This window comes from Calditrichota bacterium (genome assembly GCA_013151735.1).
In the GTDB taxonomy this organism is placed as follows: domain Bacteria; phylum Zhuqueibacterota; class JdFR-76; order JdFR-76; family BMS3Abin05; genus BMS3Abin05.
The window spans coordinates 1-40,577 of record JAADHR010000055.1 but is presented as its reverse complement, the minus strand read 5'-3'; the positions used below and the strand labels follow the sequence as shown (position 1 = coordinate 40,577).

The 40,577-nt window shown below is 46.3% G+C and carries 33 protein-coding genes, 2 tRNA genes, 1 pseudogene and 1 riboswitch; of the genes and pseudogenes, 8 read left to right on the top strand and 28 right to left on the bottom strand.

Going from position 1 to position 40,577, the window contains the following annotated elements; genetic code table 11:
• The 14 genes from GXO76_03695 to GXO76_03630 form a co-directional block, all read right to left on the bottom strand.
• A partial coding sequence (locus GXO76_03695) for a hypothetical protein (protein ID NOY76955.1) occupies positions 1 to 541 on the bottom strand: 541 nt, incomplete at its 3' end.
• 67 nt (positions 542 to 608) lie between these two features.
• Positions 609 to 771: riboswitch (cyclic di-GMP riboswitch) on the bottom strand.
• 379 nt (positions 772 to 1,150) lie between these two features.
• Positions 1,151 to 1,411, bottom strand: coding sequence for a GIY-YIG nuclease family protein (locus GXO76_03690; GenBank protein NOY76954.1), 261 nt, complete (start codon positions 1,409 to 1,411; stop codon positions 1,151 to 1,153).
• Positions 1,412 to 1,471: 60 nt separating this feature from the next.
• Positions 1,472 to 1,544: transfer RNA gene (locus GXO76_03685), tRNA-Lys, on the bottom strand.
• 157 nt (positions 1,545 to 1,701) lie between these two features.
• Positions 1,702 to 1,774 (bottom strand) — tRNA-Lys (locus tag GXO76_03680).
• A gap of 122 nt (positions 1,775 to 1,896) precedes the next feature.
• On the bottom strand, positions 1,897 to 3,168 hold the full coding sequence (locus GXO76_03675) for an adenylosuccinate synthase (GenBank protein NOY76953.1): 1,272 nt from the start codon (positions 3,166 to 3,168) through the stop codon (positions 1,897 to 1,899).
• A gap of 298 nt (positions 3,169 to 3,466) precedes the next feature.
• Complete coding sequence (locus tag GXO76_03670) at positions 3,467 to 3,805, bottom strand: STAS domain-containing protein (GenBank protein ID NOY76952.1); 339 nt, start codon at positions 3,803 to 3,805, stop codon at positions 3,467 to 3,469.
• Positions 3,806 to 3,835: 30 nt separating this feature from the next.
• Complete coding sequence (secF, locus tag GXO76_03665) at positions 3,836 to 4,795, bottom strand: protein translocase subunit SecF (protein ID NOY76951.1); 960 nt, start codon at positions 4,793 to 4,795, stop codon at positions 3,836 to 3,838.
• Positions 4,796 to 4,823: 28 nt separating this feature from the next.
• A complete protein-coding gene (gene secD, locus GXO76_03660; protein NOY76950.1) occupies positions 4,824 to 6,764 on the bottom strand; it encodes a protein translocase subunit SecD in 1,941 nt (646 codons plus the stop codon).
• A 50-nt stretch (positions 6,765 to 6,814) separates the two neighbouring features.
• A complete protein-coding gene (locus GXO76_03655; protein ID NOY76949.1) occupies positions 6,815 to 8,092 on the bottom strand; it encodes a Glu/Leu/Phe/Val dehydrogenase in 1,278 nt (425 codons plus the stop codon).
• Positions 8,093 to 8,537: 445 nt separating this feature from the next.
• Positions 8,538 to 10,103: a hypothetical protein gene (locus GXO76_03650; GenBank protein ID NOY76948.1), complete on the bottom strand. Its 1,566-nt coding sequence runs from the start codon at positions 10,101 to 10,103 to the stop codon at positions 8,538 to 8,540.
• Positions 10,090 to 11,172: a CehA/McbA family metallohydrolase gene (locus GXO76_03645; GenBank protein ID NOY76947.1), complete on the bottom strand. Its 1,083-nt coding sequence runs from the start codon at positions 11,170 to 11,172 to the stop codon at positions 10,090 to 10,092. Before GXO76_03645 ends, GXO76_03650 begins: the two co-directional genes overlap by 14 nt.
• A gap of 15 nt (positions 11,173 to 11,187) precedes the next feature.
• Positions 11,188 to 12,039 (bottom strand): rhomboid family intramembrane serine protease, encoded by an 852-nt coding sequence (locus GXO76_03640; GenBank protein NOY76946.1) that lies wholly within the window; start codon positions 12,037 to 12,039, stop codon positions 11,188 to 11,190.
• A 70-nt stretch (positions 12,040 to 12,109) separates the two neighbouring features.
• Entirely contained in the window at positions 12,110 to 12,763 is a 654-nt protein-coding gene (locus GXO76_03635) for an outer membrane beta-barrel protein (protein ID NOY76945.1), read from the bottom strand.
• A gap of 157 nt (positions 12,764 to 12,920) precedes the next feature.
• Complete coding sequence (locus tag GXO76_03630; protein ID NOY76944.1) at positions 12,921 to 14,399, bottom strand: sodium:solute symporter family protein; 1,479 nt, start codon at positions 14,397 to 14,399, stop codon at positions 12,921 to 12,923.
• A gap of 304 nt (positions 14,400 to 14,703) precedes the next feature.
• On the opposite strand from GXO76_03630, the gene fba reads away from it, so the two are divergent.
• The 8 genes and pseudogenes from fba (at position 14,704) to GXO76_03590 (ending at position 21,506) form a co-directional block, all read left to right on the top strand.
• A complete protein-coding gene (fba, locus tag GXO76_03625) occupies positions 14,704 to 15,627 on the top strand; it encodes a class II fructose-1,6-bisphosphate aldolase (GenBank protein ID NOY76943.1) in 924 nt (307 codons plus the stop codon).
• A gap of 74 nt (positions 15,628 to 15,701) precedes the next feature.
• A complete protein-coding gene (locus GXO76_03620; protein NOY76942.1) occupies positions 15,702 to 16,646 on the top strand; it encodes a radical SAM protein in 945 nt (314 codons plus the stop codon).
• Between the two features lie 405 nt (positions 16,647 to 17,051).
• A pseudogene (locus GXO76_03615) lies at positions 17,052 to 17,171 on the top strand (dinitrogenase iron-molybdenum cofactor).
• A 55-nt stretch (positions 17,172 to 17,226) separates the two neighbouring features.
• On the top strand, positions 17,227 to 17,376 hold the full coding sequence (locus GXO76_03610) for a hypothetical protein (GenBank protein ID NOY76941.1): 150 nt from the start codon (positions 17,227 to 17,229) through the stop codon (positions 17,374 to 17,376).
• A 9-nt stretch (positions 17,377 to 17,385) separates the two neighbouring features.
• A complete protein-coding gene (locus GXO76_03605) occupies positions 17,386 to 18,237 on the top strand; it encodes a hypothetical protein (GenBank protein ID NOY76940.1) in 852 nt (283 codons plus the stop codon).
• A 12-nt stretch (positions 18,238 to 18,249) separates the two neighbouring features.
• Positions 18,250 to 18,957 carry a rhomboid family intramembrane serine protease gene (locus GXO76_03600; GenBank protein ID NOY76939.1) on the top strand — a complete coding sequence of 236 codons (708 nt, stop codon included), beginning with the start codon at positions 18,250 to 18,252 and terminating at the stop codon, positions 18,955 to 18,957.
• 15 nt (positions 18,958 to 18,972) lie between these two features.
• Positions 18,973 to 19,800 carry a hypothetical protein gene (locus tag GXO76_03595; GenBank protein ID NOY76938.1) on the top strand — a complete coding sequence of 276 codons (828 nt, stop codon included), beginning with the start codon at positions 18,973 to 18,975 and terminating at the stop codon, positions 19,798 to 19,800.
• 68 nt (positions 19,801 to 19,868) lie between these two features.
• On the top strand, positions 19,869 to 21,506 hold the full coding sequence (locus GXO76_03590; protein ID NOY76937.1) for an NAD(P)/FAD-dependent oxidoreductase: 1,638 nt from the start codon (positions 19,869 to 19,871) through the stop codon (positions 21,504 to 21,506).
• Positions 21,507 to 21,659: 153 nt separating this feature from the next.
• Here the strand turns inward: GXO76_03590 and thrC are convergent, their stop codons facing one another.
• From thrC to GXO76_03520, 14 genes are all read right to left on the bottom strand, one after another.
• Positions 21,660 to 23,030, bottom strand: a complete 1,371-nt coding sequence (gene thrC / locus GXO76_03585) for a threonine synthase (GenBank protein ID NOY76936.1) — start codon at positions 23,028 to 23,030, stop codon at positions 21,660 to 21,662.
• A 513-nt stretch (positions 23,031 to 23,543) separates the two neighbouring features.
• Positions 23,544 to 25,676, bottom strand: a complete 2,133-nt coding sequence (gene rnr, locus GXO76_03580; protein ID NOY76935.1) for a ribonuclease R — start codon at positions 25,674 to 25,676, stop codon at positions 23,544 to 23,546.
• Between the two features lie 331 nt (positions 25,677 to 26,007).
• The gene (locus GXO76_03575) at positions 26,008 to 27,393 is read right to left on the bottom strand and encodes a phosphomannomutase/phosphoglucomutase (protein ID NOY76934.1); all 1,386 of its coding nucleotides are present in this window, start codon (positions 27,391 to 27,393) and stop codon (positions 26,008 to 26,010) included.
• A gap of 13 nt (positions 27,394 to 27,406) precedes the next feature.
• Positions 27,407 to 28,303: a peptide chain release factor N(5)-glutamine methyltransferase gene (gene prmC, locus GXO76_03570; protein NOY76933.1), complete on the bottom strand. Its 897-nt coding sequence runs from the start codon at positions 28,301 to 28,303 to the stop codon at positions 27,407 to 27,409.
• Positions 28,304 to 28,566: 263 nt separating this feature from the next.
• Entirely contained in the window at positions 28,567 to 29,634 is a 1,068-nt protein-coding gene (prfA, locus tag GXO76_03565; GenBank protein ID NOY76932.1) for a peptide chain release factor 1, read from the bottom strand.
• Positions 29,631 to 30,626 carry a DUF1385 domain-containing protein gene (locus GXO76_03560; protein ID NOY76931.1) on the bottom strand — a complete coding sequence of 332 codons (996 nt, stop codon included), beginning with the start codon at positions 30,624 to 30,626 and terminating at the stop codon, positions 29,631 to 29,633. Before GXO76_03560 ends, prfA begins: the two co-directional genes overlap by 4 nt.
• A gap of 35 nt (positions 30,627 to 30,661) precedes the next feature.
• Entirely contained in the window at positions 30,662 to 30,892 is a 231-nt protein-coding gene (rpmE, locus tag GXO76_03555; protein NOY76930.1) for a 50S ribosomal protein L31, read from the bottom strand.
• A gap of 198 nt (positions 30,893 to 31,090) precedes the next feature.
• Entirely contained in the window at positions 31,091 to 32,338 is a 1,248-nt protein-coding gene (locus GXO76_03550) for a transcription termination factor Rho (GenBank protein ID NOY76929.1), read from the bottom strand.
• Positions 32,339 to 32,987: 649 nt separating this feature from the next.
• Positions 32,988 to 34,088 carry a sn-glycerol-3-phosphate ABC transporter ATP-binding protein UgpC gene (ugpC, locus tag GXO76_03545; protein NOY76928.1) on the bottom strand — a complete coding sequence of 367 codons (1,101 nt, stop codon included), beginning with the start codon at positions 34,086 to 34,088 and terminating at the stop codon, positions 32,988 to 32,990.
• 345 nt (positions 34,089 to 34,433) lie between these two features.
• On the bottom strand, positions 34,434 to 35,726 hold the full coding sequence (locus GXO76_03540) for a bifunctional folylpolyglutamate synthase/dihydrofolate synthase (GenBank protein NOY76927.1): 1,293 nt from the start codon (positions 35,724 to 35,726) through the stop codon (positions 34,434 to 34,436).
• 7 nt (positions 35,727 to 35,733) lie between these two features.
• A complete protein-coding gene (locus tag GXO76_03535; protein NOY76926.1) occupies positions 35,734 to 37,143 on the bottom strand; it encodes a GWxTD domain-containing protein in 1,410 nt (469 codons plus the stop codon).
• A 179-nt stretch (positions 37,144 to 37,322) separates the two neighbouring features.
• Complete coding sequence (gene glnA / locus GXO76_03530) at positions 37,323 to 38,741, bottom strand: type I glutamate--ammonia ligase (GenBank protein ID NOY76925.1); 1,419 nt, start codon at positions 38,739 to 38,741, stop codon at positions 37,323 to 37,325.
• 224 nt (positions 38,742 to 38,965) lie between these two features.
• Complete coding sequence (locus GXO76_03525; protein ID NOY76924.1) at positions 38,966 to 39,304, bottom strand: P-II family nitrogen regulator; 339 nt, start codon at positions 39,302 to 39,304, stop codon at positions 38,966 to 38,968.
• A 6-nt stretch (positions 39,305 to 39,310) separates the two neighbouring features.
• Positions 39,311 to 40,480: a hypothetical protein gene (locus GXO76_03520; protein NOY76923.1), complete on the bottom strand. Its 1,170-nt coding sequence runs from the start codon at positions 40,478 to 40,480 to the stop codon at positions 39,311 to 39,313.
• Positions 40,481 to 40,577 lie beyond the last annotated feature (97 nt).

Genomic DNA, 40,577 nt, shown 5'->3' with positions numbered 1-40,577 from the left:
CTACTTTTCCGTTTTTTAAGGCGAATGCTTTATCCATTCCATTAATTGTTGTATCCAGAACAACATCTTTTATTTCCAATAAGTTAAACAGCTCTTTACCAATAAAACTTGCCGCGCCATGCCGTTCTCCTATAGCCACATGTCTGCCAGCCAATCCTTCTATCCCGGATATATTTCGTTCTTTATTGACCACAATTTGTATCGGCTCTTGACCAATAGCCAACACCCCCGAAAAAATATGCCGCCCGAATTTCTTTGTTTCCGACTCAATCAGGTTACTTTCGCATAGTGCCAGATCAACTTTTCTTTCTTCCAAAAATCGGAGATTCTCCTGACTTCCTTGCGTAAAAACCAAACTGATTTTAAAAGGATTTTCTCCCCGCTGCATAATTTTTTGAATTGCCTCTCCTACTAATTCATAATAGCCCCCCTGTTTCCCAACTGCTATCGTTAACGTATTGGCGGCAGCTAATTTGATTTGAATAATCCAAAATAGTAAAAAAAGAACTTCTGCAAAAAATTTCGTTTTTCGTTTTTTCATCTATTTTTCCAATAATAGCGTGAATCCAAACAAAAAAGCCGGGTTACCTACACTCCACCAATTGGATTTCGGTAACCCGGCTGTCCTGTCAAGTTCTTTTCAGATGGCGTCCTGGAATCTATCCGCGCCTAATCATCCCCATCTTCCCCATTCCGAATGCCGCCTCGGTCGCTTGAGTTGGATCCGTGGCTTTGCGGCCCCAGATTTCTCTGGGTGTGCCTTTATCGTTTCTAAAGAAGACAAACGATGGAATTCTATTTAAAAAATTGAAAAAATACACTGTTGTAGACGTAAATGTTGAAATCGGAGGAAAATTAACCCAAACCCTGATAGAAGAGGAAATTCGTTATCTTATTATAAAGATTTGTTAGGTACTTGTCAAGCAAAAAATGCAGTTTTTATTTTATTTTTATTTTTCAGTAATCCAATTTCTTTAATCCGTTCGTCTGTCCCACATACCTCCGACCATTACCCAATTCCAACACGTACACCCAATAGGATCCCTCGTCCATTGTTTCCTCCCAAAACAGAAAGAGGCTTCCCTTTTGGGGGAAGCCTCCGCTTCTTCCTTGTGCGCCCACAAGGAATCGAACCTTGAACCTATCCGCCTCAGGCGGATTGCTCTGCCAAGCGAACCTTTAACCACTCCCGACCTTTTCCACTCTTCAAAAACTTCTCCCGCTTCAAGGCCTCTGACCGACTCCCGCATTCCTCACGGTACAACACCCTCACCACCTCGTACTTCCGCGTAAACCGGCTCCGCCCTGAACGATGCTCCGCCAACCGCCGCTCCAGATTGTTCGTCTGTCCCACATACCTCCGACCATTACCCAATTCCAACACGTACACCCAATAGGATCCCTCGTCCATTGTTTCCTCCTAAAACAGAAAAAGGCTTCCCTTTTGGGGGAAGCCTCCGCTTCTTCCTTGTGCGCCCACAAGGAATCGAACCTTGAACCTACGGATTAAGAGTCCGTTGCTCTGCCAATTGAGCTATGGGCGCTTCTGTTTCCCCCCTTGAACCTATCCGCCTCAGGCGGATTGCTCTGCCATGCAAGCTAGGGGCGCTTGGTCCTTCGCTTCTCTTCCCGGAACCAATGTTTCCTTCACGGAAAGAGCCATTTAAACTTAAAAAGCCCCGAGAGGGGGCAGTTTAATTGTGAGCCAGGGAGGATTCGAACCTCCGACCAACGGCTTAAAAGGCCGCTGCTCTACCGACTGAGCTACTGGCCCCCGCAAAAATAAGCACAGTAAATATACAAAATTTAATACCAGATGTCAACAAAAATTATGTGAAAATTCGGCACGAATACCGCCCAGTGCGTTCCCCCCTTATAAAAGCGATTATCCCGATTCTACCCGGCCGAATTGATCTGTACCGTTTGGTCGCGGCCCGCCCCTACCGAAACAAGCCGGATACCTGCTCCCACAAATGCTGAAATCGCATCCAAATAGGCTTTGGCATTTTTCGGAAAATCGTCCAAACATTTTGCCTGAGATGTATCTGCTTTCCAGCCGGATACCGTTTCGTAAACCGGTTTGCAGTTTTTCAATACCTCCGGCGAAAGAGGATATTCCTGATACGTTTTTCCATTGCATTCATACGCAATGCAAATTTTTAACTCTTCCAGGGTATCCAGAACATCCAGCTTCGTGATGGCCAACTGATCGATCCCGTTAATCCGCACGGCATATTTGAGTGCCACCAGATCCAGCCAGCCGCACCGGCGAGGCCGCCCGGTGGTTGCTCCATATTCGCCACCCAAATTGCGAATTTGATCCGCCATGGCATCCTTGAATTCCGTTGGGAAGGGCCCCTCACCAACCCGGGTGGTGTAGGCTTTGGCAACGCCCAGCACACGGTCAATTTTTGTAGGGGCTACGCCCAATCCCGTGCAGGCCCCCCCGCTGATGGGATTCGACGACGTAACAAAGGGATAGGTTCCGAAATCCACATCCAACATGGCGCCCTGTGCCCCCTCCAATAAGACATTTTTTCCTTCAGCAATCAGACGGTTCAAAAGAATAGACGTGTCCTCTACAAAGGGTTCCAGTCGTTGTCCGTATTTTAAATAATCCCGAAAAATGGCGTCTCTATTGATTTGTTGATTTCCGAGGAAGGGTTTTTTCAGGGAGAGATTCATTTCAATCTTTTCGCGAAGAACCTGTGGAGAAAACAAATCGATAATGCGAATGCCCAAACGATCGTATTTATCCACATAGGCGGGCCCAATGCCTCGTCCGGTTGTTCCAATACGGAATTTTTGAAGCTTTTCCCGATTGGCATCCAGCCATTTGTGATAAGGCATAATCACATGCGCATGGGCGCTTAAAAACAACCGTCCCGAATAGGGAATGTTATTCTCATTCAAGAGAGACAATTCTCGTTCGAAAGCCTCGGGATCAAAAACCACCCCATTCCCAATGATGCAGATGACGCCATCATGCAATATGCCAGAAGGAATTAGGTGAAAAATATAGGTTTTTCCGCCAATGACAACGGTATGCCCAGCATTGGCCCCTCCCTGGTAACGGGCTACCGCATCGGCCCCTTCGCTTAAGAGATCCACAACCTTGCCCTTGCCCTCGTCACCCCACTGAGCACCTACAATGATTTGTACCGACATTGAATCAATCCTTTCCTATCAAAAAAAACGGGTCGCATGTGCGGCCCGATTCTATAATATGCCTGACAGTATATGGCGATTTCTCAGGAAGAAATAAAACAAGCAAGCACTGATAGTGAACATTTACAAATGCGTGCGTTCCAAAAGCTATGACGAATACGAACGTCATTCTTACAAAATCAATCCGAAAAATTTACGGAAAAGAGCTTTTGTAAGCAGAGTCATACTGGATGTTCAATCCACCGGTATTCCATTAGATTGAATCTAATCTCATGCGCCAGTTCTTGATCCCATCGCCCTATTGAAAACTGTTTTGGGCACTTTCTACTGTATCGTAAATTTCAAAAACGCGATCCAGCTTCGTAATATTCAAAATATGTTGAATTTTTTCGGGCAGATTGGCCAATCGAATATCCCCCATTTGATTCCGCACAGCCGTAAGGGCGCTGATAATCACCCCCAAACCGGAACTGGTCATCACATTTACGTTCGCCATATCGAGAATAAAACGTGTTTTGCCTTCATCCAGGAATTGGTGGATGCGTTCGTTCAGGAGATTGGCATCAGCGCCACCCAACATTTTCCCATCTAAATGAAAAATGACAATTCCGTAGTTTTCTTCTTCCCGAAATTCCATTCAATCCTCCTTAATAGAAAACAGCTCGTTTTAGCGCCGTTTCGCCGCCCGATGTGCCTTTTTGATACGTGCTTCGGTAATCTTTTTGTGCCGGGGCGCGTAATTTTCCCATTCCACCAAAAGCGGTGCCGCAACAAAAATGGATGAATAGGTTCCAATGACGACGCCCACCAACATGGCAAAGGAAAAATTGTGGATGACTTCACCGCCGAATAAGAAAAGAACCAAAATCACCAAAAATGTTGTGAACGATGTAATCACGGTCCGGCTCAGGGTTTCATTGATGCTTTCATTAATGATTTGCGTAAACGTTTCCCGGCGGCGGGTTTTTAAATTCTCGCGAATACGATCAAAAACGACGATCGTATCATTTAGGGAATAACCCACAATCGTCAGGAAAGCAGCCACAACATCCAGGGATATTTCCAGCCGGAAGATCAGAAAAAACCCAAGCGTGATGAGCACATCGTGAAACAACGGGAGAATGGCTCCCACAGCAAACCGAAATTCAAAACGCAGCGTAATGTAAATCAGAATTAGAAGCAGGGCAAATAACACGGCCCAGATGGCGGCCCGTCGCAGTTCGCCCCCAATTTTAGGGCCAACCGTATCGATGCTCCGGATATCCAGCCCTTTGGGAAAATCCTTCTTAAGCTGAGCCGAAACTGCGGATGCAATCTCATCCGGTTTATTGGTCAGTTCCACCTGAATAATCATTTCTTTTTCGGTACCCTTGGCGGTTTGAATGGATGTTTCCTTAATTTCGGCATTTCCATAGCCGATTTTTGAAAGCGAATTTCGAACCATTCTTACAGTAACCGAACTGTCGAATTTCACCCGCATCGAAACACCACCCTTGAAATCAATTCCGTAATTCGGTCCCTGAACAATCAGTAAAACAAGTGCAATTAAAATCATGGTTCCTGAAAACATGTACCCATATTTCCGAATCCCAATGAAATCAATATTCGGTTTCTTAAAAAACTGCATCTGCCTCAATCTCCTTTGTATCTAAAATCTATATGCTCAGCTTTTTTAATGTAAAATGCTCCGTAATATAATCATACACAACACGGGTAACCACAATCGCGGTAAACATACTACTGAGAATACCAATTGACAGGGTTAAGGCAAAACCCCGAATGGGGCCTGTACCAAACTGGTAAAGAACAATAGCCGCAAATAATGTAGTCAGGTTGGCATCCAGAATGGTAACAAACGCCCGTCCATAGCCGGAATCAATGGCCGCGCGAATGGTTTTTCCGGCGCGCAATTCCTCGCGAATGCGCTCAAAAATCAGAACATTTGCATCAACAGCCATACCAATGGTTAGAATAATACCCGCAATACCCGGAAGGGTAAGTGTAAAATGGAAGCCGGCCAGGATAGCCATAATAAACAACATGTTCAAAAGAAGTGCAAGATCGGCCAGAAAACCGGACAGGCGGTAGTAAAAAATCATGAACAGGATTACCAGGACAAATCCCAGAATAGCCGAAAATGTTCCCTGGCGGATGGAATCCTGTCCCAGAGAGGGACCCACGGTCCGTTCCTCAATAATTTTAACCGGAGCCGGCAAAGCCCCTGCCCGCAACACAATGGCCAGATCTTTTGCCTCATCCATATTTCCCATTCCTTCGATAATGGCATTCCCATTTGGAATTTTGCTTCGAATGACCGGCGCCGAATAAACACGATTATCCAGAACAATGGCCAAACGCCGATTGATATTTGCCCCGGTGACGTGTGCAAATATCTTGGCCCCCTCCGAATTCATCTTTAGGGTCACAATGGGCTTGCCTGCCGATGTAAAGCTGCTTCCACTCCCAATCTGAACCCCGGCATCCACCACATATTTTCCGGTTAATTCGGGTTCCTTGTTCAACAAATAGAGTTCGTAATAATTTTCATTCCCTACAGGAATCGGCTTACTGGCCCAAACAAATTCCACATCCGACGGAATGATCTTTTTAATTTCCGGCATATTCAAAATTTTCTGAACAGCATATTTATTTTTCTCAGGAACGGCAATCTCTCCGCCGTGACTTCTGAAATCCCTTAACAGCGAGAGGAACGGATGCTCATTAAAAAGTTCCTGGTTCACCTCCAACCCGGTGGTATCTTTCTGTGCAGATGTATCCTTTGCCGCTTCCGTTGCTCCAAAAATATCCTTTTGCGTAATCACCTTTTTAGTACTGGTATCGGCAGCGGTTGATTTCATTTTCTTTTTTACGGACGCCTTGCTTTTTTTCTTTTCAGGCAGGGCGGCCTTTCCTTTGGCCTCCTGGAGTTCCTTCAGTTTTTCATCGATTCTTTTCAAAACCTCGGTTGTTACATCGGGGTCTTTTAGAAGCTTGAATTCCAAAAGAGCTGTTTCACCAATCAGCCGCTTTGCGCGATCAATATCCTGAATACCGGGCAATTCAATTACAATTCTCCGGTTTCCGCGCTTCTGAATATTGGGTTCAGATACGCCGAATTGATCCACCCGGTTACGGAGAATTTCGAGAGACCGGTCCACAGCATCATCCGCCTGTTTTTGAAGATCGGCAATAACCTGTTGATCCGTTTGGGTAACCTTTCCAAAATACTGATTAAGGCGCAGTTTATGTTTGCGAAATGTTTGCTGCAAGACGGTAAAATAGTCCAGGTCGGGATTCTCATTTATGGTCTTGTTCACCTCGTTCATGACTTTGTAAAATGTGTCATCTTTGTGCTTGGCCAGGTTAACCAGCAGCTGCTGCAAATCCACTTCCAGGACGAGGTACATTCCTCCCTGCAAATCAAGACCCAATTTGATTGTTTTTGATTGCAGTTTATCCAGTTTTCCGGAAAGTCTTAATTTTTCAGCCTCTTTTGCACTGAGGTTGTGAACTTTATAAGTGGGGTAAAGCTGCCATAGAGACCACGCAACTGCAACAAAAATAATGATCACGCGTATCCAAAATTTTCTTTTCATTCGTTTAAATGCCTCCTTCGTACTCTATCTTTTTAACCCATTAAAAGTGATTATGCGTAAATGCCCCGCATCCGGACAACCTTTGCCACACGATCCACACCCAGAATATATGCACCGATTCGAAGGCTAACATTGTGCTTATTGGCGTTGTTGTAAACCTCATCGAAGCTCTCTTCCATGATGCGTTTGAGCCGGGAATTTACATCTTCTTCTGACCAAAAATAGCCCATTCTATTTTGAACCCATTCAAAATACGATACGGTTACGCCGCCCGCATTGGCCAGAATATCGGGCACAACCAGAACCCCGCGATCTTCCAGAATTTTATCGGCCTTTGCCGTTGTCGGACCATTTGCACCCTCGACCACGATTTTGGCTTTGATGCGGTGCGCATTGCGGCTTGTGATTTGATCTTCACGGGCTGCAGGAACCAAAATATCACACTCCTGTTCCAGCAGCTCCATTCCATCCAAACGATCCCCCCCTTCAAATCCCTGAAGCGTTTTATGGGTTTCCAAATAGGTAATGGCTGCGTCAATATCAATCCCTTTGGGATTGTAAAAACCACCCGAAACATCGCTAATTCCAACAATACGGCATCCCTGTTCGTGCAAAAGCCGGGCGCTCACGGACCCCACATTTCCGAAACCCTGTACGATGACTTTGGACCCCCGGGGATCAATTCCCTTCTTTTCCATAACCCGCATTGTCACAAACATCACACCGCGGCCGGTCGCTTCCCGGCGCCCTCTGCTCCCTCCCAGGAAAAGGGGCTTGCCCGTAACAACGGCGGTCTGGGTTTTCTGAGCATGCATGGAGTAGGTGTCCATAATCCAGGCCATGATTTGTGCATTCGTATTCACATCCGGAGCCGGTACATCTTTTTCCGGCCCAAATATTTCCAGCAAATTGGCTGTGTAACGACGGGTGATTTTTTCAAGTTGAACCGGTGTAAGGTCATTGGGGTCGCATTTAATGCCCCCTTTCGCACCACCAAACGGGATGTTTACGACCGCGCATTTCCACGTCATCCAGGCCGCCAGGGCTTTTATTTCGTCCAGATTAACATCGGGCGCATAGCGAATGCCCCCTTTTGAAGGGCCCAGTGCTGTACTGTGAATCACACGGTAGCCCTCGAAAACCTGAATGGTCCCGTCGTCCATTTGAATGGGAACCGTAATAATGACCTGCTTCTCCGGGGCAATCAAATAATCGTATATCCCGGACTCCAGACTCAAATAATGAGCAGCAACTTCAAAGCGTCTTTTCATAGATTCAAAGGGATTTTCTTCATCCCTCGATAACGGCCCAGGTTCAATATATCCCATTGGCCCTCCAAAACCATATTTAAAAAGCAGTTTTTAATAGCGGTAACAAAAAAACGATTGACAACCAGTAAATATAAAATCTTTTTGCATTTTTTGCAAGGACTATTTTAAGTTGTTTAAAGAAAATAAAGATAATGCCCGGCAATAAATTCAGAAATTTTGTTTTTGAAGAAAATCAGCGATGAATCTGTTCCAAAAAGGGTTTTTCCCACGAATTTCCCCGAAGTGCGTTTATTGAATAAGATTCGTTCGATCCATGTGATCTGCGGTTTTCAGCGTGAACGCACTCTTGTGGAAAACGAAACGCTGAGAACCACTGGGAAGAAAAGGATGGCAGAAAAGAAAAGGGGTTGGAAAGATTTCATTCAGAGGCTTTACTCCATTAAACACTATGTCCGGCAGGGTTAAGCGGAATAGCCGCAAATTTTTGTTTGCAGGAATCATCCTACTTCGTGTTTTCCGGAAAAAGCTGGCTCATCGAATTGTCTGATTCGACGATTTTTTCCTCTTTCTCGCGGAAACTTTTCACCCCCTCATAAATGGCTTCCGCCACTTTTTGCCGGTATCTCGCAGAACGCAGCAGCCTTTCTTCTTTTCGATTCGAAATAAATCCGGTTTCTACCAGGATTTTGGGCATCGTCGTTCCCACAAGAACCAAATATCCTGCTTGTCGTACACCGCGGTCCCGCGTGTGCAGATACTTGCGGGCCGCTTTTTGGATCATCGCGGCCAAATTCTGGCTTTCCTGATTAAAGGAGTTCTGGGCAATGGAAAGCAGAATAAAATTCTCGTTGGTTAAATCACCGTATCCGGCCCAGGTATCTTCATACTTAATCACGGAGTTTTCTTCCTTGGCAATGGCGCGGTCCTCATCCGAACGCGCAGGCCCCAGACAATAGGTGGTAAATCCCCGCACCGAACGCCTGGGGTTTGAATTGGCGTGAATACTGATAAATAATTTTCCTCCATGCCGGTTGGCAAAGGCCGACCGCTCGCGCAGCTCAACAAACCGATCCGTGTCCCGCGTCATGAGCACCTTTACGTGCATCCGCTTCCGGAGAAGCCTCCTGAGACGCAATCCGATATCCAGAACCACATCCTTCTCCTTCAATCCACCGCGCCCGATGGCACCGGGATCCTTCCCGCCGTGACCCGGATCGATAATAATTTTGTCGATTTTCCACTTTTTCTTTTCGTTTTCCAGATCCAACAATATATTTTTGGGAATCTTTTTGGATGTCCGAATGGAAACCAGTATTTCCCGATCCCCGATTTGCAGAGACACATCTTTTTTTTCAATGCGTCGGGTCAATTGAAATGAGAGCTGAGCCGATTCTTCAAATTGAAGGGGAATGACCCGCCGGACCACACCCGTTTTGGGCGACATCCGCAGCCGTGTGGTATCCACCGTACCCCCGTAAATATCCACATAAAGCCATTTTTGTGAAATACGGGTGGCAATGCTGGAGGAATTAAACTTCTTCAGGGTCATAATGCGAATCAGGGTCCCATTCACCTTTTCTTCCACCTGAATCCGGGCAATATTGTGGGTTTCCTGAAGAATATTGAGCTGAATGTTTTTGGGATCGAATTGAAATTCTTGAGAATAGTAAGTCCCCAGCAAGGCAACAAACGATCGTACCGGCACCCAGATGCCGCTTTCATCGTAAAGGGTGGCCACAGGCATTTGATACACCTGAGAATCGATTACAATAAATGGGTTAAGGGCGGTAACCTTTATTTTGTGATCCCCCAGATACAGGACAATTTTTTTGGCAAGATTGTTATAATAGGTCCGGGCTTCCAGAACATCCGCCAACTTTCGAACAGGGACATAATACAATTTCCCTTCAACCCGGCAATCCAGCACGGTACTGAAGCTTTTTTCCCCTTCCACATTGATCTTCAATGTCGCATCCTGAAAAGAAAATAGATTTCCTGCCAGAGAAAAGAAAAAATAGATTCCTGTCAGCAGGATCAAACGAGCCGTGTTTATGCTAATACGCTTCATCGATCTCTATTTCATCTTCTCCTTCAGTCACGCTTCTTACATAAATTGGATTAGAGAGTATCCAGGGTTTCCCCTCGCGATAGGCATCTACGCGGTAGACACCTGCCTCACGAATTTGGAAGGTTAATCCATCCGAAAAACCAACCATAACCGGCTTGCCATTTCTTAAAATGCGAACCTGTGCCTTTTGCGGAAGTTCCACCGTTAGCACATCTTCCGGATCAAAGAACACTTCATCTCCCATAATGGCGAAATTTATGGGGCCTTCCAGTGTAAATTTAAATCCCCGGGGGTCCCCCATTTTTTCGTACGCAATATAGGCATGCCCTTCTCTGAGAGCATCGTAAATAAGGGCAGAATCCCGCTCAAATGTTTTGGTGAACGGCTGCTCCAGAATGACATGCGTCAGCACGGTCTGAAACGTGCGTTTGTAAGAGAAAACAACCACAGGCCAAATCCCCCTGGCATGTACATCCAATCCGCCGATTCCGGCAATTCTGCGGTGCCGGCCGATCTGATCCCACCTTAACAGAGTTTCGCTGAACGGGCCCGTAATGGCCTTGTGTGGAAACAGGAAATAAAAGGGCAACTTCAACAGGCTGACCTTTGCAATCCAATCGAACATGTACGACCACACCTCGATCCCGTCGCAGCGATCCAGATGCCAGTGATTCCATTCGTAATTCTTGCGAAAAATACCAATATGATATTTTCCATGGGGATGGACAATAAAACTCAGGCCCTTCTGTTTGTGAATGGCCTGAACACCGGCTTCGGGCTTTTCATCTTTTGGAATAGGATTATTAATATTCAGAGCCAATACGTGTTCGTTGCCAAAAGAGACTTCTTCCCCCACCAAAACCAGCAAAAGATTGTCGTACCAGCCTTCTGCCCCCTCTTCTTTCGGCGCCAGCGTATCGTGGTCGCTGATGATCAAAAAATCAAGGTACGTTTTCAATCCTGATTTTATGACCTTCTTTAAATTTCCGGAACCATCCGAATAATGGGTATGAATGTGAATGGCTCCCCTGTAGTCGAAAAATTCAACACGTTTGTTTTTCTTGGTCACGGAAGATCTTTCCCCTTATTGGTCACCCTTGTCCTTATCTCGTGAAAAATGATTGCTTGCCCGCTTCAGAATCCTTTTCTCTTCGCTGGTTAATCCATCATAACCGACTTCATTAATCTTGTCCAGAATTTCATCCACCTGTTGTTCGATTGTTTTTAGTTTGTGTATATTTTTAATGTCTTTTTTTACCCGATGCAGTTTCATGGGGCGTTTGAGCGTATCCTTAAAAAGTGTTCGGCGTAAATCCGTTTTCAAATAAAGGTATCCGACCAGCATCCCGCCAAGATGGGCAAAATGCGCTACGCCGTCTCCCACGCCAAACAGATTTGAAACACCCGCAAAAACAGAAATCAAGGCCATAATGGCCGCCATGTGTGTGGCTTTCATGGTAACGGGCAGCACAAATAAAACAAGCAGGGTAATGTATCGTTCGGGAAAGATCAGTGCAAAGGCGATAATGAGCCCGTAAATCGCACCGGAGGCCCCAACCGTAATCACGTGCATGCCAAAAATCAAATTGACCAGGAAGTCAATCACACCGGCTCCGACACCCGTAATGAAATAGTATTTCAGAAAGGGTTTGGTTCCCCAGGCCTCTTCTACTTCCGCTCCAAAAATCCACAGAACGAAGAGGTTGAACAAAATATGCAGAAAATTGCCGTGCAGGAACATATAGGTGAAAAATTGCCAGATCGCGAAGGACTGCAAGATCATTTTTGGATTCAGAGCAAACCAATGGATCATCGGCTGCCAGAAAATCAGTTGAAGCAGGTACACGGCCGACGTGGCAATTAGGAGATACTTGACCCCCGGGGTTAAACGGGCACCCAATCCGAATTGAAAGGTTTGTTCAGAATAATAACTCATAATTTTATTATCGCCAGTTACTTAAAAATATGAAGCAAAAAGTCTCATTCCCTGAAACACACGGCCTGTTTTAATATCCCCCCAAACGGAATCCGAGACGCGCCCCAATGCCCGAAAAATCGACCTGTTCCCACGTGGGCAACCCTTTGGAATCCTTGGATTTGTTTCGGCTGGGCGTGGCACTGTTGTAAAAAATCTCACCAAAAAACCAGGATCGCCGGCCAATCCGATACATGGCACCGCCCTGCAATTGCCATCCGAATCCATGGTAATAACGTTTTTCTGAAATATTTTGTTCATAGTTTGTTTCGTTATTCAACAGCAGTTCATATCCCAGCCCGCCTCCAAGAAAAAAGGTGAACGGCATCCTCGAGCTAAACTTCACCATAATTGTGGCCAAAATCGGAATGGCTTTTGTGGAAAAATCCAGGGTTTGCTGGATGGTTTTTTGAACAACGCCGCCCGCAGAAACTTCTTCAGCTACGACCTGATTTTTTTTGTACGATCGGGAGAAATAGCCGATAGACACGCCCACGTCCACATTTTCGTCAACGGCGCTTCCCAGCGTCAGCGAGCCCATAAAACCGGGTTTGACATCCTTCGGCGCAAAATATCCCAGTTTAACAATCGTGACGCGCCCATTATTGTACCGTCCAAATGCGGATGCGCCTTCTACCAAAGCCAGCAGAAAAATGGCTGTCAACAGAATGCTCAGTCGCTTCATGATTCGTCTCCTTCAATTCGATTTGAGATGAAATCGCACATACTATTACATTATCATTTTTTTGACTAAAAATCAAGCGGAATGTCCAAACAAGCGTATTTGTTTTATTTGATTTTCAGCGGTTCCCGATGGGAGCTGCGGAAGGGGCAGGCTTCATTTATTTTCTGATTCTCCCCAGAACAAAACCAACGGCACTCAGGAAAAAACCCAAAAGAATGTACCCCAGCCCTGTCTGGGCCAGCCAATCCGGTTCCACAACCTGTAAAATATGGGCTTTTTCCAGAGAATAGCCGCCCAGAGTTCCCAGAAAACCCAGACCGGTGGACAGATGAATCTGCAATTTTGTCGTATCTTTTAAAAAAGCACCGATTACAGGGAAAAAAATGGTGGTGGTCAGCAGCCCGGAAGACAGATAAAAAATATCCCAGAGGGAGTTTGTGAACAGGGCATAAATGAAGGCGAGGCCAATAGCAAACACCGACATCCAGCGGGCCAAGCGGTTGAGTTTTTGAGCCGACCATTTTTCCCGAAGAGCCGGTTCCAACAGATCGTAAGAAAGAGAAAGCGCCACCACATTCCCGCAGGTGTCCACTGTGGACATGGCGGCCGCAATGAGGCCGATACTCAGCACCAGACTCAACCACGTCGGGGCAAAATCCTGCAAAAGAACCGTAAAAATGAGGGCTCCGTCTTGAAGTTTATCCGGGATGTGTGCCCCCAGAGGCGGGTACAAGTAGAGTGCCGAAAGGCCAATCAGCAGGGGAAAAACACCCACAAATAAAAAGGAATTCAAAGCAGCTACCCCGATTCCTTTACGGGCCTGGTTGTTGCTGGAGGCCGCCTGCAGGCGCACCCAAACGTCGGTTTCTACCAGCCAGCCCGGCAAATAGGCTAAAAACGTCAGTCCGATAAGCGCCAGTCCCGGAGAAAACGCCTGCAGAAAATTCGGGTTGGCTTTGGGAGGTGTGGGGAGAGCCGAAAGAAATCCCCAAAAATTGCCGGCCTGCCGGGCAGCTGCGTTTACGCCCACGTACGCCGAGACCGCCACAAAAACGGCCACAATTGCAAACTGGATTTTATCCGTTGAAACCACTGCCTCAAATCCCCCGGCAAATGAATAAAGAGCCACAACCAGTGCAATGAGGAAAAGCATCCACGGAAGGGATAGTCCCAAAAAGGGTGCAATTAAAATTCCGGCCGCGTAGATTTCAGCGCCGGCCCACGTGATAAACACAAGAATCAGCACAGGGGCCAGTAATTGACGTGCCCGTGCCCCGAAACGGCGTTCCAGAAGTTCCGGTTGAGAAAACACCCGTAATCGGCGAAAGAGAGGTGAAAAGAAAAAGAAGCCACCCATTGTAATCAGCCAGGGGATCGCCAGCAGCCACAACCCGCCCCATCCGTACCAATAAAAAAGCTGCACATCGTACACACAGGACCAGCTCACGGACATCATGCTGGCCGAAATAGACAGTCCAATGGAATATCCGGATAATTGCTGGTTAGCCGTCCAGAACGCCCGATTGTCGTACGTTTGTCCGGCCTGTTTTTCCTTCCAATAAACATAAAATCCGACGGCTACAACCAGAATACTGTAACCCAGAAACCCAATCCAATAGTACACACGGTTTTCCACTCTGCCGTTTCCTTTCTCAATTGATTTAAAATTTAGAGAACTTCGAGGCAAACATCAAGGTTTTTTTGAGTATCCGTAATCGTCCTCGCTGATACTTTACGGCGACTGTTCAGGGATTTGAGCGGCCCCCCAAAAAACCGATCGCCCAAACACCCCAAATGTGAGCCGTCGCCATTATTTGTCGGGGTGAGGGGCAAAATCTCTTTGGAAAAATAAAATTAACTTGAATTTAAACAAGAGATTTTGTAATTTTAGATGGACTAAAACAAAACGATTGAACCGAAAGAGGAAAGGAGTTTCCGCCATGAGTCTGGTTTCTGGAAAGGTTGTGTTGGATGCCGCAAACAAAGGCGGTTATGCGGTTGGGGCCTTTAATATTAATAATATGGAAATTCTGCAGGCTATTATTGAGGCGGCAGAGGAGGAAAAATCGCCTGTAATAATTGCGGCCAGCGAAGGCGCGATCAAATACGCCGGACTGGATTATCTGGTTAGTCTGGTTCGCACGGCGGCGGCGCAAACATCCATTCCCATTGCGCTCCACCTGGATCACGGCACCCATTTTGATGTGATCATGCAATGCCTGCGGGGCGGATTTACCTCTGTGATGATTGACGCATCGTCAAAACCCTTTGACGAAAATGTTCGATTAACCAAACAAATTGTAGACATCGCACACCCGATGGGCGTATCGGTAGAAGCTGAATTAGGGCGGCTGCAGGGCATTGAAGACCAAATATCCGTTTCCGAACGAGATGCCATTCTGGTTGATCCCGACGAAGCCGAAAGATTTGTTGAACTCACCCACGTCGATTTTCTGGCCCCGGCGATCGGCACCTCTCACGGAGCATTTAAATTTAAGGGAGAAGCCAAACTGGATTTCGATCGCCTGAAGAAAGTGAAGGAAAAAACCGGCATTCCTCTGGTCCTTCACGGCGCTTCCGGCGTTCCACAGCACCTTTTGGATACCATTAATCAATACGGCGGCGACATTAAGGGCGCCAAGGGTCTTCCCGCGGATGAATTAAAAGAGGCCATCAGGTACGGTATCAACAAAGTCAATACAGACACGGACTTGCGCCTGGCGTTTACGGCTGCTCTGCGAGAAGTTCTGACAACCAACAAGGGCGTTTTTGATCCCAGAAAAATCATCGGCCCCGCGCGCGAAAAAATGAAAGACGTGGTTAAAGACAGAATTCGCTTGTTTGGTTCTGCAAACAAGGCCTGAAAAACAACCGCTGTCAACGGTGCGCAGGCATCCCTTTTGATGCCTGTGCACCTGTAAATGATTTGAGGAGCATTATGAAGCACTTATTCGGCCCCGTTCCCTCACGGCGGCTGGGAGTTTCCCTGGGTATCGATCCCATCCCCAAGAAAGTGTGTTCCCTCGATTGCGTTTATTGTGAAGTCGATAAAACGTCCATGAAAACCCTTGAGCGGGCCGAGTACATTTCCGCCAGGGACATCCTTTCCGAACTGCAGGAGTACCTGTCACATAATCATGTTCCATTGGATTTTATTACATTTTCCGGATCGGGCGAGCCCACCCTGAACAGCCAATTGGGGTACCTCATTCGAGAAATCAAACGCATGACCGACACACCCATTGCCGTGATTACAAATGGAACCCTTCTGTGGCGGCCGGATGTCCGTGAAGATCTGCTTCCGGCTGATTTGGTCATGCCGTCTTTGGATGCCGGCTCCGAGGAGATTTTTAGAAAGGTTAACCATCCGGTCAAGGGCCTTACCCTCAAGCGGGTTCTGGAAGGCCTTGTACAATTTCGTAAAGACTATTCCGGCCCGATCTGGCTGGAAATCCTCATCGTAAAAAATGTCAATGATAAGGAAGAGGAGTACTACCGTCTGGCAGAAGCGGTTCGAAAGATCAATCCGGATCGTGTTCAATTGAATACGGTGGTTCGTCCCCCGGGATTTGGAAGAGCTCAACCGGTAACCAAAGAGGAATTACAAAAACTCCGGCAAATCATTGGCCCAAAGGCGGAAATCATTGCGACCTTTGACCGGGAAACCAATAAGGCGTATCGTGAAAAAATCGAAGAGTCACTGATTACGCTTTTGAAAATCCGTGCCTGTACAATCGAGGAAATGGAGGAATCCCTGGGCATTCACAGGGATGAATTGCTCAAATATCTCGAGCTTCTTCAGGAAGACAGGCGCTTACAAAGAATTCAATTTGAAGGAAAAACGTATTTTAAGATTCCTTCCGAAGCAGAGCTGGTTGATTAAAGGAGCATCCCCATGAAAAAAGTACTGGTGACATCAAGCGAACCAACCCTGGATGGAAAAACAGAAAAGCGTTTCGGCCATTCCAAATATTTCATTTTAATAGATGTGGAAACCATGGATTTTCGGGCGATCCCCAATGCGGTTGACGGCCAAAACCAAATCACACTTGCGGACATCCTTGCGATGAACATTGATGCGATTATTACCGGAAACATTGGGCCGGGATCGTTTGCAGCGTTAAACCGCGCCCATATTCCGGTGTTTGTGGTTCGCAACAAAACCGTAAAAGAGGCCGTCGAACAGCTAAAATCCGGTGAATTAAAGCCCATCGATCAGCCCACCATGAAAAACAGCCCGCATGATGGCGGGGGATTCGGCGTCGGGCATGAGGGGGAGTCTTTCAGAGGCGGCATGGGACCCGGATTGGGTCGGGGTCTGGGACGCGGCATGGGAAGAGGCCGGGGGCTTGGCCGGGGCCTGGGGGGTGGCCGTGGATTGGGCGGGGGAAAAGGTTGGAATAAATAGTGTCTGAACGAAAACAGTCCGTATAATAAACAGTATGATTAGGGAGGTCCAAACCATGTGGACAATTGTATCAATTCTGTTGGGACTTTTACTGTACGTTGTTTACGTAAAATGGAGCCGTTTGTGGAATCTCTTTCTGCGCGGCGGCTGGGTTATCTTAACGTTATATGCCGTTCTCGGTTACTGGTACTTCCGTCATTTTTAAGGAGGAATAATGAGTTCTTTTGCAGATTTATTTTGGTTGCTTTTTATATTTGCCGCTCTGATTCCGCTTTTTCAGAAGCGGGCGCTCGAAGCCGGCCGCATTAAAATGCTCCACAAGCTCGAAAACAAGCGAAAGTCCCGGGTAATCGCTATGATCCATCGTCAGGAAACCATGGCGTTCCTGGGATTCCCCCTGGTAAAATATATTGACATTCACGATTCCGAACAGGTTCTCCGAGCTATTCGTCTGACCCCAAAGGACATGCCCATCGATTTGATCCTTCACACCCCCGGCGGACTCGTTTTGGCCGCCGAGCAAATTGCCAATGCCATCAAGAATCATCCCGCCAAGGTAACGGTTATGGTCCCTCACTATGCCATGTCCGGGGGCACTTTGCTGGCACTGGCAGCCGATGAAATTATCATGGACGAAAGTGCGGTACTGGGGCCCGTTGATCCTCAGCTTGGAGATAAGCCGGCCGCCTCCATCTTGAAATTACTCGAACAAAAAAAATACGACGATATTGACGATGAAACACTTATCCTGGCCGATGTCAGTGAAAAGGCTATGAAACAGATTCGGGACTTTGTGGAAAATCTGCTCATCGATAAAATGGACAAAAAAGCCGCAAAAACCCTGGCCCAAACACTCACGGAAGGGCGCTGGACACACGATTACCCCATTTCGGCAGAAGAAGCCAAAAAATTGGGATTAAACATCTCCACCGACTTGCCGGAAGAGGTTTACGCCCTCATGGATTTGTACCCGCAGCCCGGTCAGCAAAAAACTTCCGTTCAATATATTCCGCTGCCCTACAGACGTCCCGGAAATCCCAATGGCTCCAGTCAACAACAAAAATAGGAGAGCGTATTTGTGATTCCACTAAAAGACACCATTCCGTCCAGACATTTTCCTATTGTTAATTTTTTGATCATCATGGTCAACGTTTGGGCATTTTTCATTGAAGTGTCACTTGGCCCGGCCATACAAAATTTTCTTCAGGTTTACGGATTTGTCCCTGCGCATTTTACCCATCCCGCCGCTTTCGGAATGGACCCGTTTTTCGGGCGCATTATCCCCATTTTTACGGCCATGTTCCTCCACGGGGGGTGGCTGCATATTATCGGAAACATGTGGTTTCTGTGGATTTTCGGGGATAACGTGGAAGACGCCATGGGGCATGGTCGCTATCTGATCTTTTACCTTCTGTGCGGAGTGGCCGCAACGATGACCCAATATGCCGTGAATCCGGCCTCTACCATTCCCAACATCGGGGCAAGCGGAGCCATTGCCGGTGTCATGGCCGCCTATCTGTTAATGTACCCCCGGGCCAAAATTCTGACCCTGCTTATTATCATTATTTTCATCGATATTATTGAGATTCCGGCCTTCATCTTTATTCTTTTTTGGTTTGCCTTGCAGCTGGTGTACGGACTGGTCGCATTGCCGGCCGCTCACATGGCCACAGGCGGGGTTGCCTATTTTGCACACATCGGCGGTTTCGCAACCGGTTTAATCCTGGTCTGGTTTTTCAAAGAAAAGCGGCGTCCCGCATTTGTTGACGAATATTTACCCTGGTAATTTGGAGGAAATTCCATGAAAGACCCATTGGCAAATCTTTTCTGGTTATTATTTATTCTGTCACTCTTAATTCCCTGGTATCAAAAATACCTGATAACCAAAACCCGAATGAATTTTTTAAAAAAGATGGAAAAAAAGCGCGGGTCCCGTGTCATTTCGCTCATCCACCGACAGGAATCCATGAGCTTTATCGGATTTCCGATCATCAAATACATCAGCATTGAGGATTCCGAACAGATTTTGCGGGCGATCCGGCTTACACCCAAGGATATGCCAATCGATCTGATTTTGCACACGCCCGGGGGATTGGTTCTGGCCACGGAACAAATTGCAACGGCCATGCTGAAACATCCGGCAAAGGTGACGGTCATGATTCCCCACTATGCCATGTCAGGCGGTACCCTGCTTGCTCTGGCAGCGGACGAAATCCTAATGGATGAAAACGCCGTCCTCGGGCCGGTTGATCCACAATTGGGACAATCCCCGGCGGCCTCTATTCTAAAGGTCGTCCAGAAAAAATCAACTGAAAAATTGGACGATAAAACGCTTATTTTGGCCGATCAGGCCCGAAAGGCCATGAAACAGGTCAGGGAATTTGTCATGTCCTGCCTTAAAGGCAAAATGCCGGAAGCTAAAGCAAAAGTTCTGGCCCAAACTCTTTCGGAAGGCCGATGGACCCACGATTATCCGATTACCGTGAAAATCGCCCGGGAACTGGGTCTTCCCGTTCGCACCGATCTGCCCCAGGAGGTGTATCAGTTCATGAACCTCTTCCCCCAGTCGGGATTGAACCGTCCGTCGGTTCAATATATTCCTATTCCCTATCACGATCAGACAACGTAGGGCCCAAAAAGGGAGCCGTCGCAAGCACGCTCCCTGTCTTTTTTCATCCCTAATTGGGAGGCATCCTTATGACTACCGATTACGACGTTATTGTGATTGGCTCCGGCGCAGGCGGGTTGGCAGCAGCCGTCCCACTGGCGCAAGCCGGATTAAGGGTACTTGTGTGCGAACAGCACGAAGTCCCCGGGGGCTGGACCCATTCTTTTACACTCAACGGATACCGGTTCAGCCCGGGTGTGCATTACATCGGCGATCTGGAAGCCGACGGGTTTCTGCGCGCCATTTACGAAGGGCTCGGCGTTTCCAAGGATTTGATTTTTTTGGAACTGAATCCGGAAGGCTACGACCACATTTTTTTGGGAAAGGAACGTTTTGATCTGCCCAAAGGAAAAGAAAACCTCATAGAACGATTAAAGTCGCGTTTCCCCCACGACGCAAAGGGGATTGATACCTACTTTGAAACCATTTCCGGGCTCATGAAAAACATCAACCGTCTGGGAAATATTCACGGTCCGGCAGAGGCCCTAAAATCAGCAGGCGGCTTGCTTTCAATCTTTAAATGGAGCCGAAAAACCGGACAGGATTTGATTGACGCACATGTTTCGGATCCCGTATTAAAGGGTGTTCTGTCCGGACAATCGGGCGATCACGGTCTGCCTCCGTCGCGGGTTTCAGCATTCGTTCATGCGGGAATTACCGCGCATTACTTCAATGGGGGATATTATCCAAAGGGCGGGGGTTTTGCCATTCCAAAAGCATTTGTACGGGCACTCACCCAGGCAGGCGGAGAAATCCGGCTCAAATCCCCTGTGGAAAAAATCCTTCTGGAAAACCGCCGCGTCATTGGGGTACGCCTCTCTGACGGAACAGAAATCCGTTCCCGCTTTGTCATCAGCAACGCCGATCCCGAGGTGACTTTCGGCAAAATGGTGGGACGGGAACACATCAGCCCAAAGCTGAGGCGGAAACTGGATCGCGTAACCTATTCAACATCGTCGCTGAGCCTGTTTTTTGCCGTGGACATGGACCTTCGGGCAGCCGGCCTGGACTCGGGAAATTGCTGGTATTATGAAAATGAAAATGTGGATGAGATTTACAAACTGGGATTAACCGATTACGCGTTGAAGGCCGAGATGCCGAAATCTGTTTTTTTGACGGTTACCACATTAAAGGATCCCTCAAAAATGCACCACGGCCATCACACCTGTGAAGCGTTTACGTTTGTCGGCTACGACGCTTTCCAAAAATGGGCCGGAGAAAAATCGGGCGCCCGCTCAAGCGATTATCAGGCCCTGAAGGAAACCCTGGCCCGGCGCATGTTTCGTGCCCTGGACAAACGCATTCCGGGATTAAGTGATCACGTTGTTTTCTGGAACCTGGCCTCACCGCTTACCAATGAATTTTACATCAACAGCACGCGCGGCAGTTTGTACGGGATCGAAAAATCGCCTTCGCAGGTGGGACCGGGATCTTTTCCCATCCGCACGGAGATTGACGGCCTGTTCATGTGTGGTGCCAACACACTCAGTCACGGTGTGGCCGGCGTAACGGCAACCGGACTGGCCGCCGCAAAAAAGATCTTGCACTGCCGCACAAAGGATCTTTTAACACAAAACGGCCCCCCGCTTCGGATTTACCCTTCGGAAGATCCGTCGCAGTGGCCGGAATCCCTGCGCATACGCATTGAAAAAGGGAAGGAGAGGTAGCCTTGAACCGAAAAAAATCACCCTAATAAATTAGGGTGATCGTACAAATTGGCCATTTTGTAACCGCCTCAAAATGATCAATTATACCAAAATCCCTTGTACAATCACCACAATTTATTGTGGTGAAAACCGGAATCCCCAAAAAAACTCCGCTTATTTCTTTAAGTTCTCCAGTAAATAATTTTTAAAAATTTCATAATTATTGGGCAAAACGGCATACTTATTTTTTAAAGAATCATTCTTCAACGATGGAGGAATTTCCGGCTCAAATCCCAGATGGTCCCGAATCACACCCGCAAACTTCCCCGGATGTGCCGTTTCCAGCACAATTTTTGAGATTTTTCGGTGGTGGCCGGATTGATCCTCATATTTTTCAAGGCCTGCGTAGGCAACGGCCCCGTGGGGCTCCAGCAGAATCTTGTCTTGCTTCAAAAGTCTGCGCATTGTCGTAACTGTTTCCGCATCGGAAATGCTGACACTGAAAATAGATTCCCGCATTTTTCGGAGATCCGGAACCCGATACACACGACCGTCTTTATCCACATGCCCCCCGTACAAATCGAAGAGTCTGGCCAGATTACTGGGATGCCCCACATTCATCGAATTCGACAGACATTTCCGGGAATGGGCCAATTTTTTGTACGTTCCCGATTGAAGGAATCTGGGAAAGGCGTCATTTTCATTGGTGGCAATAATAATTTTTTCAACCGGAAGTCCCATTCGGCGCGCCAGTTCACAGCCCATCGCATTGCCAAAATTTCCGGAAGGGATCGAAAATATCACCTTTTCTCCCGGGGAAACACTTCGTGAATAGGCATAAAAATAGTACACCATCTGCGGGAGCAGGCGACCGATATTGATGGAATTCCCGGAGGTCAGGTGAAAGCGGTCCAGCTCGGAATCCTCAAACGCGGCCTTTACCATGGACTGACAATCGTCGAATTTGCCGTCTACGGCCACCGCAAAAACATTTTCATTAATGGACGTAAGCTGAGCCTCCTGCTCCGGACTCACTTCCTGCTTCGGGTACAATATGTACACATCCATCCCGGGAATTCCGTGAAAAGCCCGTCCGATGGCACCTCCCGTATCGCCGGACGTGGCCACAAGGAGATTCAAATGGACCGACGGATCTTTGAAAGCCCCCATCAAACGGGCCAGCATTTGAGCCGCAAAATCTTTAAAAGAGGCCGTAGGGCCCTGATCCAATCTCAGTAAAAAACGATCCTCTCCCATCTTTTCAATGGGAATATCAAATGCGTATGCCTCTGATGTCAGCTGAAAGAGCCGGTCAGATGAAATGTCCCCGTGAAGATATTTTCCCAAAATGAGCGCTGCTATTTCCGGATACGACATGTCCGGCAATCGCCGTAATTCATTCATGGAAACCTGGGGGATACGGCTGGGCATGAACAGGCCCAAATCAGGGGCCTGGCCCATTAATAGGGCCTCTTTAAAGGAAACCTGCCCCCGGGAATGAGACAATGCCTGATTCGTACTGTAATAAACGATACGAGATGCCATGATAGAGACTCCTCTATTGAAAATAAATTTTTTGTGCTGTTTTGAATAAAAAAGGAATTACAACCAGAAAAGAACTACAATGAAACGGATGTAGAGTTGGTAGTGAGGAAATCAGAATAAAGGTGATGACCTTTCCACTGGATTTTTACAATCGGGGGTAAATATGTGAAAATCTCAAATGGCATATTTGGCTGAACTCTTTGTGTTTTAACTGCACTGTCTTTCTTTTTAACCTATCGTCTTCTTTTGGAATTTCTTTAACCTGGATTCTTCATAAATTTTCGCCACGAAGCCCCTAAACCATAAAGGCTATACCAAATAAAATAATTGACTATTTGAAACTCAATTCGTTTTGTCCATCTTTCTGTTTCAATGAATATTCTTTTATCTTTTTGTTTATTCTGCCTTTGTGTTTTCGAGACTTTGTGGCTAATAAATGATTCAGGTTAAAAATTGCATTAAAAATACGGAATTATTTTCCAAAAAGCAAGCCTTTTTTAAAATTTGTTCGTTTTATACGACCAGCGTAAAATCGATGATGTTTTCATCCGGTTTGACCCGTGCCACGCGGACACGAACCTGATCGCCCAAACGAAATGTCGTTCCCGTGTGTTTTCCGATCATGGCGAATTTTTTCTCATCGTGGATGTAATAATCCTCCGGAAGATCCTTGACGTGAACCAATCCTTCCACCAAAGTTTCTTCCAATTCCACAAAAATTCCAAACGGTACCACCCCTGAAATAATTCCCAAATACTCCTCGCCTAATTTATCGGCCATAAACTCGACCTGTTTCATTTTAATTGATTTTCTTTCGGCCTGAAGAGCCCGGATTTCCTGTTCGGAAGCGATTTTGCAAACCTCCGGCAATTTTTCACGAAGGATGGTCTTACGCTCCGGCCGTACCTTTTTCCGGTATTCCTTCAGAAGCCGGTGAACCTCCAGATCCGGATAGCGGCGGATAGGCGATGTAAAATGCGTGTAATGTGAAAATCCCAGCCCAAAATGGCCGACATTTTTGGTTGAGTATTGAGCCTTCATCATTGACCGCAGCATCACATTGTTCACAATGATCTCTTCAGGCGTATCCTCAACCTCTTCCAATAATTTCTGAAGCATTTTCTGATCGACCCGTCCCTTTTTGCCCGGAAACTTGTGTCCCAGCGCTTCCACAAGATTTCGGAAATCGCGGATTTTGTCGGGACTCGGACGTTCGTGAACACGGTAAATGAAAGGAAGAAGCCGTTTTTTTCTCGTTTGAATCAATGCACCAAATGTTCCGTGTAACGCCACTACCTGATTGGCCAGAAGCATAAATTCCTCAACCAATTGGTGACTTTCCAATCGTTCCACTCGTTTCACCTCAATGGGACGGCCATTTTCATCCAAAATGATTTTTGCCTCGGGTGTCTCGAAATCCAGACTTCCCTGAGCGATTCGTTTGCGGCGCAGCTTTTGGCTGAGGTCTCTCATTTTTATCAAGGTTTCCACAAACGGCCCCTTACCGGTGTCAATAATCTTTTGGACTTCCTCGTAGGAAAAACGCCGCTTGCTGCGAATAACGGATTCTTCAATTCGATAATCAACGACCGTTCCCTTTTTGTTGAGAATCATAATCACCGAAAAGGTCAGGCGGTCTTCATTGGGTCGGAGACTGCAAATTGTGTTCGACAGGTGTTCGGGAAGCATGGGTACCACCCGATCAACCAGATAAACGCTGTTCGCACGGCGCAGGGCTTCTTTATCCAGAACAGAATCTTCGGGAACGTAGTAGCTGACATCTGCAATGTGTACCCCAAGCTCGTAAGTCCCATTTTCCATCGTACGCAGGGAAACGGCATCGTCAAAATCTTTGGCATCCTCCGGATCAATCGTGAAAATTTCCTCGTCCCGCAGATCCAGTCGCCGCTCAATCTCAGCAGCCGGGATGTCCTCCGGAATATTTCTGGCAGCCTTGAGCACCTCTTTGGGAAAAGCAACCGGTAAATCGAGTGATTTTACCACAGAAAGCACATCCACGCCCTTTTCATCCGGATAGCCCAGAACCTCCACAATTTTTCCCTCCGGATTCAATTGGGTGTGTTCCCATTCCAGGATTTTCACCACAACCTTTTGCCCCGGTTTGGCACCTTTATCGTGACCCGGAGCGATTAGAATATCCCAGGTAATTTTCAGATCATCCGGTACGACGTAATTAAAATATTTGCCTTCCCGAAATATTCCAACAATGCTGGACTGCCGGCGCTCCAGCACTTCCACTACCTTTCCCTCTGTGTGGAGCACGTTTCGTTTGGGTCGGGCAAAAAGCTGTACAAGAACCCGGTCCCCGTGAATAGCGGTCCCCATATTTCGCTGGCTCACAAACACCTCTGTTTTGCCATCGTCCGAAATAACAAAACCGTATCCCTGAGTTTTTACGCGTAGCTCTCCAACAAAGGTAGACACCTTCTGAGGATAGGTGTAGCCCTTCCCCTTTTCCTTAAGAATTTTTCCTTCTTTTTGCATTTGAGTCAATAAATCCCGGAACCAGGAATAGCTTTCTTTGGGGATTTTTGCGTGTCTGGCAAGTGTTTTTGCTTTGTAATATCGATTTCGGTTGTGCTTAAGAATATCGATAATCTTTTTTTCTACTAATTCTTTGTTCATTTAAAACCTTTTATCTTTGAAATTACTCATACTATTATGTGATTTACAATTTCTATTCTCTGCTTTTGTGTTTTTGTTTCAACAATTTATTATTTCTCAGGACGGGCTTTGCAAATGATAATGCTGCAAATGCCGAACCGGAAATTACTTATCATTTTTGGGAGTACAATTCATTCACTCAACAAATAAAAAAGGACTAATTCAAACGACACATTTTTCTGACCAAACGCAGTTGCTCATACCCGACGTGAACAACACGTATTAATGGTTAGAAATATTGAGAAATACGTCGTTTTTATTAGTCCAAATAATGTAATAAAATATTTTACTCTCACCCTTTTACGATCGTAAAATCACCCTCGTCCAATTTGACGGAAGGATATTCTTTCAATTTTTGAACAAAAATATCGATGATTTCTTTGATTCGCTTTTCGGTTTTCGCTTCAAACCGAAGCACCAAAACGGGCTGTGTGTTGGATGCACGCAGGAGACCCCAGCCGTCTCCAAAAAGCGCACGGACCCCATCGACATCAATCGTTTTGTATTTCGATTTAAAATAGTTCGACAATTCGTCAACGATTTTGAATTTTTCTTCCTCGGCGCATTCTACCCGAATTTCCGGGGTCGAATAATACGACGGAATTTCGTCTGCCAGCTCGGCCATTGTTTTATCCGAATTGGATAGCAATTGAGCCAGCCGAAGGGAGACGTAAATGGCATCATCGAACCCATAATAATCATCCGCGAAAAAGATGTGGCCGGACATTTCGCCCGCCAGAGGCGCCTTATCTTCCTGCAATTTTGATTTCAAAAGAGCGTGCCCGGTTTTCCACATGAGAGGCTTCCCGCCGCTCATTTCAATTTCCTCAACAAGTGCTTGAGAGCACTTTACATCGAAAATAATCTCGGAGCCGGGACGCCGTTTCAGCACCTCTTTTGCGAGAATAGCAAGAAGCCGATCGGCAAAAATCACGCGCCCCGTATTATCGATGACACCCACGCGATCGGAATCGCCGTCGTAACCGATACCGATATCTGCCTTTGTTTCAAGCACCTTTTCACGCAGGGTCTGAATGTATTTCAAAACCGTGGGGTCCGGCAGGTGATTGGGGAAATGCCCATCCGGTTCACAAAAAATACAGGTTACATCGGCACCCAATGCCCGAAAAACCTCCGGAGCGACCAATCCGCCCGTCCCATTTCCCGGGTCCATAATAATTTTTAGTTTACGATTGAGTTTGATTTTACTTTTGAGCATGGACTTGTAATCGTCAAGAACGGAGATTTCCTTGAATGTCCCGCTGCCGGTCTCAAAATCGTTCGCTTCGATAAGCTTTCGCAGCACTTGAATTTCGTCGCCGTAAACGGAACCCAACCCTTTGTTCATTTTTAATCCATTGTATTCAATAGGATTATGACTGCCGGTTACCATAACCCCTCCGTCCAGGCTCAGATGAGGAATCGAAAAATAGAATGCCGGTGTGGGTACCGTTCCAATATCGACAACATCTCCCCCCGTGGAAAGAAGTCCCCTGATGAGTGCCTTTTTCAAACGGTTAGTCGTTAGCCGAACATCCCCGCCGACCGAAAAGGTTTTATAACCCAGGCGTTTCATATGCGTACCGTAGGCTTTTCCAACCAGTTCCGCCACATCCTCTGTAAGATCGGTTTCAACAATACCGCGAATGTCATATTCTCTAAAAATATCCGGATTCATACCGTCCTCCATCTTAGTCAAATTTCTTTTCACCAACCAACACGCGATCAATCCCTGCAAGATCTTTTGTTACATATACATTCTGAAACCCATCTTGTTCCAGGATTTCCAAAACCTTTTCCCACTGTCCCTGGCCGACCTCCAGAAACACCTTACCTCCCGGAGTCAGCATTTCAGCGGCCACCTGAGAAATCCTTCGATGAAACGTCAGTCCATCAGCGCCATCCCGAAGTGCAATATGGGGTTCAAAATTTCGGACTTCCTCAGGCAACGTATAAAACTCCGTTTCGGAAATATACGGAGGATTTGAAACGACTCTGTCAAACCGATTCCCAAGCTTCATAATAAAAGAACCGTCAAACACATCCTCCCGAATAAACCGAATCCGATCGTTCACCCGATTAAGCTCTGCATTTTCTCTGGCTACGTCAATCGCCTCTTGGGAGATGTCTACGGCCACTATCCGGCTTTGGGGGAGATAATGTGCCAAACTAACCGCAATATTCCCCGACCCCGTTCCAATATCCAGAATGGTGATTTCCATGTTTTGAGGTGTATTCTCAAGTACTTGTTCTACAAGGATTTCCGTATCTGGTCGGGGAATTAAAACAGAGGGACTTAGCTTGAACGGAAGTGACATAAATTCCGTTTCCCCCAAAATATATTGCAGGGGTTCGTTGTTAAGCCGTCGTTTAACCGATTCGCGAAAACTGTCCAGCTGGTCTTGTGTCAGAATATTTTCAAACTGAAGATAGAGTTGAACCCGATTCAGACCCAATACCCGGCTGAGCAAACGCTCCGCATTGAGTCGTGCATCCGGGATGCTTTTCTTTTCAAAAAACTGCGTTGTCCATTGAATTAAATCGATCACTCGCCACTTCTTCAGGGCTTGATAACGATTTCCATTCATTTTCTCAGAATTTAGCTCGCCTGTGTTCGTCGTACTCTCCGATAAAAAAATGTTTAATTCCTATTCCCCTATTTTTTTTGAATTTACTTTAAAGACAAAAAAATACAAATGGCGCTGCGTTGATTTTTAAAATCAATTTGTAAAATCAGTAAATTAGACCTTTTTTAAAGTAAATTTGTTAACATAATAAAATATTATTTTCTTCTTAAAAAGTAAAGATTATTTTGGTAATTTCAAATTTGTTAGTAAAATTCATTCTTTATTTATCCCGCCTTCTTCAGTTTTTCCGTCTGGTCGGCAATTTGAAGGGGTTCGATAACCTCATCCAGATTTCCGTCCAGAATTTGATCCAACTTATAAAGTGTCAGTCCGATCCGGTGATCGGTCAGCCGATTTTGCGGGAAATTATAGGTACGAATCTTGGCACTGCGATCACCCGTGCTAACCATCGCCCGCCGCTGCTCCGTTACTTTGGCTGTTTCTTCTTCCTGCTTTTTGGCCAGTAAACGCGACCGCAGGATTTTCAGAGCTTTTGCCTTATTTTTATGCTGTGATTTTTCATCCTGACACGAGACCACCAGTCCTGTGGGAATATGCGTAATCCGCACGGCCGAATCCGTAGTGTTAACGCTTTGCCCGCCGGGGCCGGAGGAACGAAACACGTCCACCCGGATTTCCCTTGGGTCGATGGCGATATCCACATCCTCTGCTTCCGGCAAAACGGCCACCGATGCCGCCGATGTGTGCACGCGGCCGCTGGCTTCTGTAGCCGGAACGCGCTGTACGCGGTGAACTCCCCCCTCGTATTTCATCCGGCTGTACACATCATCGCCTGAAATGGAAAAAATAATTTCCTTAAATCCTCCGATTTCCTGAGGATGGGAATCCATAATTTCCAGTTTCCAGCCTTTTCGTTCCGCGTAACGGGAGTACATCCGAAATAAATCGCCCGCGAAAAGCCCTGCTTCTTCACCGCCGGTTCCCGCACGGATCTCCACGATGACGTTTTTCTCGTCCATCGGGTCCTTTGGAATTAAGAGGCGTTTGATCTCTTCCTCAAGAACGGCCTTTTGTTCTTCCAGTTCATCGATTTCAGCCCGAGCAATCTCCAGGAGGTCTTCATCATTTGAATTTTTCAGGATTTCCTGATCGTCCTCTATCTGTTCTGCGATCTTTTTGTAGGCCGCATATTTTTCAACAATGGGCTGAAGATTGCGATATTCCTTGTTTAGCGCCTGATATTTTTTCATATCCGAAACGACATCCGGCTCAGAAAGTTCCTTGCCAATTTCATCAAAACGATCCATAATCGATTTTATCTTTTCAATCATAAAGAGCCACCTTCCAGAATGTATTCCTTTTTAGACTCATTGGGCTCCAGCGCCGCCTTCAATGCAGCAAAGGCCACTTCCAATTGTGACCCATCAGGTTCTTTTGTTGTAATCCGTTGAAGCCACAGTCCGGGAGCAACCAAAGCAGCGCCGATTCTGTTCTTGTAACCCTTTCCGGACAGACGAATAAGCTCATACGAGATCCCGCCGATAACCGGAACAAAAAGCAGGCGGATGAAGCGGTCGATTATCGTGTCCGGACGACCCAGGAACATAAAAACAAGGATACTTACCAGCATAACAATCAGCAGAAAACTGGTTCCGCACCGTGGGTGATGGGTTGTAAAGGATTTTGTATTTTCAACGGTCAGGGGCAGTCCATTTTCATAGGTAAAGATGCTTTTGTGTTCCGCTCCGTGGTATTCAAAAATACGGCGGATGTCCTTCATCCATGCAATAAGCATCAGGTAACCGAGGAAGAACAGCAGGCGAATACCCCCGTCGGTCAGATTAAACCAGATTCCCGAACGAATGCCCAGAGCATCTGTGAGCATCAAGGGCGCATAAAAGAATACAAGCAATCCCAAAAGAAGCGAAACCACCAGAAGAAGCGCTGTACGAAAGGCTGACATGCCTGATTTCTTCTGTCCGTTTTTCTTTTTGCCCTTTTTAGCGTCTTCCTCTTCCATGGCCACGTCTCCAGAAAATGTAAGGGTCTTGATTCCCCAATAAAGAGATTCAATCAAGACAATGCCACCCCGGATAATCGGCAGTCCCCAAAACTTGTTTCGAGCTGTCCACGATGTATAGGGCTCACTGCGCACAAGGATTTTTCCGTTTGGTTTTCTGACAGCTACCGAAACGGAATGGGGCGAACGCATCATGACCCCCTCAATGACAGCCTGCCCACCCACTGGGAGTAAGTCCTTATTTTCTTTCACGGTTACCTCGTTTTGAAAAACACAAAAAAACGGAATACATGCCAAAAGCATCGTATTCCGTCCTGCAATAATGTCTGGTTGTAAAGCTAATTTTTATCAGAATCAGCTTCTCGTTGTAACTTGTATTTTCGATAAAATTTCTCAACACGTCCGGCTGTATCAACTAACTTTTGTTTTCCTGAGAAAAACGGGTGACAAACAGAACAAATATCAACCTTAATTTCATCTTTATTTATGGTAGAGCGGGTTTGAAAGGTATTTCCGCACGCACACTTTACCGTTACAACATGATATTTAGGATGAATACCAGCTTTCAAGGGTGACCCTCCTTCTCTATCAATGCCTAATTTAGATCTTTATTAAGACAACAAATTTAATATATTTTTCTTCCAATTGCAAGTAATATTTCAAAAAGGCTCAGAAAATCCCGCAGACCAACATGTATTCCGCATTTTTAAATGCCCGGTGTTCCGGAAGTGCCGGGCATCTCCTCAAGAAACCATTCTATTGCAGAATTAGCCGCTCATGGATTCCAGGAACTCCTTGTTTGTTTTGGTACGGCTCATTCTCTGGAGCAAAAATTCCATGGCTTCGACCGCGGTAAATTCGCTCAGGAATTTGCGCAAAATCCACACGCGGTTCAATTCCCAATCGGACAGCAAGAGTTCTTCTTTACGTGTTCCCGAACGATTGATATCAATTGCCGGGAAAATACGCCGATCGGCCAGATCGCGGCTCAGGACCAATTCCATATTGCCCGTACCCTTAAACTCTTCAAAAATGACTTCATCCATTCGGCTTCCGGTATCAATAAGTGCCGTGGCAATAATGGTCAGGCTCCCGCCTTCTTCAATATTCCGGGCCGCACCAAAAAACCGCTTGGGCCACTGCAATGCATGGGCATCCACACCACCTGAGAGGATTTTGCCACTGTGAGGAACGACCGTGTTGTTGGCTCTGGCCAGACGCGTTAAGCTGTCGAGCAGAATCACAACATCGTGTCCGAATTCAACCAGGCGCTTGGATTTCTCCAGCACCATTTCCGCCACATGAATGTGGCGATCGGCAGGTTCGTCAAATGTGGAGCTTATGACTTCCCCATCGACGGAACGCTTCATATCGGTTACTTCTTCCGGACGTTCGTCAATCAGAAGAACAATCAAATGTACTTCCGGGTGATTTGTGGTAATGGCATTTGCAATGCGCTGCAGCAACGTGGTTTTACCGGTTTTGGGTTGAGCCACAATCATTCCGCGCTGCCCTTTGCCAACCGGAGTTAAAATATCCATGATTCGGGTCGAGTATTCTGAAGGTTTGAATTCCAGCTGCAAGCGCTCTTCAGGATAAAGAGGGGTTAAATTATCAAAGATGATCTTTTCTTTTGCTTTTTCGGGCTCTTCAAAGTTAATGGCTTCCACCTTCAAGAGAGCAAAAAAGCGCTCATTTTCTTTCGGGGGCCGAATCTGCCCCGAAACGATGTCTCCGGTTCGCATGCTAAAGCGCTTTATTTGTGACGGGGAGACATAAATATCATCCGGGCCGGGGAGATAATTATAATCGGCCGATCGCAAGAAACCATAGCCATCGGGAAGCACTTCCAGAACACCCTCGGCAAAAATCAGCCCTTCCTTTTTCGTCTGTTCTTCCAGTATCCTGAAAATCAATTGCTGTTTCGATAGACTCGCGAAATCAGGAATATTTAAGTCCTGTGCCAGTTTGGTTAGATCAGGAATCTTCATCGATTTTAATTCTGCAATTTCCATAAAACAACCTTTCCTTTTTTCTATTTTGATTTAAATTTATTTGTTTAATGAAGACAAGCGATGATTTTTTATTGAAGACCGTTAAGAACAATGGCTGCAATAGTCACTCATTGCTGGAAACACCACCGGTCCGGACACGCATTTGCTCATCCGTAAAATTGAGTCTATCTTTTTGCACCTACACCGAAAAAAAGCCAAATTGATAAGCGTTTTGCCGATTATTTGACAGAATTTAGACCCACATAGTCTGCATTTTAATAGCGCATAGGTAGTGGAAATCTCATAACAATGCAGATAGCTAATTGCCCTCAGACAAACCAGGCAATTATGATTAAATGCCGGATATTAAATTGGGATAAATTCTTTCGACAGATATGCTTTGGGAATTAGAAATTGTCAACGATTAATGGCTATCTATGTTATCGGAATTTTCAACAAAAAGATTAGCACCACCCCAGCACACCTTTCACCCAAAGAAACTTCCTCTTAAAATGCAAATCCCTAAAACATTCCAGAATAAATTTTCATATTAGCTTGATTTTTTAATACAATACGAGGCATTTTGTGGAATTTTGTATGTAAACGAAATCGGTGCGAAATTGTTCCCAATTAATTTCGAATGGGTTGAGATTTCTTTATTGGCGGTATTTTAAATAATTGTCTCCTCTGTATCTTTATTAAAAAAATGGACCTTATCCATATCAAAAATGAGGGTTGTTTCGGTTCCCGAGGGAGGAATTGAATCCGTTTCTATTCGGGCAATAAAATTATTCAAGCCGGTTGTTAGGTACAAATACATTTCACTCCCCATTGGTTCAACCACTTCAATGGTTGCTTTAACGGTTGCCTTTTCCTTTACATTATACGCCGTATGCTCATCGTGAATATCTTCCGGTCGAATCCCAAAGACGACCGTTTTCCCCACAAACGGTTTCAGTACATCGGCATATTTTTCCGGAACAGAAATCGTGAATCGCCCCTCATCAATTACAATAGTCCCGTTTTTTCGAAGTGTTACCTCCATAAAATTCATGGCCGGGCTTCCAATAAATCCCGCAACAAATTTGTTTTGAGGATGATTGTAAAGATTTAACGGTGTGTCTATCTGCTGAACCTTTCCGTCTTTGAGCACAACAATTCGATCTCCCATGGTCATGGCTTCGATCTGGTCGTGCGTCACATAAATCATTGTGGCTTCCAGGCGGTCGTGCAATTTAATAATCTCCGTTCGCATTTGAACACGAAGCTTGGCATCCAGATTGGAAAGGGGTTCGTCAAATAAGAATACCTTGGGTTTTCGAACAATGGCCCGCCCCACAGCCACGCGTTGACGTTGTCCGCCGGAAAGGGCCTTCGGCTTTCGATCCAAAAAGTCCTTGATACCCAATATTTCCGCCGCCTCCATCACCCGATTTTTAATTTCCTGCTTGGGATATTTCCGCAGCTTGAGTCCGAATGCCATGTTGTCGTAAACCGTCATGTGGGGATACAGGGCATAATTCTGGAAAACCATGGCAATATCGCGATCCTTCGGCGGAACATCGTTCACCACTTTGCCGTCAATCAGAATTTCCCCCTTCGATACCTCTTCCAGACCGGCGATCATCCGAAGGGTGGTCGATTTCCCACAACCGGAGGGCCCCACGAGAACAATGAACTCTTTATCATTTACTTTAAATGTAACATCATCAACGGCAACTACATTTTTGTCAAATATTTTATAGACATGATTTAGTACAACTTCGGCCATCGGATCCTCGTTTTACTATTTGGTGAATGGAGGTTGGTTCAAACGTCCTAAAAATAAAGATTTTTTTTGAATTTGTCAAGTTTTTTTCTTGAATCCCACAATCAATTTTGCCGATTTGGTCCCCACACCGATAAAAAGAAACCCTTTTGTCCAAACGTTACCCATTTGGTTCGGGAAATGTGGCGCCCAATGGGCCCTTCTCAAATCGGTCAATACGAGTTTTCAGGGCACCCTTTCCCTTTGAAGAATTCTTCTCCTTTCCGCTTGCCGTTCACGACGCGGAACCTGGGTGAAAACCGCATCTTTGTCCTTCCACAGAAATAATAACCGTTCCTCGCACGATAACTAGAGTTTCCGCAATTCCAACAAAGCATCGCTGACGGTGTAATTCGAGCCCGTAATGACCAGAATATCCTCCTTCGAAAAACGCTTAAAGAAATCAGCCAATCCATTTTTAATTGTTCCCCTGTCCCGCGCGGGGACTCCCTTTTTCCGAAACACCTCGGCCAGCATTTCAGACCTGAGGGCGCGGGGGTTATTGGGTTGAACGGCAATGGCTTCACGCGTTTTAGGAAGAAGCTCATCTACCATCGCCTCGAAATTTTTATCAGCCAGAACCCCCATCATCAAAATAAATGTTTGTCCAGGGAAAACATGGTCAAATGTACGAACCAGCTGTTTCAAACCGTTTGGGTTGTGAGCAATATCCAAAATAAGGGTCGGGCGATTCCAATAAATTTCAAATCGCCCCGGCCAATAGGTCTTTCCAAGGCCGTCCAGAATATGCGATCTGGAAACGGCGGTTCCTTGATCATTCAGCAGTTCTGCGGTTCGAACGGCTGCGATGGCATTACAAATCTGGTGAATCCCGTGAAGCGGCATATGAACGGATTTGTATTCTTGTTCGGGTGTTTGAATGCGAAATGAGGTCCCTTGCAAAGATATTTTTACGTCTGCATAACGGCATTCCTCCACAACGGGATGCAAGGGGCTGTGTCGCTCGGCGCAAATGGTTTCAAATACTTCAATTGCATCCGCATGGTGAGCAGACGTTACCACCGGTGTATTTTCCTTAATAATGCCTGCTTTCTCGCGGGCAATATCCCGAATGTTTCCCCCCAGCGTACCTGTGTGATCCAAATCGATTTCCGTAATAACCGACACCATGGGATGCAGCACATTGGTCGCATCCAGACGCCCGCCAAGCCCGGTTTCAACCACGGCAATATCCACGTTTTTATCAGCAAAATAGGCAAAGGCAATGGCAGTCATTACCTCAAAAAAGGTACAGTGATAGGTTTCAATGGTGGAGAGAAGCTGATTCAAATACAATTGTACAGCATCAATCGGTATCCAGCGGTTATTTACACGAATGCGTTCCTGAAATGAAACAAGATGCGGCGACACATACAACCCCGTGGTCCATCCGGCCGTTTGCAGAATGGAAGCAATCATCGCGCCGGTGGAACCCTTCCCATTGGTTCCGGCAATGTGAACCGCCCTGAATTTCCGCTGGGGATGCTGCAACGCCGCCAGGAGCCGAAAGATGTTTTCTAATCCCAAACGAACGCCAAACCGCCGCAAACTAAACAGGTAACGCGTCAGGGCATCACCGGATAAATCGTGGGTTACGGGCACCTGATTTCTACCTCGCGCGCGTGAAATAGATTCGATCCTTCCACTCCCGATCGTGAAGTTCTCCGTCGAAGGTAGAATGAATCAGGGTGTAAATTCCCATGCCATCCAGATCAGAAAAGACACACACACGGCCACCCAATTTGTAATAATGCCAGATTTCATACGGTTTGTAATCCAGCTCATAGCGATGCCGCTCGATTTCATCCGGCGGGCCGTAAAGAATCAGAATTCTGCCCCGATCCGTTTGCCAGCCCTTCAATTTGTGGCCCCCGTAATGCCGGTTGGCGTAATTCAGCCGTTTGTAAAACTCCTGCTGAAACTCATTTATTTGGGTGGCGGGATTCGGGTCTCTGGATTTCCAGAAATTCGCCAGAAATTGAATCTTGCCTTCACGTGACAACTTCTTCAACATTCGTTTTTGTTCCGGATTCAAAAGATATTGTATCTGACGAATGGTTTGTTCCAGCTTCGCATCCGAAATTTCGGCAGGGGCTTCAGACCGGCGTGCTTCTGCCTGGCGCAGAATTTTTTCCGTGAGATTTTCAATCCGAAACGACCGGGTTTGGGTACGGATTTCACCCGAATTCAAATCACGAACGGCGAATTTGAGAGTGTAGGTACCGCTCGGAAACCCAATCACATTAAATCCGCGAACATCAATGGCGGTACGGCCCGGTTTACTGAGCGTATCGGAAAAAAGCGTTTCAAACACGGCATCACTGGAATCCAAAACAGCGTAAGAAACCGCGTAACGTCCTTTCGCGGGAGTAGAACTCAGGTTGTAAATCTCTGCGTAACTGTAGAGCACCGGCAGGTGGGTACCATATAACCGCAGGGGATTTGGAATGATTTGAAAATTATTTTTGTAGAATTGCGTCCGGGTTGTATCCGAAATAACACGGGCGGCCAATTGCAATTCACTAATACTGAGCCCGGATGTTTTGAAATCCGGCACATGCAGCGGCATTTTTCGGTGCCCTTCCCGGCCTGAGGCGTAATCCTTCGCGGTTACATCGAGCCAATAATTTCCCGGCTTTAAAAGAACAGCGAAATTTTGAAAGAGAGATTGTCTGCGGAATTTCTCCGGAAGTGAATCCAGAACTACCGGACGCGTTGCCCGCAGTGAATCCACAAAATTCCCTGAGGCATCTGTAATTTCCCCCAAAAACTGGATGACGGCCAGATATTTTGCCTCTTTTTGAATAAATTTGAGCTGACCCATCGTACATGTCAGATAGATTTCTTCGTAGGTTTTCCGGTCTGCTTTTAGGTCGTTGAAACCGGCGGCATCCACATAAAAGCGAACATCGCCGGTGGATGGCACGGGAATTTGCGCATTGACCGGAAAAAAGCCCGCTTGAAGAAAACAGGCCGCACCCGTAAAAAAGGCCAAAAGACGACTGATTTTTTTGATCATGGTTCTTGCATTTGATTTTGGAGTTTCAAAAAACAGAGCCGTGAGGGTTACTTTTACTGTAAATATAAAGGTATTCGCCTGAAAATTCAACAAGAAAGTCACTATTCACTTTAATAAAAAATAAAAAAGGCTGGTCTTATCAACCAGCCTTTTCAGAGACACCGCCAACCGGAAACCGGCTAAACATCGTAATAGAGATCGAACTCAACGGGCGTCGGGTAAAGCTTTGCCGGTTGAATTTCATTCTCGCGTTTGTACGCTATCCACGTTTCGATGACGTCTTCCGTAAACACATCGCCTTTCAACAAAAAGTCGTAGTCACTTTCCAGTGCATTGAGCGCTTCTTCCAGACTGCCCGGAGTGGTGGGAATATTCGAGAGCTCTTCCGGGGGCAGATCGTAGATATTTTTATCAATGGGGTCGCCGGGGTCGATTTTGTTCAGTATTCCATCCAAACCCGCCATCAACATGGCAGAAAATGCAAAATAGGGGTTCGTGGACGGATCCGGGAAACGAACCTCAATGCGCTTTGTCTTGGGACTTGACGAGTACATCGGGATACGAATGGATGCACTTCGATTCCGCTGGGAATAGGCCAGATTGACGGGCGCTTCGAATCCGGGAACCAGACGTTTGTAGGAATTGACCGTTGGATTCGTAATGGCGGTCAAAGCTTTTGCATGTTTGAGAATGCCACCGATGTAGTACAAGCCCATTTCACTGAGCCCCGCATATTCTGTTCCGGCAAAAAGGGGCTTTCCGTTTTTCCACAAGCTCTGGTGAACGTGCATCCCGCTACCGTTATCATTGTAAAGCGGTTTGGGCATAAATGTGACGGACTTGTTGTTTCGAAGAGCCACATTTTTCACGATGTACTTGTAGAGCATGAGCGAATCGGCCATTTTTATGAGGTGATCGAACCGAAGATCGATTTCGCACTGCCCGCCTGTGGCCACTTCGTGATGATGATATTCTACATTCAAGCCGCATTCCTGCATGACCATCACCATTTCTGCCCGAATATCATTGAGTGCATCCAGGGGTGGTACCGGAAAATACCCACCCTTGTAGGGAGGCTTGTGCCCAAGATTCGGTGCCTCGTCCGCTCCGGAATTCCAGCGGCCCTCTTTGGAATCCACAAAATAGAAGGCTGAATTCTGGGTGAGTTCAAACTGAACATTATCGAAAATAAAGAACTCGGCTTCCGGGCCAAAGAAGGCCGTGTCGGCAATTCCCGTGGATTTCAGGTAGTCCTCCGCTTTTTGCGCGATATTTCGGGGACAGCGGGAATACTTTTCTTTCGTAAGCGGGTTGACCACATCACAAATCAGACTGAGGGTTGCGGGTTCCATAAACGGATCGATAAAAGCTGTATCAGGGTCCGGGATAACCAGCATGTCGCTTTCATTAATTCCCTGCCAGCCTCGAATACTGGAGCCGTCGAATCCGGCGCCCTCCTCGAACAAGGCTTCATCCATCATGGAAACCGGCATCGAAAAATGCTGCCATTGCCCCGGGAAATCCTGAAACTTGAGATCCACCATCTTGATCTCATGCTCCTTGACAAGCTTTTTGATTGCTTCATACGTCTGACTCATTTTTTCTCCTCCTCAATTTTGGTTTTTTGGAATGATATGAACGTGCAGGATAACTCTTTTCCCCAATCCGTCAGCCGACAAAACTTATTGTCACAATTCGCATTATTCGGGATTTCTGATACACATATTTTTACAGATGTTCGAATAAAAGAGCCTAAAACGAAAAAGACCCTCAAATTTAGAGGGTCTTTTCCTGAGAGATAAAATTATGGCTGAAAAATAAGCTATAATGCATCCTTTCCAGATTCTCCCGTACGGATCCGAATGACTTCCTCTACATCAGAAATAAATATTTTCCCGTCGCCAATTTGCCCGGTGCGAGCGGCTTTCATAATCGCCTCAACCACTCGATCCACATCCTTTTCCTGTAAGGCAATTTCAATTTTAATTTTTGGCAAAAAATCAATTCGATATTCACTGCCCCGGTACAATTCGGTGTGTCCCCTCTGCCGTCCAAAACCCCGAACCTCAGATATGGTCATCCCCTTAATCCCCATTTCAAGCAGGGCGTCTTTTACATCATCTAATTTGAATGGCTTAATTATGACATCCAGCTTTTTCATAAAGTTCTATGGTTTTGGTTTTTGGGGTTCCGTTTTTTTCTGCTCTTTTTTCTTCTTGCCTTCCAACAATTCACGCAGTTTCTGAAGCTCCGTTTCGGCTTTTCGGCGTTCTGCCTTTATTCTTTCTAACTCTTTTTCAGCGGCTTCCGTTTCCTTTTGTTCCCGAACAATTTGTTCAAACAATTCCCGTCGGCTGGCGGCCTTTTTCATTAAGATGTCTCGTTCGCTTTCTTTGCGAATCGAGGTCGGTAAAATAAATACCTGAACTGCCAGATTAACCCGCCAATCGGGCCAGGTACTGGGAAGTGTCATGGGCAAACGAGACACAAACCCATATTGTGTTTCATCCTTGTCCGGTGTCATCCGCAAATCGGCGGCAAAATCAATGTTGAGCCACCGAAGCATTTTATAACGGACACCCGGCGTAAAGTAAAGATAATTTTCCCGGGAATACGCCGTTACCGGTGGTTTTTGCAAGAAGGCATTTCCGTTCAATTCCAGAGTAATATCCCATTTATCAAACGGATAGCGTACGCCAAACCCGTAGGTCAATTCACTAGAAATACTTTTTGCAGAAACCGTGTCTCTGGGATTATCGGTCAATTTATCCCCCGCGTCGTTGTGAAACAGATAACCCAAATTAAAATGCAGACTGTAATTATCTTCGGGATAACTGACATCTTTAAAGTAGCTCATCAGTCCCGTGAATCCGGCTTCAGGAGTCCCTGCTGAATACGGTTCATAGATGATATTATGCGTTTTGGCCGTAGGAATGCGGGTAAATGCCTGAACCCCAAATTTGAGCGGGCTCTCGGGATCTCCCAAGGAACCAATTTTGAGCTTTAAGAACAAATCATCCGGGATATTGTAACCCGGCTTCCCCTGATTCGTATCCTGATATAATATTGGGAAAAGCTGCAATTCCATCCGATCATTGAGTCCGTAGTTCAGAGCAAACGAACCCTGAACATCCCAATAGGTTGTAGCTGTAGTTGCAGTTTGTCCCAATTTGCCAAAAAATCGGCTGTGAAAATAAGCATTTAAATATCCCTTGCCGAGTGCTTTTGCCGAGTGAACATAGATTAAACCATCGCCTCCTGACTGTTCCTGGGCAAAAGCGGACCCAAAGGATACAATTAAAAACGAAACGAAAACAATCCCGATGACCTTTTTCATTTTGGGGCTCCTCCTTAAGCCAATACAATAGATTTCCTAATTCATTTTCCTTCTATACCTTTATCGGGATTAACACTAAAAAATTTTAGTCTTTTTT

What these genes read in the sequence shown, in the direction of transcription:
- GXO76_03690 (NOY76954.1), bottom strand. Translation starts at nt 1,411, where the DNA reads ATGGACGAGGGATCCTATTGGGTGTACGTGTTGGAATTGGGTAATGGT.
- GXO76_03675 (NOY76953.1), bottom strand. Translation starts at nt 3,168, where the DNA reads ATGTCGGTACAAATCATTGTAGGTGCTCAGTGGGGTGACGAGGGCAAG.
- GXO76_03670 (NOY76952.1), bottom strand. Translation starts at nt 3,805, where the DNA reads ATGGAATTTCGGGAAGAAGAAAACTACGGAATTGTCATTTTTCATTTA.
- secF (NOY76951.1), bottom strand. Translation starts at nt 4,795, where the DNA reads ATGCAGTTTTTTAAGAAACCGAATATTGATTTCATTGGGATTCGGAAA.
- secD (NOY76950.1), bottom strand. Translation starts at nt 6,764, where the DNA reads ATGAAAAGAAAATTTTGGATACGCGTGATCATTATTTTTGTTGCAGTT.
- GXO76_03655 (NOY76949.1), bottom strand. Translation starts at nt 8,092, where the DNA reads ATGGGATATATTGAACCTGGGCCGTTATCGAGGGATGAAGAAAATCCC.
- GXO76_03650 (NOY76948.1), bottom strand. Translation starts at nt 10,103, where the DNA reads ATGAAGCGTATTAGCATAAACACGGCTCGTTTGATCCTGCTGACAGGA.
- GXO76_03640 (NOY76946.1), bottom strand. Translation starts at nt 12,039, where the DNA reads ATGAGTTATTATTCTGAACAAACCTTTCAATTCGGATTGGGTGCCCGT.
- GXO76_03635 (NOY76945.1), bottom strand. Translation starts at nt 12,763, where the DNA reads ATGAAGCGACTGAGCATTCTGTTGACAGCCATTTTTCTGCTGGCTTTG.
- fba (NOY76943.1), top strand. Translation starts at nt 14,704, where the DNA reads ATGAGTCTGGTTTCTGGAAAGGTTGTGTTGGATGCCGCAAACAAAGGC.
- GXO76_03620 (NOY76942.1), top strand. Translation starts at nt 15,702, where the DNA reads ATGAAGCACTTATTCGGCCCCGTTCCCTCACGGCGGCTGGGAGTTTCC.
- GXO76_03610 (NOY76941.1), top strand. Translation starts at nt 17,227, where the DNA reads ATGTGGACAATTGTATCAATTCTGTTGGGACTTTTACTGTACGTTGTT.
- GXO76_03605 (NOY76940.1), top strand. Translation starts at nt 17,386, where the DNA reads ATGAGTTCTTTTGCAGATTTATTTTGGTTGCTTTTTATATTTGCCGCT.
- GXO76_03595 (NOY76938.1), top strand. Translation starts at nt 18,973, where the DNA reads ATGAAAGACCCATTGGCAAATCTTTTCTGGTTATTATTTATTCTGTCA.
- GXO76_03590 (NOY76937.1), top strand. Translation starts at nt 19,869, where the DNA reads ATGACTACCGATTACGACGTTATTGTGATTGGCTCCGGCGCAGGCGGG.
- thrC (NOY76936.1), bottom strand. Translation starts at nt 23,030, where the DNA reads ATGGCATCTCGTATCGTTTATTACAGTACGAATCAGGCATTGTCTCAT.
- rnr (NOY76935.1), bottom strand. Translation starts at nt 25,676, where the DNA reads ATGAACAAAGAATTAGTAGAAAAAAAGATTATCGATATTCTTAAGCAC.
- GXO76_03575 (NOY76934.1), bottom strand. Translation starts at nt 27,393, where the DNA reads ATGAATCCGGATATTTTTAGAGAATATGACATTCGCGGTATTGTTGAA.
- prmC (NOY76933.1), bottom strand. Translation starts at nt 28,303, where the DNA reads ATGAATGGAAATCGTTATCAAGCCCTGAAGAAGTGGCGAGTGATCGAT.
- prfA (NOY76932.1), bottom strand. Translation starts at nt 29,634, where the DNA reads ATGATTGAAAAGATAAAATCGATTATGGATCGTTTTGATGAAATTGGC.
- GXO76_03560 (NOY76931.1), bottom strand. Translation starts at nt 30,626, where the DNA reads ATGCTTTTGGCATGTATTCCGTTTTTTTGTGTTTTTCAAAACGAGGTA.
- GXO76_03550 (NOY76929.1), bottom strand. Translation starts at nt 32,338, where the DNA reads ATGGAAATTGCAGAATTAAAATCGATGAAGATTCCTGATCTAACCAAA.
- ugpC (NOY76928.1), bottom strand. Translation starts at nt 34,088, where the DNA reads ATGGCCGAAGTTGTACTAAATCATGTCTATAAAATATTTGACAAAAAT.
- GXO76_03535 (NOY76926.1), bottom strand. Translation starts at nt 37,143, where the DNA reads ATGATCAAAAAAATCAGTCGTCTTTTGGCCTTTTTTACGGGTGCGGCC.
- glnA (NOY76925.1), bottom strand. Translation starts at nt 38,741, where the DNA reads ATGAGTCAGACGTATGAAGCAATCAAAAAGCTTGTCAAGGAGCATGAG.
- GXO76_03525 (NOY76924.1), bottom strand. Translation starts at nt 39,304, where the DNA reads ATGAAAAAGCTGGATGTCATAATTAAGCCATTCAAATTAGATGATGTA.
- GXO76_03520 (NOY76923.1), bottom strand. Translation starts at nt 40,480, where the DNA reads ATGAAAAAGGTCATCGGGATTGTTTTCGTTTCGTTTTTAATTGTATCC.